The organism is Micromonospora sp. DT81.3, assembly GCF_049847225.1.
Taxonomy (GTDB): domain Bacteria; phylum Actinomycetota; class Actinomycetes; order Actinomycetales; family Microbacteriaceae; genus Microbacterium.
Genome location: NZ_JBNCNY010000008.1, coordinates 57387 through 113980, shown reverse-complemented (window position 1 = coordinate 113980; position 56594 = coordinate 57387). Strand labels below are relative to the sequence as shown.

Genomic DNA, 56594 nt, shown 5'->3' with positions numbered 1-56594 from the left:
GTGCCGCCGTGGAGCGGATGGGACTCGCTCCCGTCATGTTCGAGCTGGGCGCACGCCCGCACCCGCCTCGAGAGCTCTACCGCTCCTACCTGGCGCAGAGCGACGTGTTCATAGGGATCTACGCCGACAGCTACGGGTGGGTCGCACCCGGTGAGGAGATCTCGGGCCTTGAGGACGAATACCGCCTCGCGCCCGCCTCGATGCCGAAGCTGATCTACATCAAGGCCTCCGACGGGCGTGATCCACGCCTCGCGGAGCTGATCGACCGGATCCGCTCCGACGACACGGCCGCGTACCTCCCTTTCCGCAACGCCGAGGACCTCGAGCGACAGGTCGCCGCCGACCTCGCGACCCTGCTCGCCGAGCGCTTCGACGATTCGCGGTCGGCCGGCGCCGACGGCGTCGAGTCGGCGGCATCCCTGGTCGCCCGCGTCCCCTCGCTGTACACCACGACCATCGGTCGCGAAGCGGAGCTGGCTCAGGTGCGCGAGATGCTCGCCCGCGGCGAGGACCGCGTGATCAGCCTCATCGGCCCCGGCGGCATCGGCAAGAGCAGGCTGGCCATCGAGGCGGCTCTCGCCACGGAGGACCTGTTCCCGGACGGCACCTATTTCGTCCCCCTCGAGGGTGTCTTGGAGGGGGATCTGCTGCTGCCGACGATCGGCTTCGCACTCGGCATCCGCGACAACGGCGAGGCGGTGCTCGAAGAGCGCATCTCGCGAGCGCTCGAGGGACGGCGCGTGCTCCTCGTGCTCGACAACTTCGAGCAGATCGTGGATGTCGCCCCCGTGCTGGTGAGGCTGTACACGGTCGCCCCGCTGGCCCGGTTCCTGGTGACGAGCCGGACCGTGCTGCGCATCCGCGGCGAGCGGGTCTACGAGGTCCCGGCTCTGCCGTTCCCTGCGGCCGGCGAGCCGACGTCGATCGAACGGGCGCGCCGGTCAGCGGCGTGCACCCTGTTCATCGACCGGGCGCGCGCCGCAAAACCGGGGTTCGAGCTGACGGAGGAGAACGCCGACGCCGTCGCCGACATCTGTCGTCGGCTGGAGGGCCTGCCGCTGGCGATCGAGCTGGCCGCCGCGAAGGTGCGTCTGCTGACCCCCCAGGGCATCGCGAAGCGCCTCGAGCGCAGCCTTCCCCTCCTGACCGCGGCGGTGCGCGATCTGCCGGAGCGCCACCGCACGATGCGTGCGACCATCGACTGGAGCGTGAGCCTGCTGCCCGACATCCAGCGGGAGATGCTCACCGATCTCGGCGTCTTCGCCACCCGCTTCACGATCGATGCGGTAGAGGCGCTCGGCATCGGGCGCTCCTGGGACGGGCACGGCATCGACGGGCTGGCGGCCCTGGTCGACGGATCACTCGTCAAGCAGACCGACGTCGAGGGCCGGTCCGTCTTCTCGCTGCTGGCCATCGTGCGGGAGTACGCGCTGGGACGCCTCAAGGAGCGGGGCGACGCGGATCAGGTGCGCGCCGCGCACGCCGATTACTACCGCGCCCTGGTCGCCCGGCTGGCACCTGGGCTCCGCGGCGTCGGTCAGCTGGAGTCCGTCGGCGAGCTGGGCCTCGAGCTGCCCAACCTCCGTGCAGCCATCCGTCACCTCGTCTACACCGACCGCCTGGATGACGCGGCCGACTTCGCCTGGAGCCTGCTGGTCTACTGGTGGATCGCGGGCCTGTTCGGCGGCGTCCGGGTGTGGATGCTGGAGCTGCTCGGCAAGGATCGCCCGATCACGCAGCACACCCGAGCGGTGGCGTGGTTCCTCGCGCTCTGGGGCGAGATGTGGCAGCGGCCGTCGAAGGAGGTGATCGCCGGGCTCGGGGAGACCGTCCGGCTGTTCACCGACACCGGCGACGAAGACGCCGCCGCGATGGCCCTGGCGGCTCGAGCGACCGCGCGCGTGCAGTACTCGGCGGCCGGAGCCGAGAAGGCCGAGAAGGAGCTGCTGCGCGCGTCCGTCAAGCTGCGTGCGCTCGGCAACGGCTGGGCCGAGGCGCTCGCGGAGGTCTCGCTCGGGCGGCTGGCGTGGGTGCAGGGCCGCACCGACGAGGCGTTCGCGCACTTCGACCGGGCAACGACGGTCGCGGTGGCGGGAAACGACCTCTTCAACACCTCGGTGGCCGGCAACCTGCGCGCACGGCTCAAGTTCCTGGGCGGAGACGTCGATGGCGCGGAGAAAGAGTTCATCCAGACGCTCATGCTCTCGATCCGGCTGCACTACGACGAGGGCGTCGCCTACGGACTGGAGGGCCTCTGCGCCGTCTCTGCCGCCCGCGACGACGCACGGCGGGCCGGAGCGCTTTCCGTCGCGGCCGCCCGCATCCGCCATCGAATCGGCGTGTTCGACGTAGAGGCGTTCACCGTTCACACGCCATATCTCGCGCGGCTCCGCGAGCGCGACCCCGAGGGGGTGGCGGCCGGTGAGCGCGCGGGTGAGGAGCTCACGGTGCCCGAGGCCGTCGCGCTCGCGCTGCCCGAGCTCGATCGCCAGCACGCGGATCCGCTGCTCGCGCACTGGTGACGGCGGCTCAGCGCGCGTGCGCGTGCCGGAATCGGATGCGCGTGCCTGGCCGCAGCTGCGCGAACGCATCGAGCGAGCCGTCGGCGACGACGGCGATCACGGGGTAGCCGCCGGTCACGGGACCGTCGGCCAGCAGCACGGTGGGCGATCCCGATGGGGGCACCTGCATCGCGCCGGGCACCATGCCCTCGCTCGGCAGCTCGCCGGTGCCGACCCGCTCGAGGGGAGGCCCTTCAAGGCGTACGCCCACCCGGTCGGCCTTGTCGGTGACCATCCAGACGGCCTCGTAGAGCGAGGCGAGCGCGGATGCCGAGAACCAGTCCGCGCGCGGACCGGGGGCGAGCTCGACGACGACCTCCTCGTCGGGAGGCGCGCCCCACGGCGCGACGTCTGCCGGGGGCACCGGGTCGACGGCATCCGCCCGCACGCCGACGCTCCGCCCCGCCCGCAGGGCCGGGGGGCCGAGCCGCGCCAGGACGTCGGTCGAGCGGGAACCGGCGACGGAGGGCCCGTCGACTCCGCCCCGCACGGCCAGGTAGGCGCGCACACCGTGGACGAACCAGTCGATGTGCAGTTCGGCACCGGCCGGCCACGGGTGGGCGACGTAGGGGTCGATGCGGCGGCCGTCGATGCGGATGTCGCCCCAGGCGCCTGCAACGGCGATCCACGCGGGCTTGTCGGCGCTCGCCCGGAACCCGCCGAGCGTGACCTCGACCCCGGCGGCGCCCTCCGGGTTGCCGACGAGCCTGTTCGCCGTCTTCAGAGCCGCCCGATCCAGCGCACCCGAGCGGGCGATGCCCTGCGACGCCCGGCCGGGGCGCCCGAGGTCCTGGATCGTCGCGAGCAGCCCGGGTTCGAGGACGCGGAACCCGCCGAGACGAAGCGACTCCTCCGCCTCGAGCGACCCGGAGGTCGCAGTCCTGAGGGGCGGCGACCCGGCGAGTTCCCTTCCCGACGCGGATGCTCCGGGGACGGACGCCCCCGAGGCCGATGCCCCCGAGAGGGACGCCCCCGAGGCGGACGCACGGGCACGACCGGCGGCGAATCTGACCCGGGCACCGGGGGTCAGCAGCGCCGGGAACTCCGCGCCAGGCTCGAAGAGGGGCGCCGCGGTCGTTCCGATCAGGCGCCATCCTCCTGGTGTCTCCCGCGGATACGCACCTGTGAACTCGCCCGCGAGCCCGACGGCGCCGGCGGGAACGCGCGTTCGCGGGGTGTCGAGGCGCGGCACGTCGAAGCGCCAGTCGCGACTCACGAGGTAGGCGAATCCTGGCGCGAAGCCCGCGAAAGCGACGGTCCACTCGGCCGCGCGGTGGCGTTGCACGACGGCCTCGGCGCTGAGGCCGAGCAGCCGGGCGGTGTCCGCGAGGTCCGGCCCGTCGTACACGATGTCGAGAGTCACCTCCGTCGGTGCGACCGCCGGGCCACCGGCATCCGGAGCTCCCGCCGCCGCTCCCGTCACCCACGACCGGGCGCCCGGCAGCGGAAGCAGCGCCGGGTCGAGGTGCACGAGCACCGTGCGGGCTGCCGGCACGATGTCCAGGACTCCGGGGGGGATGGATGCCGCGAGGGCGGCCCGCAGCGCCAGTACGGCCTCGAGCGAGCCGACCTCGGCCAGCAGCGCCCGGTCGCCCATCGGCAGCAGGCGCGGCGTCGTGTGCGGGTCGGTGGTGTCGGACACGGCTTTGGGGCGGATAGCTGAACGGTTCGTTCGCTCGGGTCAGAGGCGGGCGGGCGCCACGCCGCGCACCCTCCGCGCGACGGTGATGGCGACGGGCACGGCCAACAGCAGCACGGCGACGAGGATCGCCGTCACCCCGATCGCCGTCTGCCGGGGCTCGTCGGCGATGCGGCCGACGCCGATCCACAGCACGCCCCACGCGATCGCGAGGGCCGGTGTGATGCGCCCCTTGCTCCACACCGAGATCGCGGTGCCGATCGCCAGCGCCACCAGCAGCACCACGACACCCCAGAAGCCGGCGGCATCCGCCCACCCGTCGTCGGCGACCTGCGTGAGCTGCGCCGTGATGTTCGCGACCGTCGCGATCGTCACCCAGCCGAAGTGCAGCCCGGTGACACCGTCGATCAGCACGCTGTCGAGCACGCCGTCCCCGGGCTCCCTGGTGAGCACGGTGCGCCGCCAGACGAACGCGAGCACGGCCAGCAGAAGGATGATCGTCACGACGCTCAGCAGGAGCGTCCCGAACTGCACGACCAGGATCCATCCGCCGTTCAGCACGGCCGTCAGCGCGATCCACCAGCCCAGCAGCCGCTGGCGGCGCGCGGCGCGCTGCACCGGGAGCGCCTGCCAGATGGCGTACAGGATGAGGCCGCCGTAGATGACGCTCCAGATGGTGAACGCCGGCCGCGCGGGTGCGAGGTACGAGGCATCCGAGTCGAGCGCGCCGCCGAGAGCCTCCTGGATCGGGGTTCCACCGGCCGCTCCGCTGCCGATGAAGGCGGCGATGACCATGAACACGACCGAGGAGATCACCGCGACCTGGCGCACGATGTCCCTGCCGTCGGGGCTTCCGGTGGAAGATGCGTTCGTCATGGTCGGTCCGTTCGCTCGGGAGCAGCGCTCTTCGTCTCGACCCTAGCGGCGGTATTCCCCACGGGGCTCGTATAGCCACGCCCCCGGCTCGCTGACGCGCGCCTCTTTATGGGGCTCCGCCCCAAACCCCCGGCTCGCTGACGCGCGCCACTCTATGGGGCTCCGCCCCAAACCTCCGGCTTGCTGACGCGCGCCTCTCTATGGGGCTCCGCCCCAAACCCCCGGCTTGCTGACGCGCGCCACGGGGCCCGGATAGCCACGCCTTCGCCCTCGAGCGCCGCGCGCACGGCGCGAGCCATCGCCACCGCCTCGGCGGTGTCGCCGTGGACGCACAGCGATGCGGCATCCGCCTCGACGAGCGCGCCGTCGATCGACTCGATCACGCCTTCGCGCACCAGGCGCAGCGCGCGCGCGGTCACGACCTCGACGGAATGAAGAACCGCACCGGCTCGGCTCCGCGGCACGAGCGCACCCCCCGCGGTGTAGGCGCGGTCGAGGAACGCCTCGCGCACGAAGGGCAGGCCGGCGTCATGGGCCGCCTCAGCGAGGGCGCCGCCGAGCCCGAGCACCGGGAGCGGCCGGCCCGCGGCCCGGGCGAACCCCGCGATCGCCTCGGCCACCGCACGGGCCTGCACCGGGTCCACCGCGATGCGGTTGTAGAGCGCACCGTGCGGTTTCACATACCGGATGTCGGCGCCGGCCGCCGCGAGCGCGTCGAGCTGCTGGGCGATCTGGGTGCGAAGTACGCCGGGCTCGGGGTTCCGGTCGCGGCGCCCGAAGCCCTCCCTGTCGGCGTAGCTGGGATGTGCCCCCACCGCAACGCCGAGCCGGGACGCGCGCTCGACGCTCGCCCGCATGGACGGCTCGTCACCGGCATGGAAGCCGCACGCGATGCTCGCGCTCGAGACGACGGCGAACATCGCCTCGTCGTCGGCGGTCGGTTCGCCGTTCCAGGTCTCGCCGAGGTCGCTGTTGAGGTCGATCGACGGTGTCGCCTCCAGCGCGGCCCCACTTGCCATGGGTCCACGGTAGCCCCGGACACGAGGATCTTGAGAGTCGGTACCCGAGGTCGTCACGAGTCGGTAAAGGCTGCCGCGCGGAAATGCGCCCGGGCCCCGGCGCAGGGCAGGATGGGGTGCATGACTCCGATCGGCACGGGCCCGGCGCCCGCCTCCACGACACTGCTGTCGGTGCGGGATCTCGCCGTCGACTTCGCAACGACCGACGGCGTGGTGCACGCGGTCGAGGGCGTCGACCTCGAGATCGCCGGCGGCGAGACCCTCGCCATCGTGGGAGAGTCGGGGTCGGGCAAGTCCACGACGGCCATGGCCATCATCGGCCTGCTCGCCGGCGGCGGCCGCGTCGCCCGCGGCAGCATCACGCTCGACGGCCGCGAGCTCGTGGGGGCGCCTGAGTCGGACATGCGGGCGATCCGCGGGCGCCAGATCGGCCTGGTGCCCCAGGATCCGATGTCGAATCTGAATCCCGTGACGAAGATCGGCTCGCAGGTCGCCGAGACGCTGCTCGCACACGGCCTGGCGACGCGCAAGGACGTCGATGACAAGGTGGTCGAGACGCTCGAGGCGGCGGGGCTTCCGAACGCACGGGAGCGGGCGAAGCAGTATCCCCACGAGTTCTCGGGCGGGATGCGGCAGCGAGCGCTGATCGCGATCGGGCTGGCGTGCAAGCCCCGCCTGCTGATCGCCGACGAGCCGACGAGCGCCCTCGACGTGACGGTGCAGCGTACGATCCTCGACCAGCTCGGACGGATGACAGAGGAGCTCGGCACGTCGGTGCTCCTCATCACGCACGACCTGGGGCTCGCCGCTGAGCGGGCCAGACGCGTGGTGGTCATGCACCGGGGCCGCGTGGTCGAGCAGGGTCCGGCGGACCAGATCCTGAACGACCCGCAGCATCCCTACACGCAGTCGCTCGTGAAGGCGGCGCCCTCCGTCGCCGCCGTGCGCCTGCGCCCGGAGGCCTTCCGGCCCGCGCCGCGGCTGGAGTCCGTCATTCCGGATTCGGCTGCCGCCGCGCCGGCGCAACCCGCTGTCCCGGCCGCCACGACCCGCCCTGCGGCGGCGGACGCCGCCGGCCCCGCGGCGACGGCGGAGCCGGCATCCGTCGACTACGTCGTCGAGTACGAGGACGTGACCAAGGTCTTCCCCGTCCGCGGCCAGAAGGAGGACTTCGTCGCCGTCGACAGCGTGTCACTCGCGGTCCCGCGCGGTGAGACGGTCGCCATCGTGGGCGAGTCGGGGTCGGGCAAGACCACCACGGCGCGCATGCTGCTGAAGGTGGTGGAGCCGACCAGCGGACGCATCCTCTTCGAGGGCCAGGACATCCAGACCCTCGACCGGCGCGAGCAGCGGGAGTTCCGCCAGAAGGTGCAGCCGATCTTCCAGGACCCGTACTCGTCGCTGAACCCCATGTTCACGATCGAGCGGCTCATCGAAGAACCCCTCGCGTTCTACAAGCGGGGCTCTTCGAAGGAGCGGTCCGCGCGCGTGCGGCAGCTGATGGATGACGTGGCCCTGCCCGCATCGATGCTGCGGCGCTACCCGTCCGAGCTGTCGGGCGGCCAGCGGCAGCGCGTCGCGATCGCGCGGGCGCTGGCCCTCTCCCCCGAGGTGATCGTCTGCGACGAGCCGGTCTCGGCGCTCGATGTGCTCGTGCAGGACCAGATCCTGCGCCTGCTCGGCGACCTGCAGCGCGAGTACAACCTGAGCTACCTGTTCATCTCGCACGACCTCGCCGTGGTGCGGCTGATCAGCGACTACGTCTGCGTGATGAAGGACGGCGTGCTGGTGGAGGCCGCGACCTCGGAGGAGATCTTCACCAACGCGCGCGACCCGTACACGCGCGGGCTCCTCGCCTCGATCCCCGGCAATGAACTCGGCATCGCGGGCTGAACCACCCCCGAGAAGCCGGGCGTTGCCTGGTTTCCTGCTCGCGTCGAGACTCGGTCCGCCGTCCGAGAATCAGCGCGCGGCGGCGAGTCCGGGGCGCCGCACCCATTCTCGAGCGTCGACGGAGGGGTCGGATGTCAGCGCGCCCGCGTGCGGGGATCCATCGCCTCGCGGAGCGCCTCGCCGAGCAGCGTGAAGCCGAGTGCGGTCAGGGCGATGCAGATGCCGGGGAGGAACGCGAGCCAGGGGGCGATGGCCAACTCGGCCTGCGCGTACGTGAGCATGCGCCCCCACTCGGCGGTCTCGGGGCGCCCGCCGCCGAGGCCGAGGTACGACAGCGCCGCGGCGTCGATGACGGCGGTCGCGAGCGTGAGGGTTCCCTGCACGATCACCGGGCCGATGGCGTTCGGCAGCACGTGGCTCATCGTGATGGTGCCCCGGCCGAGCCCCAGCGTCTGCGCCGAGAGCACGTAATCGGCGCTCTTCTGCTGCAGCATCGATGACCGGAGGAGGCGGGCGAAGATCGGGACCTGCGACGCTCCGATCGCGATCATGACCGCGTACTGGGACTGACCGAGCAGTGCGGCGATCGACACGGCGAGCAGCAGGTTCGGCACCGACAGCAGGATGTCCACGAAGCGCATGATGACGTTGTCGACCCAGCCCCCGAACGTCCCCGCGAGGAGCCCCAGCAGCATCCCGCCGACGAGACCGAACGCGGTCGAGACCACGCCGATCACGAGGGACGCCCGGGCGCCCCAGATGAGCTTGGACAGCACGTCGCCGCCGAAGCGGTCGAGCCCGAGAGGGAACTGCGGGAGTTCGCCCGGCCCCGGGATGTTGGTCGGGGTGATGTACCTCGCCCCGGGCAGCGCCGTCTCGGGGTACGGAGCGAGCCACGGCGCCAGGACGGCGACGAAGACGAACACGAACACGATCGCGGCGCCGATCCACGCGGTCGGGTTGCGGCGCAGTCTCTTGAAGACATCGCGCCAGAAGCCGCCGGGCGACTGTGCCCGCAGCAACTCCCGGTCATCGACAGAGGTGTCATCGACCGGCCCGCCCATCGGTGCGGGGGGAAGCATGGCGGACGTCATGACACCCTCACTCTCGGGTCGATGAAGCTGTAGGAGACGTCGACGGTCAGGTTGATGAGCGCGTAGAGGATCGCGATGAAGATGATGAATCCCTGCAGCACGGGGAAGTCCCGGTTGTAGATGGCGTCGGCCATGAACGAACCGACTCCCGGCCAGGCGAAGACCTTCTCGGTGAGCACCGCGCCCGATATGAGGAGACCGGTCTGCAGGCCGATCGTGGTCACCACCGGAAGCAGGGCGTTGCGCATGATGAAGCGGTTGCGCAACGTGCCCTGGCTGATGCCCTTGGCCCGGCCGGTGCGCACGTAGTCGGCATTCTGCACCTCGAGGACCGATGCGCGGGTGATGCGAACGATGATCGCGAGGGGGATCGTACCCAGGGCGAGGGCAGGAAGGATGAGGTGGATGATCGCGTCCCACGCGGCATCCCATTCGCCCGTCAGGATGCCGTCGAGCACATAGAAGCCCGTCGGATGGGTCGCATCGATCCGCGGGTCCTGGCGTCCGTCGGAGGGCAGCCACCCGAGCTGGATGGCGAAGATGTACTTCAGCATGAACGCCAGGAAGAAGACGGGGATCGTGATTCCGACCAGGCTCGCCACGACCGATGCGTGGTCGGTGAAACGGCCGTGGCGGCGGGCCGCGATGTAGCCCAGCGGGATGCCGAGGCCGATCGCGAAGATCAGTGCGGCGATCGACAGCTCCAGCGTCGCGGGGAAACGGCGCACGAACTCATCGAGCACCGCTCGGCTGGTCTCGATGGAGCTGCCGAAGTCGCCGGTGAGCAGCCGGCCGAGCCACGTGAAGTACTGCACGAAGACGGGTTCGTCGAACCCGTAGAGCTCATTGATGCGCTCGACGGCCTCGGGCGTCGCCTTCTCGCCCAGGATGGCTACGGCCGGACCGCCCGGCAGCGCGCGCACCCACAGGAAGAGCAGGATGCTGAGGCCGACCAGCGTGGGGATGAGCAGGAGCAGCCTGTTGCCGATGGTGCGCAGCAAAGCGGATTTCTCCCAGGGGTGTCGGGGACGGTGTGCGGTGCGGGGACGCGGCTGATGGCCAGGTCCCCGCACCGCACATTACGGCACGTGCCGCGTTTTACTCAGTCAGGACGATGTCGGTGAAGACCTCGTCATTGACCGGGCTGGCCGGGTAGCTCTCGACGCGCTTCGCGAATGCGAGCGTCGGGGCCGGGTGCGCCAGGGGCACGCCGGGGATGAACTCGGCGACCATCTGGTTGATGTCCTCGTACAGCGCCGTCTGCTCCTCGAGGTTCGGAACCCCGCGGGCCTCGGACAGGGCGGCGAACAGCTCGGGGTTGTCGAAGCCCCACTCCGCCGACGGCTGACCGAAGAAGACGCCGACGAAGTTGTCGGTGTCGTTGTAGTCGCCCGTCCACCCGAGCAGGTGGATGCCGTGGTTCGGCGTTCCGGTGATCTTGTCGAGGTAGTCGGGGCTCCAGGCATCCGTCACGGGGTTCGTCACGACGCCCGCCTCGGCGAGCTGTGACGAGAGCACCGTGAAGATCTGCTCCGGGTCCGGCATGTACGGGCGCGAAACGTCGACCGGGTAGTTGAACTCCAGCGTCAGCGGGTTCGACTCGTCGTAGCCCGCCTCCGCGAGGAGCGACTTCGCCTTCTCGGGGTCGTACTCGTACGTCGTGACATCCGGGTTCCAGCCGTTGACGACATCCGGCATGAACTGCGTGGCCTTCTCGGTGCCCTCTGGGAGCACCTGTGAGATGAGCGCGTCCTTGTCGACCGCGTACGAGAGGGCCTCGCGCACACGGATGTCCTGCAGCGCCGGAACGGCCTGGTTGAACGCCAGGTAGAGGATCGTGAACGGGGGGCGCGAGACCATCGTGAACCCGGCCTCCTCGAGGGCGCCGGTGTCGGCGGGGCCGACCAGGTCGTAGCCGTCGATGGAACCGGACTCGAGCGCCTGGCGGCGTGCGGTCGGGTCATCGATCACCCGGAAGATGATCTCGTCGATCTGACCCGCGTCGCCCCAGTAGTCCTCGTACGCGCTCAGCTTCAGCTGCTCGCCCGGTGCCCACTCGTCGAACTTGTAGGGACCGGTGCCAGTCGGGTGACCGGAGCCGTACTCCGACAGCGTCGGCGCCTCTTCGCTGCCGCCGATGCCGTCGGCGTCGAACTCGGCGAGAGCCGTCGGGCTCTGCATCGCGAAGGCGGGCAGGGAGAGCGCGGGGATGAAGCCGGCGAAGGGCTGGTTGAGCTCGATCGTCACCGAGTAGTCGCCGTCGGGTGTGCACGACTTGTACACCGCCGCATCCGGCGTCTCGACGTAGCCGCGGAAGAGCTTGCCGTAGTAGTACGACAGCGCCTCGCTGGCGGCAAGGCCCGTCCAGTTGTACCAGCGGTCGAAGTTGTAGCAGACGGCCTCCGCGGTGAAGTCGGTGCCGTCGTGGAACGTGACCCCCTCCTTCAGAGTGAAGGTGTGCGACATGCCGTCCTCGGCCGAGTCCCACGATTCCGCCAGCAGCGGCGCGGGGTCTGCGGTTCCGGGTTCCGTGCCGACGAGCCCCTCGAAGATCTGACGCGAGACGCGGAACGTCTCGCCGTCCTGGGCGAAGGCGGGGTCGAGGTTGGCCGGGTCGGCAGACGCCGCGAAGATGAACGTGCCGTCGACCGCCGCGTCGGTGGCATCGGCGTCGCCGCCCCCGTCGCCCCGCTCGCTCGCGCAGCCCGCCAGGGCGAGCGCCGCGATCGATACTCCGGCGATCGCTGCGAGAGCGCCTCGCCGGATTCGTGAGTGTTGCATTTGCTGTGAACCTTCCATCGTCGGATGCGGGCCCGGGTCGGGCCCGTCACTCGGTGTGGGTGATCCCTCGACGCTATCCGGCCCGCGCCCGTGAGGGCATTACACCTATGTCTCGATCGTGTTTCATCCTGGCGGGATAGCGTGGATCCATGGCCAGAGCGCGGCAGGAAGACCCGATCACGGTCCGGCTGTCCGACGGCACCATCGCCAGGGTGGTGCGCTCCGGCTTCACGTCCGGCTGGGAGCTCGACGTCGACGGGACTCCGCAGTCGCACGTCGACCTCGACGATCCGACGCACCTGCACTTCGAGTACGTCGCGCGCATGGGGGCGGTCATCGACCGCCTGCGGATGCCGGGTCAGCCGCTCACCGCGGTGCACCTGGGCGCCGGGGCCCTCACCCTCCCCCGCTACATCGAGGCGACCCGCCCCGGTTCCCGGCAGCAGGTCGTCGAGCTCGAACCGGCCCTCGTGGAACTGGTGCGCGCCGCGCTGCCGCTGCCCAAGGGCGCGTCGATCCGCGTGCGGGTCGGCGATGCGAGGGCGGTGCTGGAGAGGCTGCCTCCTGGACTCGTGGGTTCGGTGGACTTGCTCGTCTCGGACGTGTACGCCGGGTCGCAGACACCGGCGCACGTCACCTCGGTGGAATTCCACACGGTGGCGGCGCGGATGCTGGCGCCCGACGGCGTGCTGCTCGTGAACGTCGCCGACGGCCCCGGCCTGGCGTTCGCGCGTCGGCAGGTCGCGACGATCCACGCAGTGCTCGAGCACGTCGCCGTGCTCGCCGAGGTGCAGGTGCTGAAGGGCCGTCGCTTCGGCAACCTGGTCATCGCCGCGTCCGCCGCGCCGCTGCCCACGGAGTGGCTCCCCCGGCTCATGGCGGCAGGCCCGCACCCGGCAAAGGTGGCGATGGGCGCCGAACTGGACGCCTTCGCGCGCGGTGCGCGGGTGATCACGGATGCCGATGCCGTCCCCTCCCCAAGACCCCAGGCGTCGATTTTCGAGCGATGACGACACCGGCGTCTCGACATCCCGCGCGCCTTCTTCGGAACGCCGCCGCATTCGGGGCAGACTGGGGAGGCGAACCGCCCGCGGCGAGAGGAGTCCCGGTGAGCTACATCCACGGATACGATCCGGAGACACTGCGCGAGAAGATCGACGAGCGCCAGTGCAAGGCGCGCCTCGAGGAGATCGGCGAGCAGCGCTCGCTGCCGGCCCTGCTCGAGCGCGTGTGGCTGCTGAAGGTGCTCGACCGCCTCGAGGACGCCCTCGTGATCAGCGAGCAGTCGGTGCGGGTCGCCCGGATGGCCGGAACGCGCCGCGACCTGCTCCGCTCCCGCATCCTGCACGCGTCGGTGCAGCAGGCGCGGGGTGCATATGCGGCGGCCGAGCACGAGCTGACCACGTGCGCCGAAGAGGCCGAAGGGCAGAACTGGGCGGCCATCGCCGCCTTCGCCTACCAGCACCGGGGCAAGGTGCGCTTCGATGCCGGCGACTTCGACGACGCCCGCATGGACTTCAAGCGCGCGCTCTTCCTCCGGCAGGAGTCGGGCGCGACCGACGAGCAGCTGGAGTCGTCGCTGCTTGCGATCGATGCGGCGGACCGCCGCCGTGCCCAGACGAGCGTGGCGAGCTGAGCGGGTCCCGCCACCGGGCACCGACTGTCGTACCTGTGTTCTAAGTTCTCCGCATGACAGAACTGCACCGTGTTCGTGCGTGGGCCGATGCCCTGATCGCGCTCCACCTCGACGACTCCTGGTCGTTCGCCTTCGATCACGCCAAACGCCGGGCCGGGCTCTGCGACTACACGAGCAAGCGCATCAGCGTGTCGCGCTACCTCGCCGCGCGCTACGACGACGACACGAACCACCAGACGCTGCTGCACGAGGTCGCGCACGCGCTGGCCGGGGCGAAGGCGGGACATGGTCCGAAGTGGAAGGCCATCGCGCGCGACCTCGGGTACGTCGGAGGCACCACCCACGACGGCGAGACCGCGACCGAGCTCGCGCCGTGGGTGGGGGTATGCCCCTCCGCACACGTCGCCTACCGGCATCGCAAGCCGACGCGATCGACGTCGTGCGCGAAGTGCGCCCGTCGCTTCGACGAGCGCTTCGTCTTCGCCTGGACGCGCCGGGAGATCACTCCCGCACTTCGACTGGCGGCTCAGCGGTCCCGCTGAGACCCGTCCGGTGAGCGGCCCCGTCAGGCGCGGCGGGGTAGGCGACGAAGGCGCCTTCGACGAACACCGGCACGGCGTCCGTCGCGTCCAGCACGGCGGCAGCGGCCACTTCATCGGCCCGTCCCGTCGCCGTGAGTTCGCGCCCCGAGCCGCTGGCGGTCAACAGGTGCCGCACGGCGCGGCCGAGGCCCCGGAAAGCCTCGCACGCCACGGCCGCGTCGGGCGACGTGTGGTCGATCCCCCGCGCGCCCAGCGCCTCGATGATCGCGCCGGCGGCGAGCTGATCCTCGATGGCGAAGCGCAGCGACGCGTCCTCATCGCGTCCCGTCAGCTCGCCGGCGGCGATGATCGCCACGCTCGTCCGGTCGCCTCGTCGCTCCTGCTCGGCCAGCACGGCCGCGGCGACGGACGAAGCGTTGCGCAGGCAGCCGAGCAGAACGAGCGCGTCCGTGCGCGCGGCCGCGGCACTCACGGCGGCGCCGTTGATCGAGACGGCGTGGGAGGAGTCATCCAGCGGGAACGCGTCGCCGGCGGCCACGGCATCCGTCCCCCTCGTCGAGAAGCGCAGCACGTCGACGACGACGATCACGTCGGCGGGGGCGAGGCGCGCAAGCCCCGCGACGCCCCACTCGAGTCGCACCTGGTAGGTCTGCTGATCGAAAGGCGTCGCGTCCACCCGGACAGCCTAAATGGCGGGCACTGGCAGCCCGGAAGGCCTCGCCAGCGGGCCCGGATGCAAGGATGGGGGGATGCGCGTCATGCTCAAGTTCGTGATCGACTGCGATGCGGATGCCGCATGGCGGGCCCTGCACTCGCCGAGGGCGGTGGCCGAGCTCTACGGCCCCTTCCTCGAGATGGAGCCCCTCGGTGCAGACGGCTTCCCGACCCGGTGGGAGTCCGGCGCGGATGTCGCCGTGGGCATGAGCGTCGGCGGCGCGCTGCCCCTCGGGCGGCAGCTCATCCACGCGAGCGACCGCTTCACCACCGACCGGCAAGGACCGGTGCGCATCTTCCGCGACAGCGGCATCCCGCTGACCGGCCCGCTCGCGGCGCTCGATGTCTGGGACCACCAGATCGCCGTCGCCCCCGCGCCCGATGACCCGGAGAAGACGCTGTGGCGCGATCGGCTCGTGATCGGCGGCACCGCCGCACCCGCGCTCTGGCCGGTGCTCTGGGGGATGTGGCAGTGGCGGCAGGCGCGCATCAAGGCGCTCGCGCCGTCGTGGGCGTACGACATCCCGCCCGCGGAGGCGGAGGATGACGGGCTGCCCGACATTCCACCCGCGGAGGCCGGGGAGGCCGAGCTGCCCGAGTGACGGACGCGGAGGCCGGGGAGGCCGAGCTGCCTGAATGACGGGCCGGGAAGGCGCCGGCGTCAGAGGCGCTTGAGCATCCGCGTGTTGCCGAGCGTGTTCGGCTTGACGTGCGCCAGGTCGAGGAACTCCGCGATGCCCTCATCCGGGCTGCGCAGCAGCTGGGAGTAGACGTCCGGGTCGACGACCTGCTCACCGATCGGGGTGAACCCGCGCCGCGTGAAGAAGTCGACTTCGAACGTGAGGCAGAACAGCCTCGAGAGCCCGAGCGTCCGCGCGTTCCCCTCCAGGGCCTCGACGATCTCGCGTCCGACGCCGTGATGCAGCCACTCGTCCTGCACGATGAGCGTGCGGATCTCGCCCAGGTCCTCCCACATCACGTGCAATGCGCCGCATCCGATCAGCCGGCCGTCCGACGTCTCGGCGACCACGAACTGCTGCACGGATTCGAAGAGCACCACGAGATCCTTGCCCAGGAGGATCCGGCGCTCGACGAAAGGCGCCAGCAGGGACTGGATGCCGCGCACGTCCGCGCTTCGCGCAGGGCGGACGCGGTACGCGGCCGAGTCCTCGATCTGCGGCTCGCGAGCTGCGCGGGATGTGCTCATCGTTCCAGCCTAAGCCGCGTGCGCATCCGGAATCGCTGGGGGGGGAAACGACGAAGACCGGATGTCGCGACATCCGGTCTTCGTTCGTTCAGGCCACGGCCCGCAGTGCTACTCGCCGCTGGCGACCGCGAGGTCGGGCGACGAGCTGATCTCGGCGCCGCTCGTGATGCCCACGGCCACCTTCTGACCACGGGGACCGTTCTCGAAGACGAACTCGCCGTTCACGGCGTCCACGGTGATGTGATCGCCGGAGTTGAGCTCGCCGTGCAGGATCCGCTCCGACAGGCGGTCCTCGACCTCGTGCTGCATCGCGCGGCGCAGGGGCCGAGCGCCGAGAGCCGGGTCGAAGCCGATCTCGATGAGGCGCTCCTTGGCGGGCAGCGTGAGCTCGATCGTCATGTCGCGGTCGAGCAGACGCTCGCCGAGGCGCTTCGTGAACAGGTCGACGATCTGGATCAGCTCGGGCTTGGACAGCTGCGGGAACACGATGATGTCATCGACGCGGTTGAGGAACTCGGGCTTGAAGTGCCGCTTGAGCTCTTCCTGCACCTTGCCCTTCATCCGATCGTACGACGTCGCGCTGTCGCCCTCGACCTGGAACCCGACCGGGCCGCCCGCGATGTCGCGCGCGCCAAGGTTGGTGGTCATGATGATGACCGTGTTCTTGAAGTCAATCACGCGGCCCTGACCGTCCGTGAGCCGACCCTCTTCGAGGATCTGCAGCAGCGAGTTGAAGATGTCGGGGTGCGCCTTCTCGATCTCGTCGAAGAGCACGACGCTGAACGGCTTGCGGCGCACCTTCTCGGTGAGCTGGCCGCCCTCTTCGAACCCGACGAATCCCGGAGGGGCACCGAAGAGCCGCGAGACGGTGTGCTTCTCACCGAACTCCGACATGTCGAGGGAGATCAGCGCGCCCTCGTCGTCGAACAGGAACTCGGCGAGCGCCTTCGCGAGCTCGGTCTTTCCGACACCCGTGGGGCCGGCGAAGATGAACGAGCCGTTGGGACGCTTCGGGTCCTTGAGGCCGGCGCGCTGACGGCGGATCGTCTTGGAGAGGGCCGCGATGGCCTCCTCCTGACCGATGACGCGCTGGTGCAGCGCCTTCTCCATGAAGACGAGCCGGCTGGACTCCTCCTCGGTCAGCTTGAACACCGGAATGCCGGTGGCCTGGGCGAGCACCTCGGCGATCAGGCCCTCGTCCACGACCGCGTGGGTCGCTACGTCGCCGGAGCGCCACTGCTTCTCCAGGCGCAGGCGCTCGGCGAGGAGGCTCTTCTCCTCGTCGCGGAGGGCGGCGGCCTTCTCGAAGTCCTGGTCCTCTGAGGCCTGCTCCTTCTGCTGACGCACGTTCGCGATCTTCTCGTCGAACTCACGGAGCTCCGGCGGGCTCGAGAGGATCGACAGGCGAAGGCGTGCGCCGGCCTCGTCGATCAGGTCGATGGCCTTGTCGGGCAGGAACCGATCGCTCACGTACCGGTCGGCGAGGTTGGCGGCGGCGACGATGGCGCCATCCGTGATCTGCACCTTGTGGTGAGCCTCGTACCGGTCACGCAGCCCCTTGAGGATGTTGATCGCGTGGGGCAGGCTCGGCTCGGCGACCTGGATCGGCTGGAAGCGGCGCTCGAGAGCGGCATCCTTCTCGAAGTGCTTGCGGTACTCGTCGAGCGTCGTCGCGCCGATCGTCTGCAGCTCGCCTCGAGCGAGGAGCGGCTTCAGGATGGATGCGGCGTCGATGGCGCCCTCCGCGGCACCCGCACCCACCAGGGTGTGGATCTCGTCGATGAAGACGATGATGTCGCCGCGGGTGCGGATCTCCTTGGTGACCTTCTTCAGGCGCTCCTCGAAGTCACCGCGGTAGCGGGAACCGGCGATCAGCGACCCGAGGTCGAGCGAGTAGAGCTGCTTGTCCTTGAGCGTCTCGGGCACATCGCCCTTGACGATGGCCTGGGCGAGGCCCTCGACCACGGCGGTCTTTCCGACACCAGGCTCACCGATCAGCACGGGGTTGTTCTTGGAGCGACGAGAGAGGATCTGCATGACCCGCTCGATCTCCTTCTCGCGCCCGATCACCGGGTCGAGCTTGTTGTCGCGTGCGGCCTGCGTGAGGTTGCGGCCGAACTGGTCGAGCACCTGCGATCCTCCTTGAGCGCCCGCCGTGCTGTCGTGCGCCGCGCCGCTGACGGCGGCCGGCTCCTTGCCCTGGTATCCGGAGAGCAGCTGGATGACCTGCTGGCGGACCTTGTTCAGGTCGGCCCCGAGCTTGACGAGCACCTGTGCGGCGACGCCCTCGCCCTCGCGGATCAGCCCGAGCAGGATGTGCTCGGTGCCGATGTAGTTGTGGCCGAGCTGCAGCGCCTCGCGCAGGGACAGCTCGAGGACCTTCTTGGCGCGCGGCGTGAACGGGATGTGCCCCGTCGGCTGCTGCTGGCCCTGGCCGATGATGTCCTGCACCTGCTCGCGGACGGCATCGAGCGAGATGCCGAGGGACTCGAGCGCCTTTGCGGCGACGCCCTCGCCCTCGTGGATCAGCCCGAGCAGGATGTGCTCGGTGCCGATGTAGTTGTGGTTGAGCATCTTCGCCTCTTCTTGGGCGAGCACAACCACGCGACGGGCACGGTCGGTGAATCTCTCAAACATCGCGAACTCCTCCAGGCGCTCTGCGGGGGCGCCTTGTATCGAGGGTAACGACGGGTGGATGCCGAAATCCCGTTGTTCGCCCTGGGCATAGCGCCAAGCGACGCGTGACGTCTCGGCATCCGGCCCCGTCGCCTGCCTCGTCGTTGGAGGCGGGCTGTTCGGTCGGCTGTGCGGAGCGGTCTGGTCCGGGCTGAGATGCGACGAAGTTCGGAGAATGTCACCGTCCTCGGAGGTTTCCGGTGCAATCGGCCGAGGTTGGCGACATTCTCCGAAGTTCGTGCCGGTGGCAGGGGCGCGCGGGGTCGCGCGCGCGGGCTACTTCTCGCCGAGGATCACCACGCGCGCGCCGGTGAACTCGCCGCCCGTGAGCACGAGCTCGACCCCTGAGTCGGCCTCGAGGCCGGAGACCGTGGCGAGGGTGCCCCGCGGCGCCATGTCCATCGTGCAGACCTGGTCGGCCGGCGGCGTCATGAAGGTCACCGTGACCTCCGCGGGTCCGGTCGGCTCGACGCTCTCGATGACCGGGGCGCAGGTCGAGCTGCCCCACGTCAGGATCACGAAGGAGTCGTCCTCGCCGGTCCAACCGGCGGTCGGGCCGTATTCGTCCGGAGCCTCTCCGACCTCGATGCCGTCGAGCTCGGCGGTGGCGGTGAAGCCGTCGCCCGTCACCTCGACCTTGAGATCCTGCGACGGGTCGACGTCGGCGGGCACGTCCACGAGCGTGACGCGCGGGACGTAGTCCATCGTGCAGGGGGTGTCGGGTTCGGGATCGGCGAGAGTCACGGAGAGGGTGCCGCCATCGGCCACCTCGACGGTGTCGACCGTCGGCACGCAGGTGGAGCTGCCGTAGGAGACGAGGCCGATCATCGTGCCTCCGTTGAGCCAGGCGGCTTCGACCTCGACCTCCTCGCCGGAGGCGGATGCGGAGGAGGAAGGAGCGGATGAGGGGGTGGATCCCGCGGTACTCGGGCCCGATGCGCACGCCGAGAGAAGCGTGACGAGGGCGATGCCGGCAGAGAGGGCGAGGATGCTGCGCTTGGCGGTCATGCGGTCAATCTAGCGCCGCGCGCTCCGGCGAGCGCATCCATTCGGGCACCTTCTCGGGCCCCCGTGATCGAAACGGAATACTGTCACCCCTTGACCGCTCCGCCGAGTCCCGCCGAACGCAGGAAGACGCCCTGAAAGACGAGGAACATGGCGATCGGGATGATGGTGGAGATCGCGAGCGCGGCGAGGAACACATCGAGCTCGGTCTGCGACTGCACCGCCGGCAGGCGCACGGACAGGGGCTGCCAGTTCTTGTCGGGCAGCACGAGCATCGGCCACAGGTAGTCCTTCCACGCGGCGATGACCGCGAAGACCGAGACGACGCCGAGGATCGGCTTGGACATCGGCAGCACGATCGACCAGAACAGTCGAAACGGCCCGGCGCCATCGGTGCGTGCCGCCTCGAAGACCTCGCGGGGCAGGGAGTCGAAGAAGCGCTTGACGAGCAGAATGTTGAAGGCGTTGGCCGCCATCGGCAGCCACACCGCCACCCAGTTGTTCAGCAGCGTCGCGTCATCGGGAAGGAACGGCGGATTGACGATGGTCAGGTACAGCGGTACCAGCAAAACGACGGCCGGGATGAACAGTGTCATCAGGATCAGCCCGTTGAGGATGGGCGCGTACCTCGGGCGCAGCACCGAGAGCGCGTAGCCGGCGGTCGTCGCGACGAGCAGCTGGAAGAACCACGCCCCGAGTGCGATGAGCACCGTGTTCGCGAAGTACTTGGAGATCTCGATGTCGTTCCAGGCGACGGAGAGGTTCGCCCAGTCCATGCCGTTCGGCCAGAGCGCGAACGGCTGCGACAGGGTGTCCTGCGTCGGGGTGATGGCCGACTTCGCGAGCCAGAGGATCGGGCCGAGCCCCGCGATCACCAGTCCGACCAGCAGGAACAGGTGCACCAGCGACATGCCGGCGACGGTCCCGGGGCGTCGGCGTTCGGCGGGGGAGACGATGCTGCGGTCGCGTTCGTCGTCGGCGGGCCCGGACGCACCGCGACGGCGGCGCGCCATCCAGTCGCGCAGCCCCTCCCTCGACGTCGTCTGCGAGATGGTCGTGGTCATCAGGTGCTCCACCGGTTCGTCAGTCGGAAGTAGGCCCACGACAGCGCCGCGAGGAAGATCGCGAGCATCACCGACAGCGCCGTCGCCATGCCGTAGTTGCCGCCGAGGCTGTTGCGGAAGGCGTAGTCGTAGATGAGGAGCAGAACGGTCTTCGTGGCGTTGTTGGGTCCGCCGCCGGTGAAGAGGAACGGCTCGAGGAAGACCTGCGCGGTCGCGATCACCTGCAGGATGAGCATGATGAAGAGGATGCCGCGCAGCTGCGGCAGCGTGACGTGCCAGATCTTCTGCAGGATGCCGGCGCCATCGACCTCCGCGGCGTCATAGAGCTCCGGCGGCACGGCGAGGAGAGCCGCCAGGTAGATGATGATGCTTCCGCCGGCGGCGGCCCACGTCGCCTCGAGCACGAGCGACGGCATAGCGGTGGCCGGGGACTGCAGCCACGGCTGGGCCGGGATGCCGACCCAGCCGAGGATCGTGTTGAAGACGCCGTTCGGGTCCGCGCTGTAGAACACCTTCCACAGCAGCACCGCCACGACCGGCGGAACGACGACGGGCAGGTAGGCGAGGGCGCTGTACAGCCCCTTCATCCGCTTGACCTCGCTCATCAGCACCGCCATGAACAGCGGCAGGGGGAAGCCGAGCACGAGCGCGAGCACCGCGAAGTAGACGGTGTTCAGCACCGCCTTGCCGAGGAGGGGATCCTCGAGCACGCGGACGAAATTGCTCAGGCCGACCCACTCGGGAGCGTCGACCAGGTTCGTCTCCTGGAAGCTCATGATCACCGACTGCGCGATCGGCGACCAGCTGAAGAGGCCGAAGACGAACAGCATCGGGAGCAGGAAGAGCAGGTTCGAGAGGCCGCCGCCGCGCACCCACGTCGCGGGGGTCCGTCGCGCCCTCCGCCGCGCGGGGACGGGCGGCGGCGGAATGTCGCCGCCCGCCGGCGCGGGGGCCGGTGCCCTGTCGATCACACTCATGAGTCTCTTCCCGGGTGCGGTGGATGCCGCGGCGCGAGGCCGCGGCATCCACCTGCCTTGTTCTTAGCGCGCGTAGGCCTATTCGTCGAGGAGCGCCTGCGCGTCGGCATCCGCCTGCGCGAGGAGGGCGTCGATGTCGGCGTTCTCATCGGTGAGCACCGCTTGCACGATGGGGTCCATCAGGGCGTAGATCTCCTGCGTCTTGCCCTTGGGCTCGCCGACGGGCGTCTGCTCCCAGATGCCCTCCGTGAAGGGCTTCATCTGGTCGACCGGCACGTTGATGTAGTCCTTGATCCAGACCAGGGACTGCTCGTACAGCTCACGGCTCAGCACCGGCAGCAGCGGCGTTCCGACGGCCTGGTCGGACTCGCTGAGCGTCTTGGCGTCCTGCACCGCGGCATCCTCGTCCAGCAGCTTCTGCATGTAGTACCAGTCGATCCAGGCGACGCCGGCAGCCTTGGTCTCATCGTCGATCTTCGGGCTCATCACCGCGATGTCGCCGCCGCCGAGGGTTCCGGCTTCGTCGCCCTCCAGCGGTACGACCGTCATTCCGTACACGTCGGGGTCGAGTCCGAAGTCGCGGACGAGAGCGGTGTAGATGTCGGACCCGGATGTGTACATGCCGATGTTGCCCGCGGCGAACTCCTGGTTGATCGTCCCCCAGTCGAGGTCAACCTTCGACCCGAAGGAGTTGTCCTCCCACTTGAGCGCGTGCAGGAACTCCAGCACGGACTTCGTCGCCGGGTTGTCGATCGTCGACTCGTAGGTGCCGTCGCCGTTGTCGATCTGCGTGCGGCCGCCTCGTGCCGCGGTCTGAGAGGTCAGCTGCCATCCGCCCGTGTTGTTGATGGCCATCTGGGCGTAGCCGGCCTTGCCCGTGGCCTCTGTGATGGCCATGGCCGCCTCCCGCACCTCGTCCCAGGTCTTCGGCGGGCTGTCCGGGTCGAGCCCTGCCTGCTCGAAGAGGTCCCGGTTGTAGTGCAGAGCGGCGGCGTAGGCCTGCCGGGGGAACCCGTAGATGTTCCCGTCGGAGTCGGTCACGCCGTCGAGGATGATCGGGTTGAAGCTGTCTGTGTAGCCGAGCTCCTCCATCTCCTCCGTGACGTCCATGAGCTGGCCGTTCTCGACGAGCGTCTTGCTGTCGGTGAACGGCACGGTGAAGACGTCGGGAAGGCTTCCGCCGGCGAGCTGCACGGCGAAGGTCGGTCCCTCCCACTCGTACTCGACACCGACGATGTCGATGTCGGGGTTCTCCTCCTCGAACTGCTTCTCCTGTGCGGCGAACGCCTCGTAGGCCGCCGCGTCCGCGCCCGGCGGGAAGGTCGCGACCCGCAGTTCCGTCTTGTCGCTGTCCGAGCCGCTGTCGCCGGCGGAACAGCCGGCGAGTGCGCCGACGGTCGCTGCCACGGCGACACCGGCGAGCAGGACCCTTGCTGGTGACTTCATCGTCTTTCCTTTCATGGTGAGGGACCGCGTCAGCCTCTCGACGCGGCGGGCTCCCTCGAGGGGTGGGTGGTGCGGGATGCAAGCCATGCGGTCGCGTTGCCCGGCAGCCGACCGTCTTGGACGGGGGCGCTGGCGAGCAGCACTTCGTGATCGGCGGGCAGGGCGACGGGGTCCTCGTCGGTGTTCACGAGGCAGGCGAAGCCGTCGCCACGTCGGAAGGCCAGCATCCCGGGGGCGCCGGACACCGCGTCATCCCACCATTCGAGGTCGCCATCGCCCAGTTCCGGCAGTTGCCGCCGCAGTCGAAGGGCCTGCTTATAGAGATGGAGGGTCGAGGTAGGATCGGCCAACTGCGCCTCGACGGTGAGGGTCGCCCAGAACACGGGCTGCGGCAACCAGGATCGACTGCCGTCGGGTCCGAACCCGAACGGAGCCGTCTGCCCCGACCACGGCAGCGGCACGCGGCATCCGTCCCGCCCCGGATCGATTCCGCCCGACCGATAGTGCATCGGGTCCTCGATCAGCTGCGGGGGCAGGTCCTCGACCTCCGGGAGGCCGAGCTCGTCGCCCTGGTAGATGTACAGACTGCCCGGCAGGGCGGCGACCAGCAGCGCGGCGGCGCGCGCCCGGTCGAGTCCGAGGCTCGGGTCGGTGGGCACGCCGAACCGCTTCTTCAGGAACGCGAACGCGGTGTCTTCGCGACCGTACCGGGTGACCGGCCGTGTGACGTCGTGGTTGCTCAGCACCCATGTGCTCGGCGCGCCGACGGGCGCGTGGGCCGCGAGCGTAGACGCGATCGACGCCCGGAACGAAGCGGCGTTCCACGGGCGGGCGAGGAAGTCGAAGTTGAACGCCGTGTGCATCTCGTCGGGGCGGAGGTAGGCGGTGAACCGCTCGATGTCCGGTACCCAGATCTCGCCGACGAGCACGCGCGTGCCCGGGTACGAGTCGGCGATGGCGCGCCACGAGCGGTAGACGTCGTGCAGTTCGTCGCGGTCCTCCGTCGGGTGGTCGAGCTTCTCGCCGACCTCGGGAAGATCGGCGTCCTTGATGAGCAGCGCGGCCGAGTCGATGCGCACGCCGGCGACGCCGCGGTCGAACCAGAAGCGCAGGACGTCCTCGTGCTCGCGGCGCACGTCGGGGTGATTCCAGTTCAGGTCGGGCTGCTCCGGCGTGAACATGTGGAGATACCACTCGCCCGGCGATCCGTCGGGATCGGTCGTGCGGGTCCAGGTCTCGCCCTGGAAGCTCGAGACCCAGCGCGTCGGGATCTCGTCGCCGTTCTCCCCCTTGCCGGGGTGGAACCAGAATCGCTCGCGCTCCGCACTCCCCGGTCCGGCGGCGAGAGCCGCCTGGAACCATTCGTGCTGGTCGCTGATGTGGTTGGGAACCACGTCGATGATGGTGCGGATGCCGAGGGCCAGGGCCTCGCGGATGAGCGCCTCTGCCTCATGGAGCGTGCCGAACTGCTCGTGGATGTCGCGGTAGTCGCTAACGTCGTAGCCGCCGTCGGCCATGGGGCTCGGGTACCAGGGGTTGAACCAGATGGCGTCGACGCCGAGGTCCTTCAAGTAGGGCAGTCGCGCCCGGACGCCCGCCAGGTCGCCCGTACCGTCGCCGTTGCCGTCGGCGAAGCTGCGCACGTAGACCTGGTAGATCACCGCGGACCGCCACCAGAGCGGATCGTCCTGCGGCGGCGAGACGCTGCCTTCGCGCGGCGTCGTCGCGCCATCGGTCGGCGCGGAGGGGCGCCGTCGGTCGGATGCCGCGTCATCGGCGCGGCCGCTGCGGGTCAGGACGTCGCTGTCCACGGATCTCCAGTGCTCGGGGCTGTGAGATCACAGTAGCTTTATGGTGGGTATGACGCAAGAATGCAACGAACTCAAGCAAATTGCGTGTGCTTGCGTTGCCGGGGCATCCGCATGCGCCGTCCGCCTCGGCGCATGTGAGCTGTCTCGCGCGCGATGGCGCGTCGGGTCGGACGGCCCTTGCCGCCCAAGCCGCCCAAGCCGCCGACGCCGTCGAAGCCGTCCGTCAGGCCGGTGCCGGGCCCGTCGACGCCCGCAGCACGAGTTCGGGCTCGAACAGCAGCTCGTCTCCCGCCTCGGTGGTGCCGGCGATCTGAGCGAGGAGGAGGTCGATGACGGTCCTTCCCATCGACTCGATCGGCTGGCGCACCGTCGTGAGCGGCGGCTCGGTGCAGCTCATCAGCGACGAGTCGTCGAAGCCGACGACCGACACGTCGTGCGGCACGCGCAACCCCGCGCGACGCGCGGCGCGGACGGCACCGAGGGCGAGCAGGTCGCTCGCGCAGACGATGGCCGTGGCCCCGGCCGCATAGAGGCGGGTGGCGCCGGCCTGCCCGGATTCCAGCGAGTAGAGACCGCGGATGACGAGGCCCTCGTCGATCGGCGAGCCGAGGGAGTCCAGCAGCCGCTGCGCCGCGGCCAGCTTGCGCTGAGACGGGATGTGATCGAGTGGCCCCATCAGCATGCCGATGCGGCGGTGCCCCAGCTGGTGCAGGTGCGACACGGCCTGCTCGGCCGCGGCCGCGTCGTCGGTGGACACCGTGGCGAATGCGATGTCGTCCACGCGCGCGTTCACCAGCACGGTCGGGAGCTTGACCTGCCGGAGGCGCGCGTAGTGGCCGTGCGGGGAATCGCCCTGGCTGTAGTTGCCGCCGAGGAAGATGACCCCGCTCACCTGCTGCTGCAGCAGCAGGTCCACGTAGTCCGATTCCGTGATGCCGCCGGCGTTCTGCGTGCAGAGCAGCGGGGTGTAGCCGTTCTGGGCGAGTCCCCCGCCTACGATCTCGGCCAGCGCGGGGAAGATCGGGTTGGTCAGCTCCGGCAGCACGAGACCCACCAGTCGCGCCCGCTCGCCCCGCAGCTTGGTCGGCCGCTCGTACCCCAGCACGTCCAGCGCGGTGAGCACCGCCTGTCGGGTCGCCTCTGACACGCCGGGTTTGTCATTGAGCACCCGGCTCACGGTCGCCTCGCTGACCCCCACCTTGCGCGCCACCTCGGCGAGTCGCTTCGACATGTCGTCAGTGTACGCAAGAACTTGCAAGCGGATGCAAACGGCTCGCACTCCGCGTCATGCCGGGGTAGCGACCTGATCCCGGAGCCTACGCGCGGGAGTCGCCTCCCCGCAGCCCACCGCGGGTATCGAGCGCCAGCTCCTCGGCATCCATCGCCACGATCAGCTCGCGCATCACCTCCTCGTTGAGATTGCCCGCGTCGCGTTCCTCGAGGACGACCCGGCGGCGCACCTGCAGCCAGCCCCGCGAGAGCGACGCGAAGTCGGCATAGTTGGGCGCCGGATGCCCCGGATCCGAGTCGCGCGCGGCGCCGAGCTCGGCATCCTGAGCGCGTTCCGAGTCGGTCTCGAGCCGGGTCAGCGAGCGTGCCAGCCGGTCGAAGCGGTCGGAGAAGCCCGCGCCGAAGCGCTCCTCCCATTCCTCCCGCTTGGCGGCGAGGTAGGCGCGACCCTCCTCGTTGGTGCGCGCGCGCACGGCGTCGAGCTCGCGCGCGTCGTCGACCTTCTCGTCGGCGTCGGCGACGGCGAGGCGGCGGATCAGCACGGGCAGCGTCAGCCCCTGCAGCAGCAGGGTGCCGACGGTGACGACGAAGGCGACGAACACGATGGCGTGCGCGGCCGACTCGGGGAAGCCGGGGGCGACGTCGGCGATGGCGGCGGCCGTGGCCAGGGTCACCACTCCGCGCATTCCCGCCCATGAGACCACCACGCGGTCCTGACGCGAGAGCACGGGCTCCATCCGCATCCGGATCTGCGCTTCCGTGGGCACGGGCGCGCCACGGCGCACACGGCGACGGGCGTCGTCGTCGGGCAGGGCGGTCATCCGCGCACGCCAGCGGGCTACGCGCCTGGTCTGCGACCACTGCCCCCACGCGTAGCTCGCGAAGACGAAGACGGGCCGCACCAGCAGCACGACCGCCAGCACGGCGATCGAGAGCAGGATCGTCTGAAGGATGACCGACTCGGATCCCGTCGCGAGTTCGGTGATCACCCCCGGGAGCTGCAGCCCGATCAGGGCGAAGACGAAGCTCTCGAGCAGCAGGTCTATCGAGAGCCACACCGGCCGCTCCTGCTGCCGCGTGGCGTAGCTCGTGCGCGGGGCCTGGTACCCGACATACAGCCCCATCGCGACGACCGCGAGCACACCGGAGCCGCGGAGGTGCTCGGCGATGCCGTAGGCACCGAACGGCACGAGGAGCCCGAAGGTTCCGACGACGACGGGGTCGGCCAGCCGCAGGCGGATCAGGTTCAGCAGCACGCCGAAGAGCAGACCGACTGCGACCCCGACGATCACCGCCAGCAGGAACTGCCCCACCCCTTGGAGGACGGTGACGGTCGCACCCGCGAGGATCGCCGCGAAGACGCGGAACAGCGTCAGCGAGGTGGCGTCGTTGATGAGGCTCTCGCCCGAGATCACCGTCATGATCCGCCGCGGGAGCCCGAGACGACGACCGATGGATGCCGCGGAGACCGCGTCGGGTGGCGCCACGATCGCGCCGAGCAGCAGGGCGCCGGGAAGGGTCAGCGACGGCATGATCACGAATGCGACGGCCCCGACGGCGAGCGCGGTCAGGAGCACGAGCCAGATTCCGAGCCGGCGGATCTGCGGCAGGCTCTGCCGGAAGTTGACGAACGACACGTCGAGCGCGGCGGAGTAGAGCAGCGGCGGGAGCACCAGGTTCAGCAGCAGCTCGCCGTCGATCTCGAGGTCGGGGACGGCCGGGATGTATGACACGGCGAGCGCCACCACGGTCACGAGCAGGGGCGCCGGCCATCCCCGCCAGCGAGCCACCGCGGCGACGGCGACCGCTCCGACGAGCACGTAGAAGATCTCGGTGTCCATCGGCCCAGGGTAGCGATGGCCGATGGCAGGATCGAAGCCATGAGTGCCCCGAGCCTCGTGTGGCTGCGCGATGACCTGCGGATCGCCGACAACCCCGCCCTGTCCACCGCCGCGGAGCGCGGCCCGGTGGTCGTGCTTTACGTGCTCGATGAGGCCTCGCCCGGCATCCGCCCCCTCGGCGGGGCGTCGCGCTGGTGGCTGCACGGGTCGCTGGAGGCCCTCGGGGGAGAGCTCGCCGGACGAGGGGTCGCCCTCGTTCTGCGTCGCGGCGAGGCCGGGGCGATCGTGCCGGAGGTCGCCGCGGCCATCGGGGCGGAGGCGGTCTTCTGGAACCGGCGGTACGGCGGCGCGGAGCGCGAGGTCGACACCGCCGTGAAGGCCGAGCTGCGGGAGCGCGGGCTGGATGTCGCATCGTTCGCGGCTTCGCTGCTCTTCGAGCCGTGGACGGTGCAGACCGGCTCGGGCACATCCTTCTCCGTCTTCACGCCGTTCTGGAAGGCGTGCCGCGCGCTGCCCGAGCCCCGGCATCCGCTGCCGGAGCCGGAGCTCACGGGGGCGCCGGCCGTCCCCGGTGACGCGCTCGAGACCTGGGACCTGAGGCCGGCAGGTCCGGACTGGGCCGGCGGCCTGCGGGAGCTGTGGACCCCCGGCGAGCGCGGCGGACGCGAGCAGCTGAGGGCCTTTCTCACCGACGACCTCGGCGACTACGCCGCGGGGCGAGACACCCTGGCCGACCGGGTGACCTCTCGCCTGTCGCCGCACCTGCGCTGGGGCGAGGTGAGCCCGTACCAGGCATGGCATGCCGTCGCGGCATCCGGTGCCGACGGCGACAGCGTGAGCCGCTTCTTGAGCGAACTCGGATGGCGTGAGTTCGCCGCGCACGTGCTGTACCACTTCCCCGATCTCGCGACGCGCAATTGGCGCCGGCAGTTCGACGCGTTCCCGTGGCGGCCGGCCGACGAGACGAAGCTCCGGGCGTGGCAGCAGGGACGCACCGGAATCCCGGTCGTCGACGCCGGGATGCACGAGCTCTGGACCACGGGGACGATGCACAACCGCGTGCGCATGATCACGGCATCCTTCCTCACGAAGAACCTGCTTCTGGACTGGCGGCTCGGCGAGCAGTGGTTCTGGGACACCCTCGTGGATGCCGACGGCGCGAGCAACCCGTTCAACTGGCAGTGGGTGGCCGGATCGGGCGCGGATGCCGCTCCGTACTTCCGCATCTTCAATCCCGAGGTGCAGGCGAAGAAGTTCGACCCGGACGGTGCCTACGTGAAGCGGTGGGCGCCGGAGCACCTGAGCGGTGAGGCCCCGGATCCGATCGTCGACCTGGCGGCGTCGCGCAAGGCGGCGCTCGCCGCGTACGAGGTGGTCCGGCGGGCAGGGGCCTGAATCCGGGGGCCAGCCCCCGTGCGGCGTGGAAGGTGCGTTCTTAGGCTCGGAGGACACCCGAACCCGATGACAGGATCGCCATGTCGCAGCAAGCCCCCGCCTACCAGCCCGCCGTCCCGCAGCCGCACGCCGTCCCTCAGCCCCTCGCCGTGCCTCAGCCCTACGCCGTGCCGGGAGCCGAACAGGTCAGCCCGAAGTCGTGGCTGGCGACCCTGCTGCTGTCGATCTTCCTCGGGGAGCTCGGCATCGACCGGTTCTACCTCGGCAAGGTCGGCACCGGCATCCTGAAGCTTCTCACCCTCGGCGGGTTCGGCATCTGGTGGCTCATCGATGTGATCCTCGTCATCGCCGGCGCCATGCGCGACAAGCGCGGGCTGCTCGTCGCCTACACGCCGCGGCTGCCGTAGACGCGGGAGCCGCTCGAGCTGGGAATACCCGGAGGCTCGGTCGCGGTTGCCCTCAGCGATGACCTCTGCACCAGCGCCCGCCCTGTCCGTCCTCGACCTCGTGCCGGTGCGCACGGCGCAGACCAGCGCGCAGGCGGTCGCCGCTTCGCTGGCCGTCGCGGAGCGCGCCGACGCTCTGGGCTACCGGCGGTACTGGTTCGCCGAGCACCACAACATGCCGGCGGTGGCGTCGACGACTCCCCCGGTGCTGATCGCGGCCGCTGCCGCCCGCACCCGCCGCATCCGGGTCGGCTCCGGCGGAGTCATGCTCCCGAACCACTCCCCCCTCGTCGTGGCCGAGCAGTTCGCCGCGCTGGAGGCGCTCGCCCCGGGCCGCATCGACCTCGGCATCGGGCGCGCCCCGGGCAGCGACCCGGTGATCACGCAGCTGCTCCGGATGTCGGGCACCACCTCGGATGTGGAGCGGTTCCCGTCGCACATCAGCGACATCCTCGGGCTGGTCTCGCCCGACGGCGCCACCGTGCGGTTCTCGAGCGGCGGCGAGTACAGCGTGCACGCCACCCCATCGGCCGACGGGGCACCCGAAGTGTGGCTGCTGGGCTCGAGCGACTACTCGGCGCAGCTCGCGGCATCCATGGGTCTGCCCTACGTCTTCGCGAACCACTTCTCCGGCGAGGGCCTCGAGCGCGCGCTCGAGCTGTATCGCAGCGGGTTCCGCCCGAGCGAGCAGCTGCTCGAGCCGCGCACGTTCCTGACGATCAACGCGGTCGCGGCGCCGACCGCAGAGGAGGCCGAGGCCCGCGCCGTACCGCAGCTGCGGATGATGGCGCGCCTGCGCACCAACAAGCCGCTGACCGCGCTCGAGACCGTCGAGGAGGCGCGGGCGGCGATGGCGGCCGAGGGCGATGCGCTCGCGGAATCGATCATGCAGTCCGCGCGCAGCCGGTGGCTCGTGGGCACGGGTCCGGACGTTCAGGCGCAGGTGGCGGACTTCGCCGCCGCGCACAGCGTGGACGAGGTCATGGTCTCGCCGGTCGCCGGCTCGTTCGACGGTGAGCCGATGGATGCCTCGCCGGGCCGCCTGCAGACCCTCGAACTGCTCGTCGCCTGAGACGCGCTTCGCGCTTCGCGCGGCCCTTCTCGCCGCGCGCTGCAGTTCTCCCCGCGCGCTGCACTTCTCGCCGCGCGCTGCACTTCTCGACCGACCCCTTCGCTTCGCGCTGCAGTTCTTGCCGCGCGCTGCGTCAATTCGCGGCGCCCGTGCAGGGAAGTGCAGCGCGGGCGCTGACCAGGCCGCGGAGCGCAGCTCTTACGGCTGCGCGCACGCTTCGGGCTGCGCGCAGAACTCGCGCGCGCGGCTTCAGGCCTCGGGCTCGCCGCTGAGCAGGCCGCGCAGCCAGTCCCGCGCCTCGACGAAGACGTCGTCGGAGTAGCGCTCCGGGTACCGCACAACGGCCCGGTCCGCGCGCGGGTACGAGCCGAGGAACACGACCTTCGGGCTGAACCGGCGAAGCCCGAGCAGGGCATCGGCCATCCGTTCGTCCTCGATGTGCCCGTCGGCGTCGATGACGAACCGGTACCGGCCGAGCTCGTCGCCGATCGGCCGCGAGGCCAGCAGGCTGAGGTTGATGCCGCGCGTGGCGAACTGCTCGAGCAGCTCGAGCAGGGCACCGGGGTGGTCCTCCGGCAGCTCGACGATGAGCGACGTCTTGTCGGCCCCGGTCGGCGCCGGTGGAGGCGCCGTCCGGCTGACCAGAACGAACCGCGTCACGGCCTTGGGATTGTCCCCGATCTCGGTCGCGAGCACGGCGAGGTCATGGTGCTCGGTGATCGACGGCGGTGCGATCGCGGCATCCGCGTTGTTCGTCCCGTCGAGCAGGCCCGTCGCGCTCGCGACGTTGCTCGCCGCGGGAATGTGCGCGTGCTCCGGCAGCGTGGAGGTGAGCCACTGCAGGCACTGCGCGTAGGCGACCGGATGCGCCGCGATCAGCGTCACATCCGAGAGGGCGGTGCCGGGTCGGGCCACGAGCACGAAGTTGACCGGCACGAGGTACTCCCCGACGATCCGCAGCCCGGGAATCGTGGCAAGCGCGTCCTGCGTCGTGGAGACCCCGCCGTCCACCGAGTTCTCGATCGCGATCATGGCGGCGTCGCTGCGTCCCTGGATGACGTCGCCGAGCGCCTCGCCGACGTTGAAGACCGGCCGCCAGTCGTGGCCGCGCGCCTCGGGCACCTGAGCGAGGGCGGCCTCCGTGAACGTGCCGGCGGGTCCGAGGAAGCTGTACGTGCGGCGTGCGGGAATCTCGGGCTCACTCGTCACGCGCTTCAGCCTATCGCCGCGGAATCCGCTCGCCGTCCGCCCCCGGGTCCGCCCGCGCCGGGCGCCTACCACTCCGGCGAGAGTTGACGCCACCCTGTGCCCGAGCCGCTTCGCACTGTAAGACTGGAGGCATGAGCTCTCGTGCCGGACAGGTAGCAGAACCACAGGACCTCATCGATATCGATGAGCTGATCAACGCCTACTACGACAGAAAGCCGGATGCCGCGGTCGCCGAGCAGCGCGTCGCCTTCGGCACGAGCGGCCACCGAGGGTCGTCGCTCTCCACCAGCTTCAACGAAGATCACATCCTGGCGACCACCCAGGCGATCGTCGACTACAGGGTGGCGCAGGGCATCAGCGGTCCGCTGTTCCTGGGCCGCGACACCCACGGGCTGTCGCTGCCGGCCGAGCGCACCGCGATCGAGGTGCTCGTCGCCAACGGCGTGGACGTGCGCGTCGACTCCCGGGACTCCTGGGTGCCGACGCCCGCGCTGAGTCACGCGATCCTGACGTACAACAAGGGCCGGGCACTGGATGACGCCGGCCGGGCGGACGGCATTGTGGTCACACCGAGCCATAACCCGCCGCGAGACGGCGGCTTCAAGTACAACCCGCCGAACGGCGGACCCGCCGACACCGACGCGACCGGATGGGTGGCCGACCGCGCGAACGAGCTGATCGCGGCCGGGCTCGAGGGCGTGAAGCGCGTGCGCTACGCCGACATCGACGGCGACACCCTCGGCGACTACGACTTCCGCGACGCCTACGTGCGCGACCTCGGCAGCATCATCGACGTCGAGGCGATCAAGAAGGCGGGAGTGCGCATCGGTGCCGACCCGCTGGGAGGCGCATCCGTCGAGTACTGGGCCCTCATCGCCGAGGTCTACGGCCTCGACCTGACCGTCGTGAACCCCGACGTCGATCCGACGTGGAGATTCATGACGCTCGACTGGGACGAGAAGATCCGGATGGATCCGTCGTCACCGAGCGCGATGGCCTCGCTGGTCGCACGACGGAGCGAATACGACATCCTGACGGGCAACGATGCGGATGCCGATCGCCACGGCATCGTGACACCGGATGCCGGGCTGATGAACCCCAATCACTACCTCGCCGTGGCCATCGAGTACCTGTTCTCGCACCGCCCCGGCTGGTCGCCGGATGCCGCGGTCGGCAAGACCCTCGTCTCGTCGATGATCATCGACCGCGTGGCGGAGGGCCTCGGTCGCCGGCTGCTCGAGGTGCCGGTCGGCTTCAAGTGGTTCGTCCCTGGCCTGCTCGACGGCTCCGTCGCCTTCGGCGGCGAGGAGTCCGCCGGAGCGTCGTTCCTCCGCACCGACGGCACCGTCTGGACGACCGACAAGGACGGCATCCTGCTGTGCCTGCTTGCCGCCGAGATCCTCGCGGTCACAGGGAAGACCCCGTCGCAGCTGTATGCCGATCTCGAAGCCCGGTTCGGGTCGTCCGCGTACCAGCGGGTCGACGCACCGGCGAGCCCGGCGCAGAAGGCCCAGCTCGCCAAGCTGGCCCCCGAAGCCGTCACCGCCACGGAACTCGCCGGCGAGCCGATCACCGCGAAGCTCTCGCACGCGCCGGGCAACGGTGCCGCGATCGGCGGGCTCAAGGTGCAGACCGAGCACGCGTGGTTCGCGGCGCGGCCGAGCGGCACCGAGGACGTCTACAAGCTCTACGGTGAGTCCCTTCGAGGCGAAGCGCACCTGCGGGAGGTGCAGGAAGAGGCGCGCGCGGTGGTCAGCGCGGCGCTGGGCGGCTAGGTTCCCCTCCACCGGCCCGCCGTGATGCAACCTGTGGGTTGCAGTCTTGTTCTTCTTGTGCAACTATTTAGTTGCAGTTAGTTTCCCGACCTGAGGAGAACAATCATGAGCATGACAGTCAATCCGTCGACCATCGACCAGAGCGGCTTCACCGTGCGGCGCACCATCAAGATCGCCGCGCCGGTCGAGGCCGTGTGGTCCGCCGTCACCGAACCGGCGCACATCTCGAAGTGGTTCGGCGTCGCCGTCCTCGACGGCGCCGGAGTCGGAGCCACGGGGACCCTGACGTTCCCCGACTACGGCGCGGTTCCGCTGCGCATCGAGGCGATCGACGCTCCGCGCTCGATCTCGTACCGCTGGGGGAACGACGACGCCCTCGGAAACCTCGCAGAGGAGGTCGACCCCGAGCACTCGACCGTGTTCACCTTCACGCTCGAGGCTGTCCCGGACGGCACCCGGCTCACCGTCGTGGAGACCGGCTTCGAGACCACGTCCGACCCGTCCGCCAACCTCGAGAGCCACCGCGAGGGCTGGAACTCCGAACTCGACAAGCTGGTCGCCCTGCTCGAGGGCGCCGCGTGACGACGGGCACCCTCGTGCCGGTATTCGCCGCGCTCGGCGACGAGACGCGGTGGAGCATCCTGGCGGCACTCGGTGAGGGCGACGCGTCCGCGTCGGCCCTCGCCGGGCGCCTCCCGGTCAGCCGTCAGGCGATCGCAAAACACCTCGCCGTGCTGCAGGAGGCGGGGCTCGTCGAGCCGGTCCGTGTCGGGCGCGAAGTGCAGTACCGGGTGCTCGGATCGCAGCTGAGCGCCACAGCGCGTCGGCTCGACGCCATCGGCGCCGAGTGGGACCGCCGGCTCTCCGTCATCCGGGAGATCGCCGAGGGCCTCTAGCCCTGCCGAGGACTCGGCGCGGGGCTCCGCGCCGGCCCCGGGCGCCGCTCGGTCAGCTCTGGGGGTCCACCGCGCCGCCGAAGTACACCTCGACGGACTTCACCTTGCCGTCCGCGACTTCGGAGGCCTCCGCGTTGCGCCATCGAACCCCGTCGACGCGGTACTCGTAGCGGTGCAGCACCACCCCGTCGACGTCTGCGATCTGCAGGGTCTGCGACGGCGCATCGAAGTGAGAGGCGGTGGGGAAGCATCGCTCTAGCCACGTCGCCTTGTCGAGGTGATCGTCCTGGGGACTCGTGAACACGAAGTCGTCGGCCAGGAGCTCCTCGGCCCTGGGGCGGTCCTGTTCGCGGAACGCCGTCATCAGGGCGAGCACCACGTCGACACTGTTCTGATCTGACATGACCAAAGGCTATTCAGCGTCCCCCGGCCTCACAACGACGGGGGCGCCGCGTAGCATCTCGAGCGTGACGAACTGGGAACCGGGAGTCGGCGTGGTCGAGCTGCCTGACGGCCGGCTCGTGCGCGGGCGCGGCCTCCATGCACATCCGGGGAGCGACTTCCAGACTCCCGAGTTCGGGGTGTACCTGCTGGGCCGGACCGTCCATCCGGGCCCGTGGGAGCATCGATTCGTGCGATGGCCGGATTTCTGCGTCCCTCTGTCGACCCCCCATGCCATGCGCGCACTCTGCGAAGCCTACGATCGGGCGGCGGACCAGCGCGTGGAGCTCTGCTGCGCGGGCGGCACGGGCCGCACCGGTGCGGGGCTCGCCGTGCTCGCGGCGCTGGCAGGCGTCGAGCCGGATCGGGCCGTTGCATGGGTGCGGGAGCACTACCGCGCCCGAGCGGTCGAGACCCCGTGGCAGGAGCGGTGGGTGGTGCGGGCGGCGGAGCGGGCCATCGAGCGCCGCTCCGCCGGCTGAGGCGGCGCGCCCTCCGCGGGCTGAGGCGGAGCGCCTTCGGTGGGCTCTGATGACCTGACACCTCGCCGCCCCTCTGTCAACCCCGACCGGGGTGTCGGTCTGGCGGACTATCGTCGAACACATGTCCGAATCGAACAACTCCGGCGAGGTCCTCGGTGCGACCGAGCCCACAGACAACCCCGCAGCCAAGGACCCGTCGCAGTGGGTCACCGGTGATGAGCCGATGACAGCGGCGCAGCGCAGCTACCTCGACACTCTGGCACGCGAGGCGGGCGAGGAGATCTCGGCCGACCTGACAAAGGCCGAGGCATCCGAGCACATCGAGCGCCTGCAGGAGAAGACCGGCAGATCTCAGCGCTGAGCAAACCGATCCGCGCGCTCGAGCGCTACTCAGGTCCAGCTCCTGCCAGGAACCGACCCGATGCGCGGCCTGGCCGGAGGATGACCCCGGGTGATGCCCGGCCGGCGCGGGTAGGATTCATGGGGATCCAGGAGGGACACCCCCATGAAGATCACCACGACATCCGATTGGCGTCAGTCGATCGCGTTCGACTCCCCCATGCTCGTCGCCGACCTCGTTCCCGGCGAACCGACGCGCTGCTTCACGTGCGGCACGGCGTCGGAGCTGCGTCCCCGTACCGAGCTGTGGGCGGTGAAGCACCGGCATCCGAACGATCACGCCGGCTACGTCCGGTTCTACTGCCGGCCGCACCTGCCGGCGGTGCAGCAGCACTCGACGCCGACCGCTGCCACGGCGAAGCCAGCGGCCGCTCGCGTCGCGCGACGCGCGCCTGCGCCGCGCAGCGTCGCGTCGAGCGACAGGGTGCGCGCGATGTGCCCTGACTGCTACGTCGAGATCTCGGCGACCGGCGTCTGCGGCATGTGCGGCCGACGCGTGGGCTGAGTCCGCGCCGCGGGGGAGGCGTGCTCTAACCTCGACGGGTGACGCATCGTCTCACCCTCGATCAGGCGCGGCGGATCGCCGTGCGCGCGCAGCTGCTGGACGCCGACCGCCCGGGCGACGTTGTGGAGGTCGCCGAGCAGCTGGGCGCCGTCAAGATCGACCCGACTGCCACCATCGCCCCCTGCGAGCACACCGTGCTGTGGTCGAGGATCGGCTGGTCGTACGAGTCGGGGCAGCTGATCAAGGCGGTCGAGATGGACCGGCTGCTCTTCGAGTACGACGGCGCCTTTCGTCCGGCGAGCCTGCTCCCGCTGATGCTGCCGGCGATGCGCGGATGGCCGCGGCGCGAGAGCAGCCGGCGGTGGCTGGAGGCGAACGCCGGATTCCGCGCCGATGTGGTGGCCCGGCTCCGCGCCGAGGGCCCACTGCTCGCGAGCCAGATCCCCGACACCGCGCAGGTCAGCAGGGCCCCCGACGGCTGGTCGGGGTCGAACCAGGTGCCGCACATGCTCGACTTCCTCATGCGGCAGGGCGTGGTCGCCATCTCGGGCCGCGAGAGCCGGCATCGCATCTGGGACCTTGCGGAGCGTGTCTACCCCCGGGATCTCCCGGAGTACGACGAAGACGAGGCTGCGCGGCTGCTCGATGAGAGGAGGCTGCAGGCAGCGGGCATCGCGAAGCAGAAGTCACCCTGGACGCCCGTCGGCGAGGCGGGCGAGCCGGCGACGATCGAGGGGATGCGCACCAAGTGGCGCGTGGATCCGGATGCCGTGGCCGCCCTCGATGAGGACGACGGCGGTCGGGTCGCGTTCCTCAACCCCTACGACGGGATGCTCTTCGACCGTCCGCGGCTGCGGGACGTCTTCGAGTTCGAGTACGTGCTCGAGCAGTTCAAGCCGAAGCCGCAACGGCGGTACGGCTTCTTCGCCCACCCGATCCTGCTGGGCGACCGCTTCGTGGGGATGCTGGATGCCGAGGTCGACAGGGAACGGGAGGTGCTCCGCGTGAATGCGGTGCACGAGTTCCTTCCGTTCGAGCCGGAGGAGGACGAAATGGTGCGCGCGGAGCTCGATGAGCTCGGGGAGTGGCTCGGTGTCAGCGTGGTCGACGCGCGCTGAGCCACCCCCGAAAGTCCGCTAGGCCGGGACGTCTCCGCGCCAGGCGCCCGTCTCGACGCCTTGGGACTCGATGAACTCCTTGAAGTTCTTGAGGTCCTTCTTCACCGCGTGCGAACCCGCACCCACCAGGGAGCCCACCTTCTCGATGAGTCCCTGGGGGTCCCAATCTAGCTGGACGGTGACGCGGGTGGTGGTGTCGCTCAGCTTGTGGAAGGTGACGACGCCGGCGTGCTCGGTCTCGCCGCCGGTGCTGTTCCAGGCGACGCGCTCATCCGGGTGCTGCTCGGTGATGACGGCGTCGAACTCACGCTTCTGGCCGCCGACGCTGATCTTCCAGTGGGTGTGCGTGTCATCGATCTGCGTGATCGACTCCACCTCGTCGAGGAACTTCGGGAAGCTCTCGAACTGCGTCCACTGGTTGTATGCCGTGCTCACGGGAACGTCTACGTCGATGGTTTCGATGATCTGCGCCATGGAGTCACTCCTCATTTCGGTTTCGATCGGTACTCCTCCATTCGACCCGATCCCGGAGGCGCCGTGGGAGGGCTTGACATCTCGCCGACAGCCAGTAGTGATCGCACGTCGCACCCGGTCGGGAGAGGGGGAAGCAGTCCTGCAGTCGAGGTCGAATGCGCCGTCATGGACATGCTGGAACGACGCTCCTACACTCAGGTCGTGGACGCCGCGACGCAGTCGATGATCGACAATCTGCCCAAGAACACCGGCAAGTCGCTGGAGGAGTGGTACGCGGTGCTCAGCCACGCCGGCCTGGAGAAGCACGCCGAGATGGTGGCGTACCTGAAAGGCGGACACGGCGTGAGCCACGGATACGCGAACGGCATCGTGCTGCAGTACCGGTCAAGGGATGCGGCGACCTCGGACGACGACCTCGTCGATGCCCAATACGCCGGTCCGAGAGCCGGCCTCCGTCCCCTCTATGAAGCCGTGATCTCGGCCGTGCGGCAGTTCGGCGACGACGTCGACGTGCGTCCGAAGAGGGCCAGTGTCTCGCTCCGTCGGTCCAAGCAGTTCGCTCTTGTGGAGCCGGCGAGCGCCAAGAGGCTTCAGCTGGGGATCAATGTGAGGGGCACAGCGCCCACAGAAAGGCTGAAGGCCGCAACGGGGATGTGCACGCACAACGTTTCTGTGACCTCGATCGACGAGGTGGACGAGGAGCTGCTCAGGTGGCTCAGGAAGGCCTACGAGCTCGCCTGAGTCGAAGCAGGGCTCCCGGCCATGGTCTGATCGGGCGCTGCGGCCCCGCCCGGATCAGGCGGGCGGCGCGTCGGGGTCGAGGGCCTTGAGCATGTCCTCCTCGACCGCGTTGTCTGCCTCCAACTGGTCTTCGGTCGTCTTGTCGCCACCGGTGGGTGCGCCGTCGTTCTCGACGGGTTGGTCGTCTCCTGGATCGCTCGTCATATCCGCAGACTACGCGCCCGGAAAGCCGACGGCACCGAAGAACCTCCCCGACAGCGAAACGGCCGGGACGAGGTCGTCCCGGCCGTTTCGTCGGTGGTTCAGCGGAAGGCATCCTTCACGTCTTCGCCGGCCTTCTTGAGGTTCGCCTCGGTCTGGTCGGCGTTGCCCTCGGCTTCGAGGCGCTCGTTGTCGGTCGCCTTGCCGAGGCCCTCCTTGGCCTTGCCTGTGAGGTCCTGAGCAGCGTTCTTGATCTTGTCGTCTGCACCCATGATGATCTCCTTCACAATGGCCCGCGGCGACTGTGGTGCGCGCGGGTGGAACTCCATCACACCCCTGTGGGCATCGTCAGGGCAAGGGGTTGACGGATGGTCTCAGAGGGGTCCTCTGGCGCTCAGAAAGCGCTCAGCAACTGCGCGATGGGCGGCGGGATGCGCTCCAGCGGCAGGGCGGACGCCAGAAGCTCCGCGTAGCGGCGCTTGTTGCCGCTGCGGCCGCCGAAGAAGCGCGCCAGCTGCTGTTCGGGCGTGCGCTCGCGCTGCGCCGGCTGCTGCTGCAACCGGCGAAACGACTCGAGTTCGCCCTGCTGGGCGATCAGCGACTCGACGCCGTGAATGCCGAGCGCGCGCACGAACTCCCCCTCCAGGTCCGGCTCGCAGACGAACACGGCATCGAGCACACGCTCGAAGTCCCGGCGTTCGGCCGCGTCGACCAGACCGAGCAGCCGGGCTCCCGCAAGATCCTGTGCGGCCCGACGGGCGCCCTTCGACCCCCCGAGGGCCACGACAGGAGGCATCGCCAGGCCGAGCCGGGCGCCGAGCGTCTCGACGGCGGCGCGATCGCTCTCCCCCTCGACGACGATGACGATCATGCGAGCCGCCGGCTACAGGGCGACCCCGAGGTCGAGGTCGGCGATCGTGACCGCCTGCCCGGTCTCGAGCGATCGATTGCCGGCGAGCCCGACTGCTACGGACCGAACGCCATCCCGCCATGATGCCGTGTGATCGAGAGGGTCATCGTCCACGCCCTCGAAGAGATCGCGCAGCAGGCGAGCATCGCCCCCGCCGTGCCCGCCCTCCCCCTCCGGGATCGGAACCTCGACGGCGGTCTCCCAGTGCTTCTGCAGCACGAGCCGCTCCGAGATCGGGCGCGTCCGGTCGCTCTCGACGCCTTCGGGCTGCGCGCTCGGATCGATCAGCACCCGTCCGTCTTCGCCCAGGAGCACAGCGCCACGCTCGATGACCGTGAGCTCGGCCCGGCCCTTGGTGCCGTTCACGGAAACGGTGTACCCCTCCCACGGCGAGTGCGCGTTGAGTGAGTACGACATCGAGGCACCGGAGGCGTAATCGACGACGAGGGCCAGGTTGTCCTCGATCGTGATGCCCTCGCCGAAGACGTCCTGGTCGCGCCGGTAGCCGTCGTACTGCTCCTGGTCGTAGTAGAGCGCCTTCATCGACGGCTCGCTCCGCAGGTCGAGGCTGAATGCGTCCTGAAGGGGCGAATCGACGGATCCGCGCTCGGGGCGCTCGCCGAGACCCCGTTCGGCGGCGTTGCGGTCGCCGTAGAACCGCAGGCCGCCCGAGGCGAAGACGCGAGCCGGGACATCGTCGATCCACCAGTTGACCAGGTCGAAGTGGTGCGACGCCTTGTGGATGAGCAGCCCGCCGGAGTTGGTCTTGTCGCGGTGCCAGCGGCGGAAGTAGTCGGCGCCGTGGGCGGTGTCGAGCACCCACTCGAAGTGCACGCTCGTGACGCGCCCGATCTCGCCGGATGCGATGAGGCTCTTCAGCGCGGTGTTGCGCGGCGAGTACCGGTAGTTGAAGGTGACCGTCACCGAGCGTCCGGTGCGCTCCGCCGCCTCGGCGATGCGGCGCACCCCTTCGACGGTGGTGGTCAGCGGCTTCTCGACGATGGCGTCGGCGCCGGCATCCAGTGCCGCGACCACCAAGTCGGCGTGGGTGGCATCCGGGGTCGTCACGATCACGGCGTCGATGCCTTCCGACCGCACTGCCGCGGGCAGCTCGGCCGGATCGAGGACGGCGGGCGCCGCGGCGCCCCTCGCTACGACCAGGTCACGGGCGAGCGCGGCCCGCCCGGGGTTGGTATCGGCGATCGCGATGAGTTCGGCGAAGGCGGCGTGCGGACCGGCGATCTCCTGCAGGTACATGCGAGCACGGGAGCCCGTTCCCACGAGCGCGTAGCGGCGGCGTGCCGGTTCGTTCGACATCGAGAACTCGTTTCGTCGGGGTAGGATCGCGGACGTGAGAAACCGCTTTCCCAGCCTAGGCGCTCGTCCGCGGAGGCGGCAACTCCCGGCCCACGCCCGGCAGCCGCGAGCGGCCGTTCTGCAATCGGGGGCATGATGATCGCAGGAGCACCATGACCAAACGCACAGGCATCCGAGACGTCGCCCGCGAGGCGGGCGTCTCGATCAGCACGGTGTCGAAGGCACTGAACCGGCCCGACGGCGTGAACCCGCAGCTGGTCGCCCGAGTGCGGCTGGCCGCCGACGAGCTCGGCTACGTCCCCCTCGAGGCGGCACGGCAGCTGCGCGTCCGCCGCAGCGGGCTGCTCGGGATGACGGTCATCAACATCGCCAACCCGTTCTTCGCCGAACTGATGGCGGGAGCCGAAGACGCCGTCGCCGTCGCGGGCCTGCGGGTGCTGGTCGGAAACAGTGATGACGACGTCACGAAGGAGCGCGACCACCTCGAACTGTTCGAGCGCGTGCAGGTCGAGGGCGCTCTCGTGACCCCGTTCGGCGACACCGGACCGTGGATCGATCGGCTGCGCGCGCGCGGCATCCCGGTCGTACTCGTCGACACCATGGATGATTCCGGCGCGCTGCCCTCCGTGTCGCTCGACGACATCGCCGGCGGCCGGATGGCGGCGGGACACCTCATCGACATCGGCCGGCGCCGGCTCGCCTTTCTCGGGGCTCGCGAAGAGGTGCGCCAGGTGCGTGAACGCCTCCAAGGCGCCCGCGAAGCGGTCGCGCAGCATCCGGAGGTCACGCTGGATGTCACGTGGTGCGAGCGGACCACCGCGAGGGTGGGCCAGCAGCTGGGTGCCCGCATCGCCGCGCTGGATGCCGCGGAGCGGCCGGACGGCATCATCACGACGAACGACCACATGGGGTGCGGCGTCGTGCACGGACTGGTGAGCGCCGGCGTGCGCGTGCCGGAGGACATCGCTGTGATCGGTTACGACGACATCGAGTTCGCCTCGATCGCTGCTGTGCCGCTGAGCTCCATCCGGCAGCCGGCGCGGGAGATGGGGAAGCGGGCGGGCGAGCTGCTGCTCCGCCACATCGCGGGCGATCTCGACGGTGTCACGCAGGTCGTGTTCCAGCCGGAACTGGTGATCCGCGCATCCACCGTCGGCTGATCCTGCGGCTCCGTCGTTCATCGCGCATTTCGGTCTCGTGCTCCGGAGCGCTCGGTACGATTGTCCCATGAGCGAGAAAGCGTTTACCCGTACCGCGGATGTCGTCGACGGCGCCCATCCCGCGCGGTCGGTGCTGCGCCTGCTCGCCCGGCGTCCCGGCCGGATGACCGTCGCCATCCTCGCGTTCGCCATGAAGGAGATCCCGCTCTGGTTCCTCCCGGTCGTGACCGGCGCGATCATCGACATCGTCGCGGACGGCGGCGCGGTGTCGTCGGTGCTCGTCTGGCTGGGAGTGGCGATCGTGCTGCTGCTGCAGAACTACCCGAACCACATCCTGTACACGCGCAATTTCATGACCGTCGTCCGTGACACCGGAGCCGGCCTGCGCAACGCGCTCGCCGCGCGGCTGCAGAGCCTCTCCATCGGATATCACACGCGTGCGAGTTCGTCGGTGGTGCAGACCAAGGTCGTGCGTGACGTCGAGAACGTCGAGCTGATGCTGCAGCAGGTCACGCATCCGCTGCTGTCGTCGGTGATGGTGCTCACAGGCGCCATCGTGATGACGGCCGTCGTCGTGCCGGAGTTCCTGCCCGTGTACGCGCTCACGGTGCCGTTCGCCCTGCTCCTCCGCTGGGGGATGGCGCGGCGGTCGCGCGCGCGCAACGAGGTGTTCCGGCGTGAGGTGGAGGCGTTCGCCGGCCGCGTCGGCGAGATGGCGTCTCTGATCCCCGTCACCCGCGCGCACGGCCTCGAGCAGACGGCGGTGAGCCGCGTCTCGGACGGCGCCGACGAGGTGCGGCGAGCCGGGCTCCACCTCGACATGCTGAACGGGCACGTCGCGTCGATCTCGTGGGTCGGCATGCAGCTGCTCGGTGTCGGATGCCTGGGCCTCGCCGCCGTCTTCTCGCTGACCGGCATCGTGCCGATCACCCCCGGGGAGGTCGTGCTGCTCTCGAGCTACTTCGCCCTGCTCACCCAGGGGCTCACCCAGCTGCTCATGCTCATCCCTGTCGGCGCCCGCGGGCTCGAGTCCGTCCGGTCCATCGCCGAGGTGCTGCAGGAGCCGGACCTCGAGCAGAACGAGGGCAAGCGCCGGGTCGACCGGGTCGCCGGCGAGATCACGCTGCGCTCCGTTTCCCACCGGTACCGGGATTCGGCGGTGGATGCGGTGCACGATGTGTCCTTCGAGATCCGACCGGGTGAGACAGTGGCCTTCGTCGGATCGTCGGGTTCGGGCAAGTCGACGCTGCTGAACCTCGTGCTGGGCTTCGTTCGTCCGACCGCGGGGACGATCCTCCTCGATGGAAGCGACATGCAGGAGCTGGACCTCCGCACGGTGCGCCGATTCGTGTCGGTCGTGCCCCAGGACTCGGTTCTCTTCGAGGGAAGCATCCGAGACAACATCGCGTATGGCCTGCCCCAGCTCGGGGACGAGGCGATCCACCAGGCGCTGCGGGATGCGAACGCGCTCGATGTCGTCGCGTCCCAGCCGGACGGGTGGGACACGATCGTCGGAGAACGCGGCGCGCGGCTCTCGGGCGGCCAGCGCCAGAGGCTGGCGATCGCCCGGGCCCTGGTGCGCAATCCACGCATCCTGCTGCTCGATGAAGCCACGAGCGCGCTGGACCCGGAGTCGGAGCAGCTTGTCAAAGAAGCACTCTCGCGCCTGATGAAGGGCCGCACGACCCTCGTCGTGGCACACCGGCTCTCGACGATCCGCAGTGCGGACCGCATCGTCGTGCTCGAGGGCGGTCGCATCGTGGAGGTCGGCGCACATGACGAGCTGCTGGTACGAGGCGGGCGCTACGCGCACCTGCACGCCACCCAGAACGGCGCGGCGGCGGCGGGATGACCGGCGTGCCTTCACCGCGGCATCCGCGCCACGCCAGCACGACGCCGTGACCGATCGCCGAGTCGCTCCCGGCGAGGTGTACCGCGACCCGGTCTACGACGGCGCGACCGATCCGACGGTGGTCCGCGATGTGGACGGCGGATGGTGGATGTTCTACACGCAGCGCCGGGCGACGCATCCCGATCCCGGCCCGGGCGTCGCGTGGGTGCACGGCAGCCGGATCGGCGTCGCCCGCGGTGAGGACGGGTACTCGTGGTCGTACGCCGGCACCCTCGAGCCCGACACCCTCGAGCCCGGTGACGCGGGCCTGTCGCTGCGCGCCGGCGCCCTCCCCGCGGAGATCGCGGAGACGCACTGGGCGCCCGACGTGGTGCGGGACGACACGGTCGCCGGCGACAGGCCTCGCTGGCGCATGTACCTCACGCAGATCGACGGGATCCCGGACCGGTGGGACGGTCACGACCGGCGGATCATCGAGTACGTCTCGGACGACCTGACGCACTGGGAGAGGCGCGGGCCGCTCGAGCTCGGCAGCGACCGGGTCATCGACGCGGCGGTCGCGCGCTGTCCCGATGGGAGCTGGCGGCTGTGGTTCAAGGACGAGGCGGCCGGGTCGGTGACGCGCGTGGCGGTCTCCCCCGACCTCGATTCATGGCGCCTCGAGGGCACGGCGATCGGCGGCAGACCGCACGAGGGCCCGTACGTCTTCGCCCTGGGAGGGTGGTGGTGGATCATCACGGACGAGTGGCGCGGAATCGCGGTCCACCGCTCGAGCGATGCGGTGGAGTGGGTACGGCAGGGCGGGCCGGAGAATGTGATCCTCGGCGACTCCGGGCCGCCGGAGCGCGGCATCCAGATCGGTCGCCACGGTTCGGTCGTCGTCACGGAGGACGACGCGCGCCTGTACTACTTCACGCATCCGTGGTGGGACGGATCGGAGCTCGGCACCAGCGAGGACGCCGATGCCAGGCTCAGTGCGGTGCACGTCGCGCGGCTGTCCGTGTGCGACGGCACGCTTCTCTGCGCGCGCTGACCGGCACATTCGGCCGCTCGCGCACCGTTACGCGATTGACTCTTGCGAAACGTTTTCCCGTCGGGTACGGTGATGGGCAAGCGCTTTCCAGTCACCAAGGAACGCCGTCAATCGCACGAAAGAACAACGAACGTTCGCCGGCTCACGACTCGGACGCGGACGTCAGAGAGGACGAAGATGTTCAGCAAGAAGCGGGCCATTGCTGCAATGGCCTTCACGGCGGGAGCCGCACTGGTCTTGGCGGGATGCGCGGGAGGCGACAACGCGGCGGAGCCCGCCGCCACCTTCGATCCCGACGAGGAGGTCACCCTCGACCTCGCCTTCTGGGGCAACGACATCCGCGCCGACCTGTACAACCAGGCGATCGAGGCGTTCAACGAGGAGTACCCGAACATCACGGTCAACTCGACGTTCCTCGCGTTCCCCGAGTTCTGGGAGAAGCGCCAGACCGAGGCGGCCGGCAAGAACCTGCCCGACGTGATGCAGTTCGACTACTCGTACCTGCGTCAGTACTCCCAGAACAATCTGCTGCTCGATCTCGAGCCCTACCTCGGCAACATCATCGACACCGAGCCGCTGCCGGAGAACATCCTCGACATCGGCGTGGTAGACGACAAGACGACCGGCATCGCCACGTCCACCAACGCGTGGGGTCTCTTCACCAACACGAAGCTTCTCGAGACCGCCGGTGTCGAGCAGTTCGAGGGCGGCAGCTGGGAGGACTACACCGAATGGATGGGCGAAGTCACCGACGGCGCCGGCGGGGCGTTCTGGGGCGGCAGCGACTTCACCGGCCGCATCCAGAACTTCGAGCTGCAGCTGCGCGCCGAGGGCAAGGACCTCTTCACCGAGGACGGTGAGCCGGGCTTCGACGAGGAGCGCCTCACCGAGTTCTGGGAGCAGGGCGCACCGATCCGCGAGGACGGCATCGGCATCCCGCAGCAGCGGGTGGAGGAAGTCGTCCCGAAGGGCGCGTTCGACAGCGCGCTGACCGCCAGCGAGCTCACGTGGGACAACTTCGGCGCCGGCTACCTCGCCGGCCTCGGAGCGGAGTACACCGAGCTGGGTCTGATCGAGCCGCCCGTCACGGAGGAAGGCGCGAAGGACCTGTACCTCAAGCCCTCGATGCTCCACTCGATCTCGGCCAACACCGACCACCCCGAGGCAGCGGCGACGCTCGTCAACTTCCTGGTCAACTCGCCGCAGTCCGGTGAGATCTTCGGCACCAACCGCGGCCTCCCGGCCTCCGAGACGGCGCTCGCGGCCGCGGAGCTCGACCCGCTCAGCCAGCAGGTGAAGGACTACGAGGCATCCATCGCCGACCGTCTCGGCGACGCTCCCCCGGTCCCGATCGTGGGTTACGGCACGCTCGAGGAGAAGTTCCGCCAGATCGGCACCGAGCTGAACTTCGGCACCATGACGGTTGACGAGGCCGTGAGCGAGTTCTTCACTGAGATGGACGTCGTCCTAGGCCAGTAGGACACCCGGGGCCCGGGCGGCGACGCCCGGGCCCCGCCCCGAACCTCCACCCAACGTTCAGGAGACCGACGTGAGTACGACAGCGACGAGAGTGATCGTCACCGGGGAAGACTCCTCGCGCAAGAACCTGCTGCGCAGACGGCGCGCAGAAGACGCAGGACGGCCGGGCCTGAAGCGGCGCGAACGCCGGGAGACGCTGACCGGGTACGGGTTCCTTCTCCCGTGGCTGATCGGCTTCATCGGCCTCACCGTCGGCCCGATGCTGTACTCGCTGTACCTGTCCTTCACCCGGTACGACATCTTCTCCGACCCCCGCTGGATCGGCCTGGACAACTACGTCCGCTTGTTCACGGAAGACCCCAACTTCATCCAGTCCTCGCAGATCACCCTGATCTACGTGCTGGTCGGCACCCCGATCACCCTCGCCGCAGCGCTGGCTGTGGCGATGCTGCTGAACTTCCGCGACAAGGGCAGCGGGTTCTTCCGCTCCGCGTTCTACGCCCCCTCGCTCATCGGGGCCTCGGTGTCGGTGGCCATCGTGTGGCGGGCGATGTTCTCCGACAACGGGCCGGTCGATAGCTCCCTGAGCCTCTTCGGGATCGACATCGGCGGGTGGGTCGGCAATCCCGACCTCGCGGTGCCGATGATGATCCTGCTGGCGGTGTGGATGTTCGGCGCCACGATGGTGATCTTCCTCGCCGGCCTGAAGCAGATCCCGAAGGAGCTGTACGAGGCGGCGGAGATGGACGGCGCCGGAGCGTTCCACCGGTTCCGGGCGGTCACCCTGCCGATGCTCTCACCGGTGATCTTCTTCAACCTGCTGCTCGGCCTGATCGGCGCCTTCCAGGTGTTCGCGTCGGCATACATCATCTCGAACGGCTCCGGCGGTCCCGCCGGCATGACGAACTACATCACGCTGTACCTCTACAAGCGGGGCTTCTCCGACGGCCAGATGGGCTACGCAGCCGCCATGGCGTGGGTGCTGCTCGTCGTCGTCGCCATCATCGCCTTCATCCTCTTCCGTACCCAGCGCTCCTGGGTGCACTACTCCGGAGACACCCGATGACCACTTCAAGCTTCTCCGAGGCCGCGCTCGTCCAGGTCGAGAACCAGGTCGACCCGGACCCCAAGGAAACCGCACGCCCCCGGAGGGTCAAGCGCAAGACCTGGCAGACCGTGATCTGGCTGGTCGTGCTGCTGGCCGTCACCGCGGTCGTGCTCTACCCGCTGCTGTGGCTGTTCCTGTCCACCTTCAAGCCGAACGGCGAGTTCGGGTCGAACATGGGTCTCCTTCCGAACAACCCGACCCTGGAGAACTACGCCAAGGTGTCCGAGGGCATCGCCGGGGTGCCGATGTGGCGGTTCTTCGCGAACTCCCTGCTGATCGCCGTCGTCTCGGTCATCGGCACCGTGTTCTCCTCCGCCCTGGCCGCGTACGCGTTCGCGCGGGTGCACTTCAAGGGCCTCGGCATCCTCTTCGCCGCGATGATCGGCACGCTCCTGCTGCCGTTCCACGTGCTGATCATCCCGCAGTACATCCTGTTCAACCGGCTCGAGCTGGTGGACACGTTCATTCCGCTGCTGCTGCCGAAGTTCCTGGCGACCGAGGCGTTCTTCGTCTTCCTGCTCGTGCAGTTCATCCGCCAGATGCCGCGTGACATGGACGAAGCCGCCCGCATCGACGGCGCGGGTCACCTGCGCATCTTCTGGTCGATCATCCTCCCGCTGATCAAGCCCGCCCTGATCACCTGCGCGATCTTCTCCTTCATCTGGGCATGGAACGACTTCCTCGGGCCACTGCTCTACCTGACGAGTCCGGAGAACTATCCGCTCCCGATCGCGCTGCGCCTCTACAACGACCAGAGCACCACGAGTGACTTCGGAGCCACCGTCACGGCATCCTTCCTCGCCCTCCTTCCCGTGCTCCTCTTCTTCCTGGTCTTCCAGCGCTTCCTCGTCGACGGCGTCGCCACCCAGGGACTCAAGGGCTGACGATGGCCATCGACCGCCGAGAAGCACGCGCCGCCAAGCGCGCGGACCTGTCGGGCAGCGGCCCGACGCTCCACGAGCGTCCGCCGGCGCGCTTCCCCGGGGCGACCGCGAGGTTCGCGCTCCTCGGCGAGGTGCTGCTCATCGGCCTGCTCGTGACGCTCGTCTCGCTGCCGCTCGTAACCTTTCCGGCCGCGCTGGCCGCCGGCATCCGCCACCTGCGCCGCTACATCGCCGCCGAGGCGTCGCCCCTCTTCGCCTTCTGGCGCGACCTGCGGGCCGCGCTCGCCGGGGGGCTCGTGGTCGGCGTGATTGCGCTCGTGCTGACGGCGATCCTGCTGCTGGATGTCGACCTGGCGGACTCCGGACTCCTGCCGGGCGGCGCAGCGATCGCGATCTTCGGCTGGGTCGGCCTCGCCGCCGTCGGCGTGTCGCTGCTCGCGGCCGCAGGCGCGTGGAGCCCGGAGCCCCATAAAGGGCGCGCGTCAGCAAGCCGGGGGTTTGGGGCGGAGCCCCAAACAGGGCGCGCGTCAGCAAGCCGGGGGTCTGGGGCGGAGCCCCATATAGGGCGCGCGTCAGCAAGCCGGGGGTCTGGGGCGGAGCCCCATATAGGGCGCGCGTCAGCAAGCCGGGGGTTTGGGGCGGAGCCCCATAAAGGCTGGCGCGGCGCCGTTCGGTCCGTGCCGCGCACGCTCCGAGGCGACATCCCCGGCACCCTCTACTTCGCCGCCACGGCGGTCTTCGTGGTGGTCCTCACGTGGGCGCTTCCGCCGCTGATCATCCCGGCGCTCGGTTGCGCCGCCCTCGCCGCGGTCGCCATCCCGGCGCGGGCACGGCGCACTCGCGCGTAGTCGCCGCTCGACTCGTCCCCTCCCTTCACCTGACCCATCCCCACTCAGACCAAGGAGTCTTCTGTGCTGTACGGCGCCGACTACAACCCCGACCAATGGCCAGAAGAGGTCTGGGACGACGATGTCCGCCTCATGCGTGAGGCCGGCGTGAACATCGTGAGCCTCGGCATCTTCGCGTGGTCGCGCATCCAGCCGGCCGAGGGCGTGTGGGACTTCGAGTGGCTCGACCGGGTGATCGACAAGCTGCACGCCGGCGGCATCCAGGTGAATCTGGCGACGGCGACCGCCTCACCCCCGCCGTGGGTGAGCGCGCGCTACCCCGACACGCTTCCCGCCGACGAGAGCGGCGCCTCCTACTGGCCCGGCAGCCGGCAGCACTTCGCGCCGTCGTCGCCGACCTACCGGCGCCTGGCGGGCGAGGTGGTCCGCCGCCTCGCCGAACGCTACGTCGACCACCCCGCCGTCGTGATGTGGCACGTGGGCAACGAGTTCGGCTGCCACCTGTGGGCCGACTACTCGGATGCCGCACGCGACGCGTATCGCGGATGGCTCCGAGCGCGGTACGGCACGACCGAGCGCCTCAACGAGGCGTGGGGCACCAATTTCTGGTCGCAGCGCTACGGCTCGTTCGACGAGGTCTTCCCGCCGCGCAAGGCGCCCTACAGCCACAACCCGTCGTCGATGCTCGACTTCCGCCGCTTCACGTCCGACATGCTGCTCGAGTGCTACCTGATGGAGCGCGAGATCCTGCTGGCGGCCGGTGCGACGCAGCCCATCACGACCAACTTCATGGGACCGTTCAAGCCCGCCGACTACAGCAAGTGGGCGCCGTTCATGGACGTGATCGCCGACGACTGCTACCCCGACCCCGCCAACCCCGACCGGGTGCGGGATGCGGCGTTCCAGCGCGATCTGATCCGCTCGCTGAAGCCCGGCGTGCCCTGGATCTTGATGGAGCAGGCGACGGATGCCGTGAACTGGCGTCCCGCGAACCCCGGCAAGGCACCAGGCGTGCTGCTGGTCGAGACCGCCCAGTCCATCGCCCGCGGAGCCGACGGGATCATGTTCTTCCAGTGGCGGCAGTCCCGTGCCGGCAGCGAGAAGTTCCACTCCGCGATGCTCCCGCACGCCGGCACCGACACGCGCACGTGGCGGGAGGTCACCGAGCTCGGCTCCCGCCTCGGGTCGCTCTCGCTGCCGGCGCCCGGTCGGGACGCCCGCGTGGCCCTGGTCTTCGACTGGGAGAACTGGTGGGCGGTCGAGGAACGCGATCACCCCGTCGACATCGACTATCTCGCCCTCTCGCTGCAGTGGTACGGGGCGCTGCACAAACGAGGCCTCATGGTCGACGTCATTCCTCCCGAGCGCGTGGACGACGGCTACGACCTCGCGATCGCGCCGGCCCTCTATCTGCTGCGCGAAGAGGGCGCCGCGGCGCTGACGCGCTTCGTCGAGGGCGGCGGCACGCTGCTCGCCGGCCCGTTCACCGACGTCGTGGACGAGCACGACCAGTTCCGCGCCGGCGGCTTCCTCGCGCAACTCGGGCCGGTGCTCGGCGTGCGGCTCGAGAACTTCGGCGCTCTTGCCGGCGCACACGGCGGGTCGGCCAGCGGCATGGGCGTCGGGGCGCAGAGCGGGCCCGCGGCGCGCGGCGAGCACGGCGGCTCGGCCGGATTCGTGCTTGACGGCGCGCCCGTGCGCGGAACACTTGTCGCCGAGGTGGTCGAGGCCGTCGGGGCAGACGTCGTCGCGAGCTTCACCGACGGCCCGTCGGCGGGTCTCCCTGCCGTCACACGGCACGCCTACGGCAGAGGCGAGGCCTGGTACGTCACGACGATGCCGGATGCGGCGGGCCTGGATGCGCTGGCTGGAGCGGTTGTCGACGCATCGGGGGTCACCCCCGTGGTGGCCGATCTGCCGGCCGACGTGGAGGTCGCCCGCCGCGGCGATCTCGTGACCCTGATCAATCACGGCGACGAGGCCGTCTGGATCGAAGTCGACGCAACGGATGCCGAGAGCGGCGTCGACATCGGTGGCCGCCGGCTGGACGCCCGGAGTGTGCTGTTCGCGCTGTCGCCCGAGACGGCATCCGCCCGCACCGAACGCGCTGACGCCGTCGCGACTCGATGACGGAGCTCTCCGCCCGTCCGCTGCCGAGGCGGCGCGGACGGCGATAGTCTCGACCCTTTCGATTCCGATTTTCAAGGACGCTCATGACCGATATCGCCAGGACGCATCTCGACCCCCGCTTCGCCATCGGAGACATCGACCGCCGCATCTTCGGCGGCTTCGTGGAGCACCTCGGACGGCACATCTATGACGGGATCTACGAGCCCGGGCATCCGTCTGCCGACGCGGACGGCTTCCGCACCGACGTGATCGAGCTGGTCCAGGAACTGGGCGTGACGACCATCCGCTATCCCGGCGGCAACTTCGTCTCGGGGTACCGGTGGGAGGACGGTGTGGGTCCGGTGTCCGAGCGCCCGCGGCGGCTCGACCTCGCATGGCACTCGACGGAGACCAACGAGGTGGGGCTGCACGAGTTCTCGTCGTGGCTGGAGAAGATCGGCAGCGACCTGATGCTCGCTGTGAACCTCGGCACACGCGGCACGCAGGAGGCCCTGGACCTGCTCGAGTACGCGAACCTGCCCGTGCAGACGGCGCTGACGGACCAGCGGGTGGCGAACGGCAGGGCGGAGCCGTTCGGGGTGCAGATGTGGTGCCTCGGCAACGAGATGGACGGGTTCTGGCAGCTCGGTCACCGCAACGCGGAGGACTACGGCAAGCTCGCCTCGCGTACCGCGAAGGCCATGCGGATGCTCGATCCCGAGCTGCAGCTCGTGGTGTGCGGGTCGTCGTCGCGCGCAATGCCGACGTTCGGCTCGTGGGAGCGGACGGTGCTCGAGCACACGTTCGCCGATGTCGACTTCATCTCCTGCCACGCCTACTACCAGGAGCACGACGGCAAGGCGCAGGAGTTCCTCGCCTCGGCCGTCGACATGTCGCGCTTCATCGACAGCGTGGTCGCGACCGCCGACCACGTCGCGGCGATGCGGGACAGCACGAAACGCATGATGATCTCGTTCGACGAGTGGAACATCTGGTACCTGCATCTTCCGGAGGGTGTGGAGGCCCCGGCACCGCAGCTCGATGACTGGCCGCTCGCGTCGCGGCTGCTCGAGGAGAAGTACCACGTGCTGGATGCCGTGGTCTTCGGCGATCTGCTGATCACCCTGCTCCAGCACGCCGACCGCGTGCGTTCGGCATCGCTGGCCCAGCTCGTCAACGTGATCGCGCCCATCATGACCGAGCCGGGCGGCGGTGCGTGGCGGCAGACGACCTTCTTCCCCTTCTCGATCACTTCGCGCCTCGCCGGCCGACACGCGGTGCGGCTCGCCATCGAGTCGCCGACGTTCACGAGCGAGCGCTTCGGAGAGGTCGGCACCATCAACGGCGTCGCGACTGTGGATGACGACGGCACGAGCGTCTTCCTGGTCAACCGCTCGCTGTCCGATCCTCAGGTCCTGGAGATCGACGTGACCGCCCTCGGGTCAGGGCTGTCGGTGCGGGAGTCGCACCTGATCGCGGACGATGACATCTACGCCGCCAACACCCTCGAGGATCCGGAGCGGGTCGCGCCCCGTCCGGCAGAGGCGACCATCGCGGACGGCGTGCTGCGCGTGACGATGCCGGCGGTGTCGTGGGTGGCGCTGCGGCTGGGGTAGGTCGGCGGCGGTTCTGGTGGTCGGCCGCGGGCTTGGTCTTAGGGCGGCGCGGGCCGTGTCGCGCCTCGTGAATCATCCCGGGCCGCGCGTGGGCTGAGGCCGCCCCAGCGAGTTGCCACGCGATCAGACGGTGCGCGATCCGAGCGGGAGCGCTGCTGAGTCGGATGTCTTGCGTGGGTCTCGCAGGCCCGAGTCTCCTGCACAGACGCGAATGCCGCGAGGTTGTCCCCAGGACGTTTCCCGCTAGCGCCGGATGTCGGAGGCCGATGCGAAGATGAGAACATGTCTTCGAATCTCGAGCCACTCATACGATGCGGCCATTGGGGTTCTCGTCGATTCCGTGGTCACGGGGCGGGCGGCGATCGCTGCTCTTCAGGCGCAGGAAGCGGAGGCGCTGGCCGGCGCGGCGAAGCTCGCATCACTGCGCGTGGCGGGCGAGCCGAGTGCGGTGGCTCGTGCGCGGGAGATGGAGATGCGATCCCTGGTCGCCGAGTTCGCCACAGCGGTGCGGGTCAGCGAACGCAGCATGCAGCGGCAGGTGAACGAGGCCGAAACACTCGTCGACGGATTTCCGCGGACGCTGGCTGCGTGGCGTGAGGGCACGATCGCCTCGGGACACGTCAAGGTGATCGTCGATGCCGGGTTCCACATCGATGACCAGGACGCTCGTCGTGCCTACGAGGTGGCGGTGCTCGCCCGCGCGGAGCGGGAAACGCCGGGACGGCTGCGGCCGGTCGCGCGCATCGTCGCCGACCGGCTTCATCCTCGCTCCGTCGACGAGCGGCACGAGGGTGCCAGGGTCGCCCGCGCGGTCGTGATCAATGACCTGCCCGACGGCATGGCGGAACTGATCGCGACCCTCCCCGCCGTGCTGGCACGGGGAATCCACGACCGATTGAGCGAGCAGGCGCGCGCCGTGAAGGCGGCGCGCTCACGCGACGACGAGCCGGACGCCGCGACCGGTGGCCCAGCCGAGCCACTCCGCGCGTCGGCGATGCCGCCGGGTGAGCATGACCCCGAGCCAGTCGACGACCGCTCGATGGACGAGCTTCGCGCCGACATCCTCTGCGACCTGCTGCTTACAGGCAGCCCCACGATCGACGATCCAGCCACGGCCCTCGGTGCGATCCGTGCGACCGTGCAGGTGACCGTTCCGGTCCTCACTCTGGCGGGGCGCTCGGGCGCCGCTGCCACGCTCGCAGGGTCGGGGCCGATCGACGCCGAGACGGCGCGGGTCCTCGCCGGCGGTGCGACCGGCTGGGACCGCGTGATGACCCACCCGGTCACGGGTGCGGTGTTGGCCGTCGATCGCTACCGCCCCAGCGAAGACCTGAGGCGCGCGCTCCGCGTCCGCGACGAGCACTGCCGGTTCCCCGGATGCCGGATGCCGGCTCACCGGTGCGATCTCGACCACAGTCACGACGCCGTGCTCGGTGGCGCGACGTGCGAAGCAAACCTCACGCACCTGTGCAGGCGCCACCACACGCTGAAGCACGCGACCCGGTGGACGGTGCGACAACTTGCCGGCGGAGTGCTCGAATGGACCAGCCCCGCGAGTCGTCACTACACAGACACCCCGGTGCCGGTCGTGCGGTTCATGCCGTCCGGGGATCCGCCGCCGTTCTGACAGGCGGAACGTGAGCTGCGGTTGTGTGCCTGTTCCAGCTCGGTCAGTCCTGAGCGTCCTCCAGTCCGGTCAGTCCTGAGCGTCTTCCAGTTCCGTCAGTCCTGAGGGTCTTCCAGTTCCGTCAGCCCTCAGCGTCTTCCAGTTCCGTCAGTCCTGAGCGTCTTCGATCTCGCCCGCCGCGATCGCGTCCGCATACTTGCGGATATCCGGACCCGGCTCGTAGTCGATGAAGCGGTCCTTCATGCGCCGGTTGAGTTCCACGAACGCGTCGTCGGACGAGATGCCGCTCTGCGACCGGGCGATGTCCACCACCGCCTCCCGCAGCACAGCGTCCGCATCGTCGAGGATCTTGGCTCGGGCGGGTTCGTTCCACCGGATGTCTTCTGCCTTCATTCGTGGAGGCTAACCCGAGGAGCTCCCGAGCAGGGCGGGGTTGCAACCCGACCTGCGAACCGGTAACGGTGCGCGCCGCGCGCTGCCGGCGCCGAGACCTTCGTGTCCGGCGAGCCGCCCCGCATCGCCGTCTCCACCGCCGCTTGCGCGATGGCCTCGCCACGTGCGAAACTATTCGGAAAGCGTTTACCCGATCACTTCGGGACACCGACGAACGCACCGAGCGAAACGGAAAGACCGTGTCAGAGACGACCATCCTCGCCCCGGCCCCGGCCCCGGCATCCACCGCCCCCGCGCCGAGCACCCGCGAGATCGGCATCATCATGAACGGCGTCTCCGGCCGCATGGGATACCGGCAGCACCTGGTGCGCAGCATCCTGGCCATCCGTGATCAGGGCGGCGTCGTGCTGCCGGACGGATCCCGCGTCACGGTGCGTCCCCTGCTCGTCGGCCGCAGCGAAGCCAAGCTCGCCGAACTGGCCGCCCAGCACGGCATCGAGGACTACACGAGCGACCTCGACGCGGCCCTTGCGGATCCCCGCTGGGAGATCTACGCCGACTTCCTCGTCACGAAGGCCCGCTCCTCGGCGCTTCGCAAGGCGATCGCCGCCGGCAAGACGATCTACACCGAGAAGCCCACCGCCGAGACCGTCGACGAGGCCCTCGAGCTGGCGAACCTCGCCGCCGCCGCGGGCGTGAAGACCGGCGTCGTGCACGACAAGCTCTACCTTCCGGGCCTGCAGAAGCTCAAGCGCCTCATCGACTCGGGCTTCTTCGGCCGCATCCTGAGCGTCCGCGGAGAGTTCGGCTACTGGGTCTTCGAGGGCGACTGGCAGCCCGCGCAGCGCCCCTCCTGGAACTACCGCGCCGAGGACGGCGGCGGCATCATCGTCGACATGTTCCCGCACTGGAACTACGTGCTCGAGAACCTGTTCGGCGAGATCAAGACCGTGTACGCACAGGCAGCCGTTCACATCGCCGACCGCTGGGACGAGAAGGGCGAGCACTACACGGCCACCGCCGAGGACGCCGCCTACGGCATCTTCGAGCTCGCCGACGGCGTCATCGCCCAGATCAACTCCTCTTGGACCG

The 56594-nt window shown here is 69.6% G+C and carries 52 protein-coding genes (2 of these 52 cut by a window edge); 28 read left to right on the top strand and 24 right to left on the bottom strand.

Features of this window, described 5'->3' with window-relative positions:
* Positions 1–2522, top strand: the 3' portion of a protein-coding gene (locus ACPW96_RS17345; RefSeq protein WP_425884535.1) for an ATP-binding protein. Its footprint begins 103 nt before the window's first position; 2522 of the gene's 2625 nt are visible here — the last part of the coding sequence; the start codon falls outside the window, past its left edge; its stop codon occupies positions 2520–2522.
* A gap of 7 nt (positions 2523–2529) precedes the next feature.
* On the opposite strand, the gene ACPW96_RS17340 is transcribed toward ACPW96_RS17345, so the two are convergent.
* From ACPW96_RS17340 to ACPW96_RS17330, 3 genes are all read right to left on the bottom strand, one after another.
* Positions 2530–4203 (bottom strand): 5-oxoprolinase/urea amidolyase family protein, encoded by a 1674-nt coding sequence (locus tag ACPW96_RS17340; protein WP_425884534.1) that lies wholly within the window; start codon positions 4201–4203, stop codon positions 2530–2532.
* 39 nt (positions 4204–4242) lie between these two features.
* On the bottom strand, positions 4243–5076 hold the full coding sequence (locus ACPW96_RS17335) for a hypothetical protein (protein WP_425884533.1): 834 nt from the start codon (positions 5074–5076) through the stop codon (positions 4243–4245).
* Positions 5077–5228: 152 nt separating this feature from the next.
* Positions 5229–6095 (bottom strand): LamB/YcsF family protein, encoded by an 867-nt coding sequence (locus tag ACPW96_RS17330; RefSeq protein WP_425884532.1) that lies wholly within the window; start codon positions 6093–6095, stop codon positions 5229–5231.
* A gap of 120 nt (positions 6096–6215) precedes the next feature.
* On the opposite strand from ACPW96_RS17330, the gene ACPW96_RS17325 reads away from it, so the two are divergent.
* On the top strand, positions 6216–7988 hold the full coding sequence (locus ACPW96_RS17325) for a dipeptide ABC transporter ATP-binding protein (RefSeq protein ID WP_425884531.1): 1773 nt from the start codon (positions 6216–6218) through the stop codon (positions 7986–7988).
* Between the two features lie 134 nt (positions 7989–8122).
* Here the strand turns inward: ACPW96_RS17325 and ACPW96_RS17320 are convergent, their stop codons facing one another.
* The 3 genes from ACPW96_RS17320 to ACPW96_RS17310 form a co-directional block, all read right to left on the bottom strand.
* Entirely contained in the window at positions 8123–9082 is a 960-nt protein-coding gene (locus ACPW96_RS17320) for an ABC transporter permease (RefSeq protein ID WP_425884530.1), read from the bottom strand.
* Complete coding sequence (locus ACPW96_RS17315) at positions 9079–10083, bottom strand: ABC transporter permease (RefSeq protein ID WP_425823083.1); 1005 nt, start codon at positions 10081–10083, stop codon at positions 9079–9081. The genes ACPW96_RS17320 and ACPW96_RS17315 overlap by 4 nt, the downstream gene beginning before the upstream one ends.
* A gap of 97 nt (positions 10084–10180) precedes the next feature.
* Positions 10181–11863: an ABC transporter substrate-binding protein gene (locus tag ACPW96_RS17310; protein WP_425884529.1), complete on the bottom strand. Its 1683-nt coding sequence runs from the start codon at positions 11861–11863 to the stop codon at positions 10181–10183.
* A gap of 149 nt (positions 11864–12012) precedes the next feature.
* Between ACPW96_RS17310 and ACPW96_RS17305 the strand changes: the two genes are divergently transcribed.
* The 3 genes from ACPW96_RS17305 (at position 12013) to ACPW96_RS17295 (ending at position 14041) form a co-directional block, all read left to right on the top strand.
* Positions 12013–12873, top strand: a complete 861-nt coding sequence (locus ACPW96_RS17305) for a spermidine synthase (RefSeq protein ID WP_425823079.1) — start codon at positions 12013–12015, stop codon at positions 12871–12873.
* Between the two features lie 98 nt (positions 12874–12971).
* On the top strand, positions 12972–13499 hold the full coding sequence (locus ACPW96_RS17300; protein ID WP_425884527.1) for a hypothetical protein: 528 nt from the start codon (positions 12972–12974) through the stop codon (positions 13497–13499).
* A 53-nt stretch (positions 13500–13552) separates the two neighbouring features.
* Positions 13553–14041 (top strand): SprT-like domain-containing protein, encoded by a 489-nt coding sequence (locus tag ACPW96_RS17295; protein ID WP_425884526.1) that lies wholly within the window; start codon positions 13553–13555, stop codon positions 14039–14041.
* Here ACPW96_RS17295 and ACPW96_RS17290 read toward each other — a convergent pair.
* Positions 14001–14717, bottom strand: coding sequence for a 2-phosphosulfolactate phosphatase (locus tag ACPW96_RS17290; RefSeq protein WP_425884525.1), 717 nt, complete (start codon positions 14715–14717; stop codon positions 14001–14003). The genes ACPW96_RS17295 and ACPW96_RS17290 overlap by 41 nt on opposite strands.
* 73 nt (positions 14718–14790) lie before the next feature.
* Between ACPW96_RS17290 and ACPW96_RS17285 the strand changes: the two genes are divergently transcribed.
* Positions 14791–15357 carry a hypothetical protein gene (locus tag ACPW96_RS17285; RefSeq protein ID WP_425823071.1) on the top strand — a complete coding sequence of 189 codons (567 nt, stop codon included), beginning with the start codon at positions 14791–14793 and terminating at the stop codon, positions 15355–15357.
* A 59-nt stretch (positions 15358–15416) separates the two neighbouring features.
* Here ACPW96_RS17285 and ACPW96_RS17280 read toward each other — a convergent pair whose 3' ends face one another.
* The 9 genes from ACPW96_RS17280 to ACPW96_RS17240 all read right to left on the bottom strand — a co-directional run bounded on the left by ACPW96_RS17280 (position 15417) and on the right by ACPW96_RS17240 (position 28012).
* Positions 15417–15962: an amino-acid N-acetyltransferase gene (locus ACPW96_RS17280; RefSeq protein WP_425823069.1), complete on the bottom strand. Its 546-nt coding sequence runs from the start codon at positions 15960–15962 to the stop codon at positions 15417–15419.
* A 108-nt stretch (positions 15963–16070) separates the two neighbouring features.
* A complete protein-coding gene (locus tag ACPW96_RS17275; protein WP_425823067.1) occupies positions 16071–18599 on the bottom strand; it encodes an ATP-dependent Clp protease ATP-binding subunit in 2529 nt (842 codons plus the stop codon).
* Positions 18600–18914: 315 nt separating this feature from the next.
* The gene (locus tag ACPW96_RS17270) at positions 18915–19646 is read right to left on the bottom strand and encodes a hypothetical protein (RefSeq protein WP_425823065.1); all 732 of its coding nucleotides are present in this window, start codon (positions 19644–19646) and stop codon (positions 18915–18917) included.
* 83 nt (positions 19647–19729) lie between these two features.
* Entirely contained in the window at positions 19730–20707 is a 978-nt protein-coding gene (locus tag ACPW96_RS17265) for a carbohydrate ABC transporter permease (protein WP_425884524.1), read from the bottom strand.
* Positions 20707–21684, bottom strand: coding sequence for a carbohydrate ABC transporter permease (locus tag ACPW96_RS17260; protein WP_425823061.1), 978 nt, complete (start codon positions 21682–21684; stop codon positions 20707–20709). The genes ACPW96_RS17265 and ACPW96_RS17260 overlap by 1 nt, the downstream gene beginning before the upstream one ends.
* A gap of 78 nt (positions 21685–21762) precedes the next feature.
* Positions 21763–23130: an ABC transporter substrate-binding protein gene (locus tag ACPW96_RS17255; protein WP_425823059.1), complete on the bottom strand. Its 1368-nt coding sequence runs from the start codon at positions 23128–23130 to the stop codon at positions 21763–21765.
* 29 nt (positions 23131–23159) lie between these two features.
* Positions 23160–24791, bottom strand: coding sequence for a glycoside hydrolase family 13 protein (locus tag ACPW96_RS17250; RefSeq protein WP_425884603.1), 1632 nt, complete (start codon positions 24789–24791; stop codon positions 23160–23162).
* Positions 24792–25164: 373 nt separating this feature from the next.
* Positions 25165–26172, bottom strand: coding sequence for a LacI family DNA-binding transcriptional regulator (locus ACPW96_RS17245; protein WP_425823055.1), 1008 nt, complete (start codon positions 26170–26172; stop codon positions 25165–25167).
* An 85-nt stretch (positions 26173–26257) separates the two neighbouring features.
* Positions 26258–28012, bottom strand: a complete 1755-nt coding sequence (locus tag ACPW96_RS17240; protein ID WP_425884523.1) for a cation:proton antiporter — start codon at positions 28010–28012, stop codon at positions 26258–26260.
* Positions 28013–28051: 39 nt separating this feature from the next.
* On the opposite strand from ACPW96_RS17240, the gene ACPW96_RS17235 reads away from it, so the two are divergent.
* The 3 genes from ACPW96_RS17235 (at position 28052) to ACPW96_RS17225 (ending at position 30925) form a co-directional block, all read left to right on the top strand.
* Positions 28052–29407, top strand: coding sequence for a cryptochrome/photolyase family protein (locus ACPW96_RS17235; RefSeq protein ID WP_425884522.1), 1356 nt, complete (start codon positions 28052–28054; stop codon positions 29405–29407).
* Positions 29408–29487: 80 nt separating this feature from the next.
* Complete coding sequence (locus ACPW96_RS17230; RefSeq protein WP_425884521.1) at positions 29488–29814, top strand: TM2 domain-containing protein; 327 nt, start codon at positions 29488–29490, stop codon at positions 29812–29814.
* A 58-nt stretch (positions 29815–29872) separates the two neighbouring features.
* Complete coding sequence (locus ACPW96_RS17225; protein WP_425884520.1) at positions 29873–30925, top strand: MsnO8 family LLM class oxidoreductase; 1053 nt, start codon at positions 29873–29875, stop codon at positions 30923–30925.
* Positions 30926–31174: 249 nt separating this feature from the next.
* Here the strand turns inward: ACPW96_RS17225 and pheA are convergent, their stop codons facing one another.
* Positions 31175–32134 (bottom strand): prephenate dehydratase, encoded by a 960-nt coding sequence (pheA, locus tag ACPW96_RS17220; protein WP_425823045.1) that lies wholly within the window; start codon positions 32132–32134, stop codon positions 31175–31177.
* 131 nt (positions 32135–32265) lie between these two features.
* Here pheA and pgm point away from each other — a divergent pair, with 131 nt between their 5' ends.
* The 3 genes from pgm (at position 32266) to ACPW96_RS17205 (ending at position 34805) form a co-directional block, all read left to right on the top strand.
* Complete coding sequence (gene pgm / locus ACPW96_RS17215) at positions 32266–33909, top strand: phosphoglucomutase (alpha-D-glucose-1,6-bisphosphate-dependent) (protein ID WP_425884519.1); 1644 nt, start codon at positions 32266–32268, stop codon at positions 33907–33909.
* Positions 33910–34014: 105 nt separating this feature from the next.
* On the top strand, positions 34015–34491 hold the full coding sequence (locus ACPW96_RS17210) for an SRPBCC family protein (RefSeq protein ID WP_425823041.1): 477 nt from the start codon (positions 34015–34017) through the stop codon (positions 34489–34491).
* Complete coding sequence (locus ACPW96_RS17205) at positions 34488–34805, top strand: ArsR/SmtB family transcription factor (protein WP_425823039.1); 318 nt, start codon at positions 34488–34490, stop codon at positions 34803–34805. The genes ACPW96_RS17210 and ACPW96_RS17205 overlap by 4 nt, the downstream gene beginning before the upstream one ends.
* Before the next feature lie 52 nt (positions 34806–34857).
* Here the strand turns inward: ACPW96_RS17205 and ACPW96_RS17200 are convergent, their stop codons facing one another.
* Positions 34858–35208 carry a nuclear transport factor 2 family protein gene (locus ACPW96_RS17200; protein WP_425823037.1) on the bottom strand — a complete coding sequence of 117 codons (351 nt, stop codon included), beginning with the start codon at positions 35206–35208 and terminating at the stop codon, positions 34858–34860.
* 64 nt (positions 35209–35272) lie between these two features.
* Here ACPW96_RS17200 and ACPW96_RS17195 point away from each other — a divergent pair, with 64 nt between their 5' ends.
* The 4 genes from ACPW96_RS17195 to ACPW96_RS17180 all read left to right on the top strand — a co-directional run bounded on the left by ACPW96_RS17195 (position 35273) and on the right by ACPW96_RS17180 (position 37750).
* Entirely contained in the window at positions 35273–35728 is a 456-nt protein-coding gene (locus ACPW96_RS17195; RefSeq protein ID WP_425884518.1) for a protein-tyrosine phosphatase family protein, read from the top strand.
* A gap of 121 nt (positions 35729–35849) precedes the next feature.
* A complete protein-coding gene (locus ACPW96_RS17190; protein WP_425823033.1) occupies positions 35850–36089 on the top strand; it encodes a DUF3072 domain-containing protein in 240 nt (79 codons plus the stop codon).
* Between the two features lie 144 nt (positions 36090–36233).
* Positions 36234–36632 (top strand): glucose-6-phosphate dehydrogenase, encoded by a 399-nt coding sequence (locus ACPW96_RS17185; RefSeq protein WP_425823031.1) that lies wholly within the window; start codon positions 36234–36236, stop codon positions 36630–36632.
* Positions 36633–36670: 38 nt separating this feature from the next.
* Positions 36671–37750 (top strand): DNA glycosylase AlkZ-like family protein, encoded by a 1080-nt coding sequence (locus tag ACPW96_RS17180; protein ID WP_425884517.1) that lies wholly within the window; start codon positions 36671–36673, stop codon positions 37748–37750.
* An 18-nt stretch (positions 37751–37768) separates the two neighbouring features.
* Here the strand turns inward: ACPW96_RS17180 and ACPW96_RS17175 are convergent, their stop codons facing one another.
* On the bottom strand, positions 37769–38224 hold the full coding sequence (locus tag ACPW96_RS17175; RefSeq protein WP_425823028.1) for an SRPBCC family protein: 456 nt from the start codon (positions 38222–38224) through the stop codon (positions 37769–37771).
* 201 nt (positions 38225–38425) lie between these two features.
* On the opposite strand from ACPW96_RS17175, the gene ACPW96_RS17170 reads away from it, so the two are divergent.
* Positions 38426–38965 (top strand): DUF5655 domain-containing protein, encoded by a 540-nt coding sequence (locus tag ACPW96_RS17170; RefSeq protein WP_425884516.1) that lies wholly within the window; start codon positions 38426–38428, stop codon positions 38963–38965.
* 54 nt (positions 38966–39019) lie between these two features.
* Here ACPW96_RS17170 and ACPW96_RS17165 read toward each other — a convergent pair whose 3' ends face one another.
* The 4 genes from ACPW96_RS17165 to ACPW96_RS17150 form a co-directional block, all read right to left on the bottom strand.
* Complete coding sequence (locus ACPW96_RS17165; protein WP_425823024.1) at positions 39020–39169, bottom strand: hypothetical protein; 150 nt, start codon at positions 39167–39169, stop codon at positions 39020–39022.
* Between the two features lie 98 nt (positions 39170–39267).
* The gene (locus ACPW96_RS17160; RefSeq protein ID WP_425823022.1) at positions 39268–39438 is read right to left on the bottom strand and encodes a CsbD family protein; all 171 of its coding nucleotides are present in this window, start codon (positions 39436–39438) and stop codon (positions 39268–39270) included.
* Between the two features lie 122 nt (positions 39439–39560).
* A complete protein-coding gene (locus ACPW96_RS17155; RefSeq protein WP_425884515.1) occupies positions 39561–40037 on the bottom strand; it encodes an ATP-dependent endonuclease in 477 nt (158 codons plus the stop codon).
* A 12-nt stretch (positions 40038–40049) separates the two neighbouring features.
* Positions 40050–41393, bottom strand: a complete 1344-nt coding sequence (locus ACPW96_RS17150; protein ID WP_425884514.1) for a Gfo/Idh/MocA family protein — start codon at positions 41391–41393, stop codon at positions 40050–40052.
* Positions 41394–41545: 152 nt separating this feature from the next.
* On the opposite strand from ACPW96_RS17150, the gene ACPW96_RS17145 reads away from it, so the two are divergent.
* The 10 genes from ACPW96_RS17145 to ACPW96_RS17100 all read left to right on the top strand — a co-directional run bounded on the left by ACPW96_RS17145 (position 41546) and on the right by ACPW96_RS17100 (position 55109).
* A complete protein-coding gene (locus tag ACPW96_RS17145) occupies positions 41546–42553 on the top strand; it encodes a LacI family DNA-binding transcriptional regulator (protein ID WP_425884513.1) in 1008 nt (335 codons plus the stop codon).
* A gap of 67 nt (positions 42554–42620) precedes the next feature.
* Positions 42621–44405, top strand: a complete 1785-nt coding sequence (locus tag ACPW96_RS17140; protein WP_425884512.1) for an ABC transporter ATP-binding protein — start codon at positions 42621–42623, stop codon at positions 44403–44405.
* Between the two features lie 46 nt (positions 44406–44451).
* The gene (locus ACPW96_RS17135; protein ID WP_425884511.1) at positions 44452–45438 is read left to right on the top strand and encodes a hypothetical protein; all 987 of its coding nucleotides are present in this window, start codon (positions 44452–44454) and stop codon (positions 45436–45438) included.
* A 177-nt stretch (positions 45439–45615) separates the two neighbouring features.
* The gene (locus ACPW96_RS17130) at positions 45616–46917 is read left to right on the top strand and encodes an ABC transporter substrate-binding protein (protein WP_425823010.1); all 1302 of its coding nucleotides are present in this window, start codon (positions 45616–45618) and stop codon (positions 46915–46917) included.
* Between the two features lie 70 nt (positions 46918–46987).
* Positions 46988–47983, top strand: coding sequence for a carbohydrate ABC transporter permease (locus ACPW96_RS17125; protein WP_425884510.1), 996 nt, complete (start codon positions 46988–46990; stop codon positions 47981–47983).
* Entirely contained in the window at positions 47980–48909 is a 930-nt protein-coding gene (locus tag ACPW96_RS17120; protein WP_425884509.1) for a carbohydrate ABC transporter permease, read from the top strand. The genes ACPW96_RS17125 and ACPW96_RS17120 overlap by 4 nt, the downstream gene beginning before the upstream one ends.
* A gap of 2 nt (positions 48910–48911) precedes the next feature.
* Entirely contained in the window at positions 48912–49757 is an 846-nt protein-coding gene (locus tag ACPW96_RS17115) for a hypothetical protein (RefSeq protein ID WP_425884508.1), read from the top strand.
* Between the two features lie 63 nt (positions 49758–49820).
* The gene (locus tag ACPW96_RS17110; protein WP_425884506.1) at positions 49821–51887 is read left to right on the top strand and encodes a beta-galactosidase; all 2067 of its coding nucleotides are present in this window, start codon (positions 49821–49823) and stop codon (positions 51885–51887) included.
* 83 nt (positions 51888–51970) lie between these two features.
* Positions 51971–53482 (top strand): alpha-N-arabinofuranosidase, encoded by a 1512-nt coding sequence (locus ACPW96_RS17105; RefSeq protein WP_425884504.1) that lies wholly within the window; start codon positions 51971–51973, stop codon positions 53480–53482.
* A 340-nt stretch (positions 53483–53822) separates the two neighbouring features.
* On the top strand, positions 53823–55109 hold the full coding sequence (locus tag ACPW96_RS17100; protein WP_425884503.1) for a DUF222 domain-containing protein: 1287 nt from the start codon (positions 53823–53825) through the stop codon (positions 55107–55109).
* Positions 55110–55256: 147 nt separating this feature from the next.
* On the opposite strand, the gene ACPW96_RS17095 is transcribed toward ACPW96_RS17100, so the two are convergent.
* On the bottom strand, positions 55257–55502 hold the full coding sequence (locus ACPW96_RS17095; RefSeq protein WP_425884502.1) for a hypothetical protein: 246 nt from the start codon (positions 55500–55502) through the stop codon (positions 55257–55259).
* Between the two features lie 323 nt (positions 55503–55825).
* Between ACPW96_RS17095 and ACPW96_RS17090 the strand changes: the two genes are divergently transcribed.
* Positions 55826–56594, top strand: partial view of a Gfo/Idh/MocA family protein gene (locus ACPW96_RS17090; RefSeq protein ID WP_425823306.1) — the 5' portion only. The gene runs 359 nt beyond the window's last position; only the first 769 of its 1128 coding nucleotides appear in the window; the start codon lies at positions 55826–55828; its stop codon lies beyond the right edge, outside the window.

Excerpts from the sequence above, each read along its gene's own strand:
- ACPW96_RS17335 (WP_425884533.1), bottom strand. The coding sequence starts at position 5,076 with ATGACGAACGCATCTTCCACCGGAAGCCCCGACGGCAGGGACATCGTG.
- ACPW96_RS17330 (WP_425884532.1), bottom strand. The coding sequence starts at position 6,095 with ATGGCAAGTGGGGCCGCGCTGGAGGCGACACCGTCGATCGACCTCAAC.
- ACPW96_RS17325 (WP_425884531.1), top strand. The coding sequence starts at position 6,216 with ATGACTCCGATCGGCACGGGCCCGGCGCCCGCCTCCACGACACTGCTG.
- ACPW96_RS17320 (WP_425884530.1), bottom strand. The coding sequence starts at position 9,082 with ATGACGTCCGCCATGCTTCCCCCCGCACCGATGGGCGGGCCGGTCGAT.
- ACPW96_RS17310 (WP_425884529.1), bottom strand. The coding sequence starts at position 11,863 with ATGCAACACTCACGAATCCGGCGAGGCGCTCTCGCAGCGATCGCCGGA.
- ACPW96_RS17305 (WP_425823079.1), top strand. The coding sequence starts at position 12,013 with ATGGCCAGAGCGCGGCAGGAAGACCCGATCACGGTCCGGCTGTCCGAC.
- ACPW96_RS17295 (WP_425884526.1), top strand. The coding sequence starts at position 13,553 with ATGACAGAACTGCACCGTGTTCGTGCGTGGGCCGATGCCCTGATCGCG.
- ACPW96_RS17285 (WP_425823071.1), top strand. The coding sequence starts at position 14,791 with ATGCGCGTCATGCTCAAGTTCGTGATCGACTGCGATGCGGATGCCGCA.
- ACPW96_RS17280 (WP_425823069.1), bottom strand. The coding sequence starts at position 15,962 with ATGAGCACATCCCGCGCAGCTCGCGAGCCGCAGATCGAGGACTCGGCC.
- ACPW96_RS17275 (WP_425823067.1), bottom strand. The coding sequence starts at position 18,599 with ATGTTTGAGAGATTCACCGACCGTGCCCGTCGCGTGGTTGTGCTCGCC.
- ACPW96_RS17270 (WP_425823065.1), bottom strand. The coding sequence starts at position 19,646 with ATGACCGCCAAGCGCAGCATCCTCGCCCTCTCTGCCGGCATCGCCCTC.
- ACPW96_RS17265 (WP_425884524.1), bottom strand. The coding sequence starts at position 20,707 with ATGACCACGACCATCTCGCAGACGACGTCGAGGGAGGGGCTGCGCGAC.
- ACPW96_RS17260 (WP_425823061.1), bottom strand. The coding sequence starts at position 21,684 with ATGAGTGTGATCGACAGGGCACCGGCCCCCGCGCCGGCGGGCGGCGAC.
- ACPW96_RS17255 (WP_425823059.1), bottom strand. The coding sequence starts at position 23,130 with ATGAAGTCACCAGCAAGGGTCCTGCTCGCCGGTGTCGCCGTGGCAGCG.
- ACPW96_RS17245 (WP_425823055.1), bottom strand. The coding sequence starts at position 26,172 with ATGTCGAAGCGACTCGCCGAGGTGGCGCGCAAGGTGGGGGTCAGCGAG.
- ACPW96_RS17240 (WP_425884523.1), bottom strand. The coding sequence starts at position 28,012 with ATGGACACCGAGATCTTCTACGTGCTCGTCGGAGCGGTCGCCGTCGCC.
- ACPW96_RS17235 (WP_425884522.1), top strand. The coding sequence starts at position 28,052 with ATGAGTGCCCCGAGCCTCGTGTGGCTGCGCGATGACCTGCGGATCGCC.
- ACPW96_RS17230 (WP_425884521.1), top strand. The coding sequence starts at position 29,488 with ATGTCGCAGCAAGCCCCCGCCTACCAGCCCGCCGTCCCGCAGCCGCAC.
- ACPW96_RS17225 (WP_425884520.1), top strand. The coding sequence starts at position 29,873 with ATGACCTCTGCACCAGCGCCCGCCCTGTCCGTCCTCGACCTCGTGCCG.
- pgm (WP_425884519.1), top strand. The coding sequence starts at position 32,266 with ATGAGCTCTCGTGCCGGACAGGTAGCAGAACCACAGGACCTCATCGAT.
- ACPW96_RS17210 (WP_425823041.1), top strand. The coding sequence starts at position 34,015 with ATGAGCATGACAGTCAATCCGTCGACCATCGACCAGAGCGGCTTCACC.
- ACPW96_RS17200 (WP_425823037.1), bottom strand. The coding sequence starts at position 35,208 with ATGTCAGATCAGAACAGTGTCGACGTGGTGCTCGCCCTGATGACGGCG.
- ACPW96_RS17190 (WP_425823033.1), top strand. The coding sequence starts at position 35,850 with ATGTCCGAATCGAACAACTCCGGCGAGGTCCTCGGTGCGACCGAGCCC.
- ACPW96_RS17185 (WP_425823031.1), top strand. The coding sequence starts at position 36,234 with ATGAAGATCACCACGACATCCGATTGGCGTCAGTCGATCGCGTTCGAC.
- ACPW96_RS17175 (WP_425823028.1), bottom strand. The coding sequence starts at position 38,224 with ATGGCGCAGATCATCGAAACCATCGACGTAGACGTTCCCGTGAGCACG.
- ACPW96_RS17165 (WP_425823024.1), bottom strand. The coding sequence starts at position 39,169 with ATGACGAGCGATCCAGGAGACGACCAACCCGTCGAGAACGACGGCGCA.
- ACPW96_RS17160 (WP_425823022.1), bottom strand. The coding sequence starts at position 39,438 with ATGGGTGCAGACGACAAGATCAAGAACGCTGCTCAGGACCTCACAGGC.
- ACPW96_RS17155 (WP_425884515.1), bottom strand. The coding sequence starts at position 40,037 with ATGATCGTCATCGTCGTCGAGGGGGAGAGCGATCGCGCCGCCGTCGAG.
- ACPW96_RS17150 (WP_425884514.1), bottom strand. The coding sequence starts at position 41,393 with ATGTCGAACGAACCGGCACGCCGCCGCTACGCGCTCGTGGGAACGGGC.
- ACPW96_RS17145 (WP_425884513.1), top strand. The coding sequence starts at position 41,546 with ATGACCAAACGCACAGGCATCCGAGACGTCGCCCGCGAGGCGGGCGTC.
- ACPW96_RS17140 (WP_425884512.1), top strand. The coding sequence starts at position 42,621 with ATGAGCGAGAAAGCGTTTACCCGTACCGCGGATGTCGTCGACGGCGCC.
- ACPW96_RS17130 (WP_425823010.1), top strand. The coding sequence starts at position 45,616 with ATGTTCAGCAAGAAGCGGGCCATTGCTGCAATGGCCTTCACGGCGGGA.
- ACPW96_RS17120 (WP_425884509.1), top strand. The coding sequence starts at position 47,980 with ATGACCACTTCAAGCTTCTCCGAGGCCGCGCTCGTCCAGGTCGAGAAC.
- ACPW96_RS17115 (WP_425884508.1), top strand. The coding sequence starts at position 48,912 with ATGGCCATCGACCGCCGAGAAGCACGCGCCGCCAAGCGCGCGGACCTG.
- ACPW96_RS17105 (WP_425884504.1), top strand. The coding sequence starts at position 51,971 with ATGACCGATATCGCCAGGACGCATCTCGACCCCCGCTTCGCCATCGGA.
- ACPW96_RS17095 (WP_425884502.1), bottom strand. The coding sequence starts at position 55,502 with ATGAAGGCAGAAGACATCCGGTGGAACGAACCCGCCCGAGCCAAGATC.